The sequence below is a fragment of the Caulobacter sp. GW456-12-1-14-TSB4 genome, from assembly GCF_059424195.1.
Window position 1 is genome coordinate 1 of sequence record NZ_JBWKZF010000021.1, and the last position, 55,523, is coordinate 55,523.

The 55,523-nt window shown below is 68.4% G+C and carries 53 protein-coding genes and 2 pseudogenes (1 of these 55 running past the window's edge); 34 read left to right on the top strand and 21 right to left on the bottom strand.

The features are described from left to right. Window positions 1–114 precede the first annotated feature (114 nt). Window positions 115–1,011, bottom strand: a complete 897-nt coding sequence (gene rpoH, locus AC07YH_RS18280; RefSeq protein ID WP_494748464.1) for an RNA polymerase sigma factor RpoH — start codon at window positions 1,009–1,011, stop codon at window positions 115–117. Window positions 1,012–1,218: 207 nt separating this feature from the next. Here rpoH and AC07YH_RS18285 point away from each other — a divergent pair, with 207 nt between their 5' ends. The 5 genes from AC07YH_RS18285 (at window position 1,219) to AC07YH_RS18305 (ending at window position 5,848) form a co-directional block, all read left to right on the top strand. Continuing rightward, window positions 1,219–1,683: a nuclear transport factor 2 family protein gene (locus tag AC07YH_RS18285; RefSeq protein ID WP_494748382.1), complete on the top strand. Its 465-nt coding sequence runs from the start codon at window positions 1,219–1,221 to the stop codon at window positions 1,681–1,683. 62 nt (window positions 1,684–1,745) lie between these two features. Further along, the gene (locus AC07YH_RS18290) at window positions 1,746–2,105 is read left to right on the top strand and encodes a phage holin family protein (protein WP_494748383.1); all 360 of its coding nucleotides are present in this window, start codon (window positions 1,746–1,748) and stop codon (window positions 2,103–2,105) included. A 224-nt stretch (window positions 2,106–2,329) separates the two neighbouring features. Then, window positions 2,330–2,854: a VOC family protein gene (locus AC07YH_RS18295; protein WP_494748384.1), complete on the top strand. Its 525-nt coding sequence runs from the start codon at window positions 2,330–2,332 to the stop codon at window positions 2,852–2,854. Further along, window positions 2,855–3,490 carry a carboxymuconolactone decarboxylase family protein gene (locus tag AC07YH_RS18300; RefSeq protein WP_494748385.1) on the top strand — a complete coding sequence of 212 codons (636 nt, stop codon included), beginning with the start codon at window positions 2,855–2,857 and terminating at the stop codon, window positions 3,488–3,490. It abuts the gene before it with no gap. Window positions 3,491–3,643: 153 nt separating this feature from the next. Next, window positions 3,644–5,848 (top strand): putative bifunctional diguanylate cyclase/phosphodiesterase, encoded by a 2,205-nt coding sequence (locus AC07YH_RS18305; protein ID WP_494748386.1) that lies wholly within the window; start codon window positions 3,644–3,646, stop codon window positions 5,846–5,848. Between the two features lie 110 nt (window positions 5,849–5,958). On the opposite strand, the gene AC07YH_RS18310 is transcribed toward AC07YH_RS18305, so the two are convergent. The 7 genes from AC07YH_RS18310 to AC07YH_RS18340 all read right to left on the bottom strand — a co-directional run bounded on the left by AC07YH_RS18310 (window position 5,959) and on the right by AC07YH_RS18340 (window position 10,893). Beyond that, window positions 5,959–6,261, bottom strand: coding sequence for a DUF2442 domain-containing protein (locus AC07YH_RS18310; protein WP_494748387.1), 303 nt, complete (start codon window positions 6,259–6,261; stop codon window positions 5,959–5,961). Then, entirely contained in the window at window positions 6,245–6,508 is a 264-nt protein-coding gene (locus AC07YH_RS18315; protein WP_494748388.1) for a DUF4160 domain-containing protein, read from the bottom strand. The genes AC07YH_RS18310 and AC07YH_RS18315 overlap by 17 nt, the downstream gene beginning before the upstream one ends. Window positions 6,509–6,604: 96 nt before the next feature. Beyond that, a complete protein-coding gene (locus AC07YH_RS18320) occupies window positions 6,605–7,627 on the bottom strand; it encodes a threonine aldolase family protein (RefSeq protein ID WP_494748389.1) in 1,023 nt (340 codons plus the stop codon). A 7-nt stretch (window positions 7,628–7,634) separates the two neighbouring features. Beyond that, the gene (locus AC07YH_RS18325; RefSeq protein ID WP_494748390.1) at window positions 7,635–8,042 is read right to left on the bottom strand and encodes a GFA family protein; all 408 of its coding nucleotides are present in this window, start codon (window positions 8,040–8,042) and stop codon (window positions 7,635–7,637) included. Between the two features lie 21 nt (window positions 8,043–8,063). Continuing rightward, window positions 8,064–9,200 carry an epoxide hydrolase family protein gene (locus AC07YH_RS18330; protein WP_494748391.1) on the bottom strand — a complete coding sequence of 379 codons (1,137 nt, stop codon included), beginning with the start codon at window positions 9,198–9,200 and terminating at the stop codon, window positions 8,064–8,066. A 90-nt stretch (window positions 9,201–9,290) separates the two neighbouring features. Then, window positions 9,291–10,187 (bottom strand): EamA family transporter, encoded by an 897-nt coding sequence (locus tag AC07YH_RS18335; protein WP_494748392.1) that lies wholly within the window; start codon window positions 10,185–10,187, stop codon window positions 9,291–9,293. 100 nt (window positions 10,188–10,287) lie between these two features. Continuing rightward, window positions 10,288–10,893, bottom strand: coding sequence for a TetR/AcrR family transcriptional regulator (locus AC07YH_RS18340; protein ID WP_494748393.1), 606 nt, complete (start codon window positions 10,891–10,893; stop codon window positions 10,288–10,290). Window positions 10,894–10,972: 79 nt separating this feature from the next. On the opposite strand from AC07YH_RS18340, the gene AC07YH_RS18345 reads away from it, so the two are divergent. Beyond that, complete coding sequence (locus tag AC07YH_RS18345) at window positions 10,973–12,358, top strand: carotenoid oxygenase family protein (RefSeq protein WP_494748394.1); 1,386 nt, start codon at window positions 10,973–10,975, stop codon at window positions 12,356–12,358. Here the strand turns inward: AC07YH_RS18345 and AC07YH_RS18350 are convergent. Then, window positions 12,355–12,469: pseudogene (locus AC07YH_RS18350) on the bottom strand (hypothetical protein); the annotation flags it as partial. The gene AC07YH_RS18345 and the pseudogene AC07YH_RS18350 overlap by 4 nt on opposite strands. A gap of 82 nt (window positions 12,470–12,551) precedes the next feature. On the opposite strand from AC07YH_RS18350, the gene AC07YH_RS18355 reads away from it, so the two are divergent. Then, window positions 12,552–13,607: a DUF2855 family protein gene (locus AC07YH_RS18355; RefSeq protein ID WP_494748395.1), complete on the top strand. Its 1,056-nt coding sequence runs from the start codon at window positions 12,552–12,554 to the stop codon at window positions 13,605–13,607. 133 nt (window positions 13,608–13,740) lie between these two features. On the opposite strand, the gene AC07YH_RS18360 is transcribed toward AC07YH_RS18355, so the two are convergent. After that, the gene (locus tag AC07YH_RS18360) at window positions 13,741–14,445 is read right to left on the bottom strand and encodes an ArsR/SmtB family transcription factor (protein ID WP_494748396.1); all 705 of its coding nucleotides are present in this window, start codon (window positions 14,443–14,445) and stop codon (window positions 13,741–13,743) included. A gap of 73 nt (window positions 14,446–14,518) precedes the next feature. Here AC07YH_RS18360 and AC07YH_RS18365 point away from each other — a divergent pair, with 73 nt between their 5' ends. Beyond that, complete coding sequence (locus AC07YH_RS18365) at window positions 14,519–15,880, top strand: MFS transporter (protein WP_494748397.1); 1,362 nt, start codon at window positions 14,519–14,521, stop codon at window positions 15,878–15,880. A gap of 158 nt (window positions 15,881–16,038) precedes the next feature. Here AC07YH_RS18365 and secA read toward each other — a convergent pair whose 3' ends face one another. Then, a complete protein-coding gene (secA, locus tag AC07YH_RS18370; protein WP_494748398.1) occupies window positions 16,039–18,807 on the bottom strand; it encodes a preprotein translocase subunit SecA in 2,769 nt (922 codons plus the stop codon). Window positions 18,808–19,106: 299 nt separating this feature from the next. On the opposite strand from secA, the gene AC07YH_RS18375 reads away from it, so the two are divergent. From AC07YH_RS18375 to AC07YH_RS18395, 5 genes are all read left to right on the top strand, one after another. Beyond that, the gene (locus tag AC07YH_RS18375) at window positions 19,107–20,072 is read left to right on the top strand and encodes a peptidylprolyl isomerase (protein WP_494748399.1); all 966 of its coding nucleotides are present in this window, start codon (window positions 19,107–19,109) and stop codon (window positions 20,070–20,072) included. A 10-nt stretch (window positions 20,073–20,082) separates the two neighbouring features. Further along, a complete protein-coding gene (gene argJ, locus AC07YH_RS18380; RefSeq protein WP_494748400.1) occupies window positions 20,083–21,564 on the top strand; it encodes a bifunctional glutamate N-acetyltransferase/amino-acid acetyltransferase ArgJ in 1,482 nt (493 codons plus the stop codon). Window positions 21,565–21,716: 152 nt separating this feature from the next. Then, window positions 21,717–23,150, top strand: coding sequence for a putative Ig domain-containing protein (locus AC07YH_RS18385; protein WP_494748401.1), 1,434 nt, complete (start codon window positions 21,717–21,719; stop codon window positions 23,148–23,150). 107 nt (window positions 23,151–23,257) lie between these two features. Further along, on the top strand, window positions 23,258–23,797 hold the full coding sequence (locus tag AC07YH_RS18390; protein WP_494748402.1) for a hypothetical protein: 540 nt from the start codon (window positions 23,258–23,260) through the stop codon (window positions 23,795–23,797). Window positions 23,798–23,880: 83 nt separating this feature from the next. Then, window positions 23,881–24,405, top strand: coding sequence for a hypothetical protein (locus AC07YH_RS18395; protein WP_494748403.1), 525 nt, complete (start codon window positions 23,881–23,883; stop codon window positions 24,403–24,405). Here AC07YH_RS18395 and AC07YH_RS18400 read toward each other — a convergent pair. Next, complete coding sequence (locus tag AC07YH_RS18400) at window positions 24,402–24,791, bottom strand: response regulator transcription factor (protein WP_494748404.1); 390 nt, start codon at window positions 24,789–24,791, stop codon at window positions 24,402–24,404. The genes AC07YH_RS18395 and AC07YH_RS18400 overlap by 4 nt on opposite strands. A gap of 101 nt (window positions 24,792–24,892) precedes the next feature. Further along, window positions 24,893–25,936: an NAD(P)-dependent alcohol dehydrogenase gene (locus AC07YH_RS18405; protein ID WP_494748405.1), complete on the bottom strand. Its 1,044-nt coding sequence runs from the start codon at window positions 25,934–25,936 to the stop codon at window positions 24,893–24,895. Window positions 25,937–26,131: 195 nt separating this feature from the next. Between AC07YH_RS18405 and AC07YH_RS18410 the strand changes: the two genes are divergently transcribed. The 4 genes from AC07YH_RS18410 (at window position 26,132) to AC07YH_RS18425 (ending at window position 31,343) form a co-directional block, all read left to right on the top strand. After that, the gene (locus tag AC07YH_RS18410) at window positions 26,132–27,040 is read left to right on the top strand and encodes an AraC family transcriptional regulator (protein WP_494748406.1); all 909 of its coding nucleotides are present in this window, start codon (window positions 26,132–26,134) and stop codon (window positions 27,038–27,040) included. Window positions 27,041–27,111: 71 nt separating this feature from the next. Then, window positions 27,112–28,989, top strand: coding sequence for a M10 family metallopeptidase C-terminal domain-containing protein (locus tag AC07YH_RS18415; RefSeq protein WP_494748407.1), 1,878 nt, complete (start codon window positions 27,112–27,114; stop codon window positions 28,987–28,989). A gap of 24 nt (window positions 28,990–29,013) precedes the next feature. Next, on the top strand, window positions 29,014–29,796 hold the full coding sequence (locus tag AC07YH_RS18420; RefSeq protein WP_494748408.1) for an ABC transporter ATP-binding protein: 783 nt from the start codon (window positions 29,014–29,016) through the stop codon (window positions 29,794–29,796). Then, window positions 29,793–31,343: a hypothetical protein gene (locus tag AC07YH_RS18425; RefSeq protein WP_494748409.1), complete on the top strand. Its 1,551-nt coding sequence runs from the start codon at window positions 29,793–29,795 to the stop codon at window positions 31,341–31,343. Before AC07YH_RS18420 ends, AC07YH_RS18425 begins: the two co-directional genes overlap by 4 nt. A 137-nt stretch (window positions 31,344–31,480) precedes the next feature. Here the strand turns inward: AC07YH_RS18425 and AC07YH_RS18430 are convergent, their stop codons facing one another. Continuing rightward, window positions 31,481–33,715, bottom strand: a complete 2,235-nt coding sequence (locus tag AC07YH_RS18430) for a PAS domain-containing protein (protein WP_494748410.1) — start codon at window positions 33,713–33,715, stop codon at window positions 31,481–31,483. A gap of 182 nt (window positions 33,716–33,897) precedes the next feature. Further along, entirely contained in the window at window positions 33,898–35,346 is a 1,449-nt protein-coding gene (locus AC07YH_RS18435; RefSeq protein WP_494748411.1) for a DEAD/DEAH box helicase, read from the bottom strand. 390 nt (window positions 35,347–35,736) lie between these two features. Between AC07YH_RS18435 and mutT the strand changes: the two genes are divergently transcribed. Both mutT and AC07YH_RS18445 read left to right on the top strand, forming a co-directional pair. Then, window positions 35,737–36,141, top strand: a complete 405-nt coding sequence (gene mutT, locus AC07YH_RS18440) for an 8-oxo-dGTP diphosphatase MutT (RefSeq protein WP_494748412.1) — start codon at window positions 35,737–35,739, stop codon at window positions 36,139–36,141. Then, the gene (locus AC07YH_RS18445) at window positions 36,057–36,293 is read left to right on the top strand and encodes a Flp family type IVb pilin (RefSeq protein WP_494748413.1); all 237 of its coding nucleotides are present in this window, start codon (window positions 36,057–36,059) and stop codon (window positions 36,291–36,293) included. The genes mutT and AC07YH_RS18445 overlap by 85 nt, the downstream gene beginning before the upstream one ends. A 6-nt stretch (window positions 36,294–36,299) precedes the next feature. Here AC07YH_RS18445 and AC07YH_RS18450 read toward each other — a convergent pair whose 3' ends face one another. Continuing rightward, the gene (locus AC07YH_RS18450) at window positions 36,300–37,214 is read right to left on the bottom strand and encodes a methyltransferase domain-containing protein (RefSeq protein WP_494748414.1); all 915 of its coding nucleotides are present in this window, start codon (window positions 37,212–37,214) and stop codon (window positions 36,300–36,302) included. Between AC07YH_RS18450 and AC07YH_RS18455 the strand changes: the two genes are divergently transcribed. From AC07YH_RS18455 to AC07YH_RS18470, 4 genes are read left to right on the top strand one after another with little or no spacing between them, the layout of a single operon-like run. Further along, the gene (locus tag AC07YH_RS18455; RefSeq protein WP_494748415.1) at window positions 37,214–37,987 is read left to right on the top strand and encodes a ComF family protein; all 774 of its coding nucleotides are present in this window, start codon (window positions 37,214–37,216) and stop codon (window positions 37,985–37,987) included. The genes AC07YH_RS18450 and AC07YH_RS18455 overlap by 1 nt on opposite strands. Before the next feature lie 27 nt (window positions 37,988–38,014). Further along, on the top strand, window positions 38,015–38,269 hold the full coding sequence (gene grxC / locus AC07YH_RS18460; RefSeq protein ID WP_494748416.1) for a glutaredoxin 3: 255 nt from the start codon (window positions 38,015–38,017) through the stop codon (window positions 38,267–38,269). Then, window positions 38,266–39,087, top strand: coding sequence for a carbon-nitrogen hydrolase family protein (locus tag AC07YH_RS18465; protein WP_494748417.1), 822 nt, complete (start codon window positions 38,266–38,268; stop codon window positions 39,085–39,087). The genes grxC and AC07YH_RS18465 overlap by 4 nt, the downstream gene beginning before the upstream one ends. A gap of 19 nt (window positions 39,088–39,106) precedes the next feature. After that, complete coding sequence (locus AC07YH_RS18470) at window positions 39,107–39,541, top strand: DUF1178 family protein (protein ID WP_494748418.1); 435 nt, start codon at window positions 39,107–39,109, stop codon at window positions 39,539–39,541. Here AC07YH_RS18470 and AC07YH_RS18475 read toward each other — a convergent pair. The 4 genes from AC07YH_RS18475 to ubiG form a co-directional block, all read right to left on the bottom strand. Continuing rightward, window positions 39,439–40,626 carry a glycosyltransferase family 87 protein gene (locus AC07YH_RS18475; protein WP_494748419.1) on the bottom strand — a complete coding sequence of 396 codons (1,188 nt, stop codon included), beginning with the start codon at window positions 40,624–40,626 and terminating at the stop codon, window positions 39,439–39,441. The two genes, AC07YH_RS18470 and AC07YH_RS18475, sit on opposite strands and share 103 nt — an antisense overlap. A 100-nt stretch (window positions 40,627–40,726) precedes the next feature. Next, a complete protein-coding gene (locus AC07YH_RS18480) occupies window positions 40,727–41,026 on the bottom strand; it encodes a YMGG-like glycine zipper-containing protein (protein WP_494748420.1) in 300 nt (99 codons plus the stop codon). Window positions 41,027–41,142: 116 nt separating this feature from the next. Beyond that, on the bottom strand, window positions 41,143–42,150 hold the full coding sequence (locus AC07YH_RS18485; RefSeq protein ID WP_494748421.1) for a YMGG-like glycine zipper-containing protein: 1,008 nt from the start codon (window positions 42,148–42,150) through the stop codon (window positions 41,143–41,145). A gap of 138 nt (window positions 42,151–42,288) precedes the next feature. Continuing rightward, window positions 42,289–43,041: a bifunctional 2-polyprenyl-6-hydroxyphenol methylase/3-demethylubiquinol 3-O-methyltransferase UbiG gene (gene ubiG, locus AC07YH_RS18490; protein ID WP_494748422.1), complete on the bottom strand. Its 753-nt coding sequence runs from the start codon at window positions 43,039–43,041 to the stop codon at window positions 42,289–42,291. Between the two features lie 286 nt (window positions 43,042–43,327). On the opposite strand from ubiG, the gene AC07YH_RS18495 reads away from it, so the two are divergent. The 8 genes and pseudogenes from AC07YH_RS18495 to AC07YH_RS18530 all read left to right on the top strand — a co-directional run bounded on the left by AC07YH_RS18495 (window position 43,328) and on the right by AC07YH_RS18530 (window position 51,323). Further along, window positions 43,328–43,837 carry an RNA polymerase sigma factor gene (locus tag AC07YH_RS18495; protein ID WP_494748423.1) on the top strand — a complete coding sequence of 170 codons (510 nt, stop codon included), beginning with the start codon at window positions 43,328–43,330 and terminating at the stop codon, window positions 43,835–43,837. After that, window positions 43,834–44,778, top strand: a complete 945-nt coding sequence (locus tag AC07YH_RS18500) for a FecR family protein (RefSeq protein ID WP_494748424.1) — start codon at window positions 43,834–43,836, stop codon at window positions 44,776–44,778. The genes AC07YH_RS18495 and AC07YH_RS18500 overlap by 4 nt, the downstream gene beginning before the upstream one ends. Before the next feature lie 111 nt (window positions 44,779–44,889). Continuing rightward, on the top strand, window positions 44,890–47,700 hold the full coding sequence (locus AC07YH_RS18505; protein WP_494748425.1) for a TonB-dependent receptor: 2,811 nt from the start codon (window positions 44,890–44,892) through the stop codon (window positions 47,698–47,700). Continuing rightward, window positions 47,697–48,536, top strand: a complete 840-nt coding sequence (locus AC07YH_RS18510; protein WP_494748426.1) for a hypothetical protein — start codon at window positions 47,697–47,699, stop codon at window positions 48,534–48,536. Before AC07YH_RS18505 ends, AC07YH_RS18510 begins: the two co-directional genes overlap by 4 nt. 116 nt (window positions 48,537–48,652) lie before the next feature. Further along, on the top strand, window positions 48,653–49,900 hold the full coding sequence (locus AC07YH_RS18515) for an aspartate kinase (RefSeq protein ID WP_494748427.1): 1,248 nt from the start codon (window positions 48,653–48,655) through the stop codon (window positions 49,898–49,900). A 212-nt stretch (window positions 49,901–50,112) separates the two neighbouring features. Beyond that, window positions 50,113–50,577: a hypothetical protein gene (locus AC07YH_RS18520; protein ID WP_494748428.1), complete on the top strand. Its 465-nt coding sequence runs from the start codon at window positions 50,113–50,115 to the stop codon at window positions 50,575–50,577. A gap of 77 nt (window positions 50,578–50,654) precedes the next feature. Further along, window positions 50,655–50,789, top strand: a pseudogene (locus AC07YH_RS18525) (cupin domain-containing protein); the annotation flags it as partial. 48 nt (window positions 50,790–50,837) lie between these two features. Next, window positions 50,838–51,323: a helix-turn-helix domain-containing protein gene (locus AC07YH_RS18530; protein WP_494748465.1), complete on the top strand. Its 486-nt coding sequence runs from the start codon at window positions 50,838–50,840 to the stop codon at window positions 51,321–51,323. 2 nt (window positions 51,324–51,325) lie between these two features. On the opposite strand, the gene AC07YH_RS18535 is transcribed toward AC07YH_RS18530, so the two are convergent. Next, on the bottom strand, window positions 51,326–51,700 hold the full coding sequence (locus tag AC07YH_RS18535; RefSeq protein ID WP_494748429.1) for a hypothetical protein: 375 nt from the start codon (window positions 51,698–51,700) through the stop codon (window positions 51,326–51,328). A 133-nt stretch (window positions 51,701–51,833) separates the two neighbouring features. Between AC07YH_RS18535 and AC07YH_RS18540 the strand changes: the two genes are divergently transcribed. The 3 genes from AC07YH_RS18540 to ptsP all read left to right on the top strand — a co-directional run. Next, window positions 51,834–52,781, top strand: coding sequence for a DMT family transporter (locus AC07YH_RS18540; protein ID WP_494748430.1), 948 nt, complete (start codon window positions 51,834–51,836; stop codon window positions 52,779–52,781). Window positions 52,782–53,076: 295 nt separating this feature from the next. Then, window positions 53,077–53,466 (top strand): hypothetical protein, encoded by a 390-nt coding sequence (locus tag AC07YH_RS18545; protein ID WP_494748431.1) that lies wholly within the window; start codon window positions 53,077–53,079, stop codon window positions 53,464–53,466. A 279-nt stretch (window positions 53,467–53,745) separates the two neighbouring features. Continuing rightward, on the top strand, window positions 53,746–55,523 hold the 5' portion of the coding sequence (ptsP, locus tag AC07YH_RS18550; protein ID WP_494748432.1) for a phosphoenolpyruvate--protein phosphotransferase. The gene runs 487 nt beyond the window's last position; only the first 1,778 of its 2,265 coding nucleotides appear in the window; its start codon is at window positions 53,746–53,748; its stop codon lies off the right edge, out of view.

The window sequence follows — 55,523 nt, forward strand, 5'->3', positions numbered from 1 at the left end:
TCCTCCCCCTCTGGGGGAGGTGGCCCGGAGGGCCGGAGGGGGCAGCGCGGCCTATGCCGAGTAGCCCCCTCAGTCGCTTCGCGACAGCTCCCCCAGAAGGGGAGCAGCGATCAGCTACGCATCGACCATGTTCTTGGCCACGGCGGCCTCGCGCATGTTCTTCTGCAGCTTCTCGAACGCCCGGACCTCGATCTGGCGCACGCGTTCGCGGCTGACGCCGTACTGGGCGGCCAGTTCTTCTAGGGTGGTCGGGTCGTCCTTCAAGCGGCGTTCCGTCAGGATGTGACGCTCGCGGTCGGTCAGTTCGACCATCGCTTCTTCCAGAAGCGACATCCGCAGCGACTTCTCCTCGTTCTCGGCGACGACGGTCTCTTGGCTGACTTGATCGTCGTCGGCCAGCCAGTCCTGCCACTCGCTCTCGCCGTCCGTGCGCAGCGGCGCGTTCAGCGAAGCGTCGGGGCCCGACAGGCGGCGGTTCATCGAGATGACCTCGCTGTCCAGCACGCCCAGCTTGGTGGCGATCTGGCTGACTTGGTCAGGGTGCAGGTCGCCTTCCTGGAAGGCGGCGATCTGGCTCTTGGCCTTGCGCAGGTTGAAGAACAGCTTCTTCTGCGCGGCGGTCGTGCCCATCTTCACCAGCGACCACGAACGCAGGATGTACTCCTGGATCGAGGCGCGGATCCACCACATGGCGTAGGTCGCCAGGCGGAAGCCCTTCTCGGGTTCGAACTTCTTGACGGCCTGCATCAGGCCGACATTGCCTTCCGAGATAACCTCGCCGATCGGCAGGCCGTAACCGCGATAGCCCATGGCGATCTTGGCCACGAGACGCAGGTGCGACGTCACCATCTTGTGGGCAGCGGCGGAGTCCTGATGCTCTTTCCAGCGTTGGGCGAGCATGAACTCCTCGTCCTTCGGAAGCATCGGGAACTTGCGGATCTCGGTGAGATAACGCGACAGGCCGCCGTCCGGCGACATCACCGATAGAGAATTCACGGCCATACTTCTTATATCCCCTTGCGTGCGGATCCGCTGCTCAAGTGCGCGCGATCATCCCTCACACGAGGAACTAGATAGTTCGCGAAGCTGCGGTTTGAAGAGCGGTAACGCATTTGTAATGTCCGAGTTGCCCGCTTGGATATTGTACGAATGCGGCGTGACTTTGATCCCGGCCGCTATTAGCGCATCTGGCGCCCCCGTTCAGCGACCGGAGATTCCATGAAGCGTTCGATCATCCTCGCAGGGCTCGTGGCCCTATGTGTCAGCAGTCGCGCGGACCTGGCCTGCGCCGCGCCCCGCGACGTGGCCCGCGAGGCGGCCAACCGCAAGCTGGTCGTCGAGTTCTACGACCGCGTCTTCAATCGGCACGAGGTGGTCGAGGGCGCCAAGGTGCTGACGGACGACTATCGCCAGCACAATCCCGAGGTCCCGGACGGCAAGGCGCCGTTCCTGGCCTATTTCGTCGAGGCGTTCAAAGCCAACCCGGCGTCTCGCGCGCGCATCGTGCGCGTGGCGGCCGACGGCGACCTGGTCTGGCTGCATGTCCACTCCACCGAAAACCCGGCCGATCGCGGGCAGAGCATCGTCGATATCTTCCGCGTCAAGAACGGACGCATCGTCGAGCACTGGGACGTCATCCAGGCCGTCCCGGCCGAGGCGGCCAACAAGAACACCATGTTCTAGGGCGATCTTGCGCGAGCGAGGGCTTGCGCCATTCTGCGATCAGCCAAGGGGAGTCGCGCCGCATGTTCCGTTTCATCTTCCGCATCCTGATCGCCGCCGCCGGCCTGTGGCTGGCCGCCCGCATCGTGCCGGGCGTCACGGCCGATGGCTGGACGACGCTGCTGATCGCCGGCTTCCTGCTGGGGATCGTCAATGCGGTGGTGCGCCCGGTGGTGACGATCCTGACCTTCCCGCTGACCCTGCTGAGCCTGGGCCTGTTCCTGCTGGTGGTGAATGCGGCGATGATCGGGCTGGTGGCCTGGTTCCTGGACGGCCTGGCGGTGCGCGGCCTGCTGGCGGGGATCGAGGCGGCGATCGTGACGGGCGTCGTCAGCTGGGTCGGGCACGTGCTGCTGGGGGACGCGAAGAAGGAGCAATCCTGATCCCGTCTCCCCGGCGAAAGCCGGGGCCCAGATGGAAGAGCGCTGGGGCGGGTTCTAAGAGCGCCGCGCTGATCCAATCATCCCCAGCACCATGAGATCTGGGCCCCGGCTTTCGCCGGGGAAACGGATTTGGGGAAGAATGGATTTTTGAGGGCAGGGTACGCAGGGGCAATCTAGCGCTCGGACCCCATCGGCGTAACCTCGGTCTCCGGGAGGAAGCCGAGATGAAGATCACCGGCGTCAATCACCTGGCCCTGGTCTGTCGCGACATGGCCGAGACGGTGAGGTTCTATTCCGAGGTGCTGCAGATGCCCCTCGTGAAGACCGTGGCCTTGCCCGATGGCGGCCAGCACTTCTTCTTCGACTGCGGCGGCGGGTCCTGCCTGGCCTTCTTCTGGTGGCCCGAGGCCCGGCCGGCCGCGCCGGGCATTGCGTCGGTCAAGAGCTTCCCAGCCGACTCCAAGACCGCCGTGGGCTCGATGAACCACGTGGCCTTTACCGTCGATGAGGCCGACCTGGAGGCCTGTCTGGAGCGCCTGCAGGCCGCCGGCGTCCCGGCCTTCCCGATGGTGGTCAATCACGACGACAGCGAGATGGGCGTGGCGCGCAAGCTCCATCCCGGCGTCTTCGTCCGCTCGGTCTATTTCACTGACCCCAACGGCATCATGATGGAGCTGGCCGCCTTCACCCGCGACTTCGGGCCGGAGGACGTCAAGCACGCGCCGGCCAAAGCGACGGTGGACGCCTAGATGCCGCGCCTGCGCGAGATCCCCCGCGCCGAAGTCACCGACGAGCGGACGCTGAAGCTCTACGACCTGTTGTTCGGCGACCGCGACCCGGTGGCCCAGCCTGGAACCGCCACGGGCACGCGCGGCGACTGGTGGACGGTCTTCGCCGGCAGCCCCGACGTGCTGCGCCACGCCGCCCAGGGCTTTGTCCTTTATCGCGATCCGACCCGCAAGCTTGATCCGGTGCTACGCGAACTGGCCCAGACCCGGGCCGGCTGGACGCGCGGCAGTCAGTTCGTGTTCTCCCAGCACTGCAAGTCGCTGCGCGGCCTCAAGGTCTCGGAAGAGAAGATCGCCGCCGTGCCGCACTGGCAGGTGTCCGAGGCCTTCGACGCCCACGAGCGCGCGGTGTTGGCCTATGCCGACGGCCTCGTCCTGGACGGCGGCCGCATCGCCGACGGGGTGTTCGCGGCGCTCAAGGCTTTCCTGACCGACGAGCAGATCCTGGAGCTGACCTACATCACCTGTCTCTACGAGATGCACGCGGTGATGAGCCGGGCCCTGCGCACCGAATTCGACGATCGCCCCGAACCTGTGGTTGAAGTCGCCGCGCCCGACAAATTCGACGGGCAAGACTTCCTGGATACCGGCAGGTAATGTTCCTGAAGGTCTGAGTAATCACGGTAAAAATCGCCGAAAACACTGTGACAACGGCATGAAGTTTTGGCGAAATGGCGGGCCCCAAGCGACGCCATTAGTACGTCGTTAGCGCAGAAATGGTCCTTCCCTCGGTTGAGTGGAGGCGTAACCATGTTCACCCTGCGGGATACCGTTTCTTCCCTGACTCCCGCGCGTCAGGACGATCTCGGCAAGGCCCTGTACGAGCGGTTCCGTGAGGAGCCCGACACCCTGATCGTCCCGGTCGTCGACGCCGACGACCGTCCGATCGGCATCGTCGAACGCAACGCCTTCTTCCTGCGCATGGCCGCCGAGTATGGCCGCGCCCTCTACGCCAACCGTCCGATCTCGACGCTGATGGACCGCGAGCCGCTGGTCGTCGACGCCGACATGGCCCTGGCCGAGTTCACCACCGACAGCCTGTCGTATCGCGCCTCCGACCTGCTGCGCGGCTTCATCGTCACCGAGGGCGGCCGCTATATCGGCGTCGGCACGGTGCTGGGCCTGCTGCAGGCCGCCAACGAGACCAATCGCCGGGGCGTGGCCGAACTGGCCAAGGCCAAGGCCGAGGTCGATCGCGCCCAGACCTTCATGACCGCCATCGTCGAGGCCATGCCCTCGATGGTGTTCGTCAAGCGCGCCGACGACCACTCCTACGTTCTGCTGAACCGCGCCGGCGAGAAGATCCTGGGCCGTCCGCGCGCCGAGGTGGTCGGCAAGACCGACGCCGACTTCCACGACGCCGAGCTGGCCGCCCTCTATGTCGAGCGCGACCGCGAGGTGCTGGACTCCGGCGAGGTCCGCGTGATCGAGGAAGACCACGTGCCGCGCAAGGACGGCGGCATGGCCATCCTGCGCACCAAGAAGATCGCCCTGCTCAACGCCGAGGGCCAGGCCGAGTACCTGCTGGGCGTCTCGGAAGACATCGCCGAGCGCAAGCGGGCCGAGGCTCAGATCGCCCGCCTGGCGCACTACGACCCGCTGACCGAGCTGCCTAACCGCGTGCTGTTCCAGAAGCACCTGTCCGAGGCCCTGGCCCGCCGCGTCCGCAAGGGCGACCGGCTGGCCGTGCACTTCATCGACCTGGACCGCTTCAAGACCGTCAACGACACCCTGGGCCACCCGCTGGGCGACGCCTTGCTGCGCGTCGCCGCCGAGCGTCTGCGGGGCTGCGTGCGCGAAGGCGACACCGTGGCCCGCCTGGGCGGCGACGAGTTCGCCGTGGTCCAGACCGGCCTCAAGGACATGACCGGCGCCACGCGCCTGGCCGCCCGTATCGTCGAGGCGATGAGCGCCCCGTTCGACCTCCAGGGCCACCATGTGGTGATCGGCGCCAGCGTCGGCGTCGCCGCCGCGCCCTCGGACGGCGAGGACGCCGACGAACTGCTGAAGAAGGCCGACATGGCCCTCTATCGCGCCAAGGCCGACGGTCGCGGCGCCTTCCACTTCTTCGAACGCGCCATGGACGAGCAGCTGCAAGCCCGTCGCGCCCTGGAGCTGGACCTGCGCCGCGCGCTGCAGGCCGGCGAGTTCGAGCTGTTCTACCAGCCGCTGTACAATCTGGGCGACGAGCGCGTCACGGGCTGCGAGGCCCTGCTGCGCTGGCGCCACCCCGACCGGGGCATGGTCTCGCCGGCCGACTTCATCCCGCTGGCCGAGGAGATCGGCCTGATCGTGCCGCTGGGCGAGTGGGTGCTGCGCACGGCCTGCGCCGAGGCCGCCAAATGGCCCGCCCACGTGCGCCTGGCCGTCAACCTGTCGCCGGCCCAGTTCCGCGACCGGGGCCTGGTGCGCACCGTCGTCTCGGCCCTGGCCGCCTCGGGCCTGCCGGCCCAGCGCCTGGAGCTGGAGATCACCGAGTCGGTGCTGCTGCAGGACAGCCAGGCCAACATGCAGATGCTGCATGACCTGAAGGCCCTGGGCGTGCGCATCTCGATGGACGACTTCGGCACGGGCTACAGCTCGCTGAGCTATCTGCGCAGCTTCCCGTTCGACAAGATCAAGATCGACCAGACCTTCGTCCGCGATATCCTGGAAGACAGCGACGCCATGGCCATCATCAAGGCCGTGCTGGACCTGGGCTCGTCCATGGGCATCGTCACCACGGCCGAGGGCGTGGAGACCCTGGAACAGCTCAACGCTCTGCGCGGCCAGGGCTGCGCCGAGATCCAAGGCTACTACATCAGCCGCCCGGCCCCCGCGGCCGAGATCGCCAAGATGCTGGGTGTGGAGCGGATGGAGTTCGCCGGCGCGTCGGTGACGGTGCTGGCGACGGAAGCGAAAGCGCCTGCCGTGCTTGAAACGCAGGACAAGCAACCGGTTCGGGCGGCCTCGTAACCCCTAGCCGGCCTTACGCGGGCGGCCTCCGAGTTTCCCGTTCTCGCGCGCCGCGGCGGACTTGCGATCGCTGCGGACGCGCCCGCCCTCTTGGCCAAGGCGTGACGCCATCAGGTCTTCGAACCGAACACGCCCTCGACCAACGCGGGGATGTAGAGGTCGGCGTCGATCGCCGGGAAGTGCAGGCCCGTACCCGCGCCGACGATCTCGACCGCCTTCAGCTGGATGGTCGTCGCGCTCTGCAGCGCCTGAGCGAGGCGCGGCGGGAAGCTGAAGAAGGCGCCATTCGTGAAGGCGATTTCAATCAGCCCACGGGCTGTATCGTAGCGCGCGGACACCGCCTGCGGATGCTGCGCGCGAGTAGCCGTGCTGCGGTCGGCGGCCGAGTCGATCTCTTCATCCGTAATCGCCATGCACACGTTTCCATTCGGCGCAGAGCAGGGCGAGATTGGCCTCGACCTGTTCGATGATCGGCCTCAGCTCCCGCGCCGCGAACCCGTGGTTTTCCCGAAGGGCCACGGGACCGTGTGGCAGCTCGTCGTTGCAGTTCAGCAGCAAAACCGCCGCCTGGTCAGTTCCAACGACGTGCACGTGGCTCGGTCGATGATCTTCCGAGTAGATGACAACGCGGATCTTGCCGTGACGCAGCAGGGTGACCATGGGGAGATTATCAAAAACCCAAGCGATTGGGAATTGTGCGATAATCTCAACCTATGAGAGTTCTTGTGATTTCCGCAAGCGTTCGGGTGGTGGGATTCAAACCACCCGCTTCAGCGCCGCGCCCAGGTCCTCGACCATTTCCGGCGTGGTCGCCCACGAGCACATGAAGCGCACCGTGCCGTCCAGGAAGCGGTAGACGAACCAGCCTTCGCCGCGCAGGCGCTCCAGCGTCGGTTCGTCCATCTCGACGAAGATGCCGTTGGCCTCGACCGGGTGCTTGATCTCGAACGGCATCAGCGCCGCCAGCTTTTGCGCCATGGCGTTGGCGTGCGCCGCGCGGGCGGCCCACGGACCGGTGGAGCCGTCCTCGCCCAGCAGGCCCAGCCACGGAGCGGCCAGGAAGCGGCCCTTGCTGACCAGCTGGCCGGCGTGTTTGAGACGCGCGTCCAGGCGACGCTTGTGGGCGGGGTTGAGGAACACCACGGCCTCGGTCGGGGTCGAGCCGGCCTTGGTGCCGCCCATGACGAGAATATCGACGCCCATCCTGGCCACGCTCTTCAGGTCGAAGCCGGCGGCCACGGCGTTGGCCAGGCGCGCGCCGTCCAGGTGGACGCCGTAGCCCTTGGCCTTCACCGGCGCGATCAGGCTGGCCAGGTGCTCCTGCGAATAGACCGTGCCGTATTCGGTGGCGGTGGTCAGCGACAGGGCGTTGGCCGGCTGGTTGTACGAGACCTCGGGGCGCTTGAGGGCGGCTTCCAGCGCCGCCAGCTCGATCTTGCCCGAGGCGCCTGGCAGGCCGATCAGGCCGCCGCCTTGGCTGAAGAAGCCGGGTGCGCCGGTCTCGTCGGTGCAGATGTGGGCGTGCTCGTGGGCCAGCACCGCCTCGTGCGGCGCGGCCAGCAGGGTCAGGGCGAAGGCGTTGGCGGCCGTGCCCGAGGCGGTGAACTTCACCTCGGCGTCGGCGTCCAGCAGCGCGCGGATGCGGTCGCCGGCGGCCTTGCTGACGTGGTCGGTGCCATAGCCGGAAGCCGTGCCGGCGTTGGCGGCGACCAGCGCCTCCATGACCTCGGGCATCGCGCCCGCCACGTTGTCGGAAGCGAAGTCGTAGCGGGCGGCCATCAAGTCCTCAGAAGGTCGGGTTCTCGGGGAAGGCCGGACGGCCAGGCTCGATGCGATGCCACGGCTGGGCCGCGCTCGTCCAGAGGTGCACGGCCGGATCGAGGAACGAAGGGTCATCCAGGCTGCCCGCCTTGACCGGCAGGAAGGGCAGGGCGCCTTCCGACCACAGCGGCGTGCCGCAGTCGCCGCAGAAGATCCGGGCCACCTCGGCGCCGCTGCCGCCCGGGCGGACATAGCGCTTGGGCTCGCCCTTGGTGATCGTGAAGCCCGTCGTCGGCGCCAGGGCGACATAGTTGGGGCCGCCGCCGGTCGAGTACTGGCAGGCGCGGCAGTGACAGACGCCCGACCCCATCAGGTCCTGGCTGATCTCATAGCGGATGGCGCCGCACTGGCAGCCGCCTTCGAGCTTGGTCATGATCTTCCTCCCTCGGCGGACCTAGTGGTCTCTGGCCCACTCGCGGACATCCTGCACGAAGAGGCCCGGCTCCTCCATCGCCGCGAAGTGGCCGCCGCGCGGCTGGTCGGTCCAGCGGGTGATGTTGTAGGCCCGGTCGGCCCACGAGCGGGGCGGGGGCTTGTAGATGCTCTCGCCCGGGAAGTTGGCGAAGGCGGTCGGGGTCTCGCAGCGCTGGCCCTCCGCCAGCACGGGGCCGCCTTCCTCCAGCAGCGCGCGGTAGTACCAGGCGCCGGTCGTGAAGCTGCCGGTCATCCCATAGAGCATGATGTTGGTCAGCAACTGGTCGCGGGTGAAGACCTGCTCGAAGGACCTCTCCGACAGGTCCGCCCAGTCGTGGAAGCGCTCCAGGATCCAGGCGGCCTGGCCGACGGGGTTGCTGGCGCCCAGCCACGCGACCGATTGCGGCTTGCTGGCCTGCAGGCGGAAATAGGCGCCCCATAGGTCCATCTGCGCCCCGAAGCCGGTGATCCAGGCGATCTCCTCCGGCGTCGTGGGCGGTCCGTGCGGGCGCAGGCCGATCATGTTGAGGTGGATGGCCTTCACTCGCGCGGCATGGTCCAGGCCCAGCCAGGAAGTGACCAGCCCGCCCCAGTCGCCGCCCTGGGCGAGGTAGGTCTCGTAGCCCAGCTGGCCCATCAGCGTGTCGAACATCCGCGCGGTGGCCCGCTGGCCCAGCGGCCGCTTGGGCTTGCCGGAGAAGCCGAAGCCCGGCAGCGACGGGATCACCAGGTCGAAGGCGTCAGCCGCATCGCCGCCATGGCGCGACGGAAAGGCCAGGGGCTCGATGGCGTCCCAGAACTCGAAGTGGCTGCCCGGCCAGCCGTGGCTGATCAGCAGCGGCCGCTTGCCGTCTGCCTCGCCGACCACGTGGACGAAGTGGATATCGAGGCCGTCGATCGTGGTCGTGAACTGCGGGAAGCGATTGAGGTTCGCCTGCGCCGCCGCGACGTCAAAGCCGTCGGTCCAGTAGCCGCAGAGAGCCTGCAGGAAGTCGGCGTCACAGCCATAGCCCCAGCCGCCGCCCTCCGGCGCGGGTGGGAATTCGTAGGCGCGGACCTGGCCGAGGAGCTTGTCGATCGCCTCGCGGCTCCACTCGACCTTGAACGGCGTCACCATGGCGGCCTCCCTGTTTTGAGGGAGCCTCCGCCGGGTTACGCGAGGGCGGTCAACACAAACTCTGCTCCCCCTCTGGGGGAGCAGAGTGGGTTAGGCGGCCGCGAACCGCATCCGCACCTTCGGCCACAGCATGTTCACCGCCAGCCCCGTCAGCACCAGCGCCGCCGCGATCAGCTTCCAGGCCGGCAGGCCCTCGCCCAGCAACAAGGCCGAGGCGCTCATGCCGAACACCGGGACCAGCAGGGCCATCGGGGTCACCGTCGCGGCCGGGTGCCTCGCCAGCAGCCAGCCCCAGGCGGCATAGCCGAACATGGTGTTGCCTACCGCCTGCCAGGCGACGGCGACCCAGGTCCAGGGACCCGCGCCGGTCACGCCCTTGACGATGGCCGGCCAGCCTTCCAGCCACAGCGACATGGCAAACAGCGGCGGGATCGAGAACAGGCTGGCCCAGACGACATAGCCCAGCATGTTCACCGGCCCGGCCTGGCGCGCGACGATGTTGCCGCCCGACCAGCTGAGCGCGGCCAGCAGGCCCAGCATCACGCCCAGCGGCGTCGCCGCCCCGCCGCCGTGGGCGGCGATGACCACGATGCCGGCCACGGCCAGCACCAGGGCGGCGATCTGGAAGCCCTGGATGCGCTCCTTGCTGATCCACATGGCCATGCCGATGGTGAAGAACACCTGGGTCTGCAGGATCAGCGAGGCCAGGCCCGGCGAGATCGAGCCCTTCATGGCCACGAACAACAGGCCAAATTGCCCCGCCCCGATCAGCAGGCCATAGGCCGCCAGGTTGCTCCACGACACGGCCGGGCGCTTGACGATGAACACCATGGGCACGAGCACCATGCAGAAGCGCAAGGTCGCGAACAGCAGCGGCGGCAGGTGGTTCAGGCCGATGCGGATGACCACGAAGTTCGTGCCCCACACCGCCACCACGGCCAGGGCCAGCAGGAAGTGGCGCAGGGGCAGGGGGGCGTGGGTCGGCATGGCGGTGGTTCCAATCGCAAGCTGGACTAGCCTGGACCTGAACCCTCGAGCCCGACGTCGCAACGGAAACATTGTCCCCGTGACAATCGGGGCGTGATGGTCAGAGCGCGGCGATGCCTAGGCCTCGGGCGATGGTCGAGAACACCAGGGCGCGCAGTTGGGCGGGGTCGATCGAGGGGGCCAGCTTGTTGGTCAGCTGCAGCATCAGCAGTCCGTGCAGCACCGACCAGAACATGTGGCCGATCAGCTCGGCGTCGCCCGCGATCAGGCCCGCCTCGATCAGGCCCTCGACATGGACGGTCATGGTCCGGCGGGCGCGGACGATGGCGGCCTGCAGCGCGGGATAGTCGCCTTCCGTCGGCTGGTTCAGATCGAACATCAGGCGATAGGCCTGAGGCTCGGCCAGGGCGAAGTCGATATAGGCCTGGCCGGCGTCGCGCGAGCGGCGCGCCGGGTCCGAGGTCGTGGCCATGGCCGCTTCCAGTCGCGCGGCGAAACGGTCGAAAGCCGCCGCGCGCACGGCCGCCAGGATCGCGTCCTTGTCCTTGAAGTAGCGGTAGGGGGTCATCGGACTGACGCCCAGCGCCTGGGCCAGCTCGCGCATGGTCACCGCCTCGATGCCGCGCTCGGCGAACAGGGTCTGGGCCGCCTCGCACAGGCGGCCGCGGAAGGCTTCGACGTCTTCGGACGACAGGACGCGGGGCAACTCAGAATCCCAATTGACTCGACCTGTCGCTTACAACATAAATTTACATCGTAAACAATAAAACTCTGGGAGACCGACCATGGACGGCGATGTGCGGATCAATCCGTTTCTCAGTGGCAATTTCGCGCCGGTGCGCAGCGAGGACGACTTCGTGCTGACGGTCGAGGGGACGCTGCCGGCGGGTCTGCGCGGCACGCTCTACCGCAACGGCCCCAACCCGCAGTTCGACCCGCGCGACGCCAACTACCACTGGTTCGTCGGCGACGGCATGTTGCACGCCTTCACGGTGGAAGACGGTCAGGTCCGCTATCGCAACCGCTGGGTCCGCACCAACAAGTGGGCGCTGGAGCACGAGGCCGGCCAGGCGCTGTGGGGCAGCTGGGGCAACCCGATGACCACCGATCCGTCGGTGCTGGGCGTAGCCTCCGAAGGGGCGATGAACACCAACATCATCCGCCACGGCGGCCACCTCTTGGCGCTGGAAGAGGCCCACGCCCCGTTCGAGATGAGCGGTCCGGACCTGGAGACGCTGGGCGCCTACGACCTGGGCGGCAAGGTCACCGCCCACCCCAAGGCCTGCCCGATCACCGGCGAGCTGGTGTTCTTCGCCTATGCCGACGACCCCACGCCGCTGTCGAACAAGGTCAGCTGGGGCGTCGCCGACAAGGACGGCAAGCTGCTCAAGCGCGAGACCTTCGAGGCCCCGTACTGCTCGATGATCCACGACTGCATCGTCACCGAGCACCACATCGTCATTCCGGTGCTGCCCCTGACCGGCAGTCTGCCGCGCGCCATGAGCGGCAAGCCGGTCTTCGCCTGGGAGCCGGAGCTGGGCGGCCATCTGGCCGTGATGCGCCGCGACCAGGGCGTGGCCAGCCTGCGCTGGATCGAGATTCCGGCGGCTTACGCCTTCCACGTCATGAACGCCTTCGAGCAGGGCCAGACGATCGTCGCCGACGTCATGCGCTACGCCACCGCGCCGCTGTTCCCCAACGCCGACGGGACCAAGGGCGAGAACGCGGCCGCCTATCTGACGCGCTGGACCATCGACCTGGACGCCGGGACGGTCAGCGAAGCCGCGCTGGACGACACCGCCGGCGAGTTCCCGCGCTTCGACGAGCGCTTCGCCGGCATGCCCTACCGCCACGGCTGGTTCGTGGGTCAGAGCCTGAAGCCCGGCGATTTCCGCTCCAACATCGTGGCCCATGTCGATCTCGTCGCCGGGACGCGGAAGACTTGGACCGTGCCGCAGGGCGACGCGATCTCGGAAGCTGTCTTCACCCATGCCGGAGAGGGCGCGGCCGAAGGCGAGGGCTGGTTGACGGCGGTGATCTATCGCCAGGCTGACGACATGTCCGAGTTCGTGGTCTTCGACGCCCAGGCGGTCGAGAACGGCCCGATCGCCAGCGCCAGGCTGCCGCGCCGGGTACCGTTCGGCTTCCACGGCCAGTGGGTAGCGGCTTAACCACCCTTGTCATCCCGGAAAGCCCGCGGGGCTTGTCCGGGACCCAGGGGCCAAGCGCAATGCGGTGGCCCCTGGGTCCCGGCTCTCCGCTTCGCTGCGGCCGGGATGACAAGTTTAGAGTGGGGCAAACGACTGTTTGACTTCGGCGTGGGCGCACGTCCTACTCCCCGCCGAACAAGCCGGAGACGCCGCCATGGCCTGGGATTTCGTCGTCGCCAAGAGCGACCTGCGCCGCAGTGAATTCCACGACGTGGCGCCGCCGCCGCTGGCCGACGGCCAGGTCCGCCTGGCCATCGAGAGCTTCGCCCTGACGGCCAACAACATCACCTACGCCGTGTTCGGCGAGATGATGAAGTACTGGGAGTTCTTCCCCGGTCCGGACGGCTTTGGCCGCGTGCCGGTCTGGGGCCACGCGCGGGTCGAGGCCTCGGCCCATCCGGACATCGCGGTCGGCCAGCGGTTCTACGGCTACTGGCCGATGTCGACCCACCTGACCGTGCAGGCCAAGCCGAGCCGCGCGGGCTTCACCGACGTCGCGCCGCACCGCCAGCCGTTGCCGCCGGTCTACAACCAGTACCTGGCGGTCGGCGCGGAAGAGGCGCTGGAGGCGCACCGGGCGCTGCTGCAGCCGCTGTTCATCACCGCCTTCCTGATCGACGACCAGTTCGACGAGCACGCCTTCTACGGCGCGACAAGCGTGATCCTGTCCAGCGCCTCGTCCAAGACGGCGATCGGCCTGGCGGCGTTGCTGAAGAAGCGCGGCGGCGTGAACGTCGTGGGCCTGACCTCGCCGCGCAACAAGGCGTTCGTCGAGGGGCTGGGGTTCTACGACCAGGTGGTCCTGTACGACGACGAGGCCAGCGCGCCGATCGAAGGGCCGGCGGCGTTCGTCGATTTCGCGGGCGACGCGGCAGTGCTGGCGAGCGTGCACAACCGGTTCGCCGATGAACTGAAGGCCTCGATCCTGGTCGGCGGCACGCACTGGGAGGCGCCGCGTGGCGGCGGAGCTCTGCCGGGTCCGACGCCGGCCTTCTTCTTCGCCCCGGACCGCGTGGCCAAGCGCCAGAAGGACTGGGCGCCGGGCGAGTTCGAGCAGCGCCACGGCGCGGCGTGGACGGGTTTCGTGGCCGATGCCCCGCGGTGGCTGAAGGTGGAGACCGGGCAGGGCCGCGAGGCCATGCAGGCGGCCTACCTGGCGCAGGTGGACGGCGGGACGGCGGCGGATGTGGGCGTGGTGCTGCGGCCCTAAGCGCCCCCACCGTCTCGCTGCGTATCCGCAGCGATCCACCTCCCCCGTTTCACGGGGGAGGAGAAACACTCCCTCCTGCCCCGCTTGCGGGGGAGGTGGCGCGGCGCCGATAGGCGACGTGACGGAGGGGGCGCTAGGCGGCGACCCGGCCTTCATCTTCCAGGCTCACGCCCAACCGCTCACGTAGAGCCTGCGCGCCGGTTGGGGTCACCCTCACCGCGCGCCCCTTCTCCTCCAGCGCCAGCCATCCGCGTGCCGTCATCGCCTCCAGCAGCTTGACCCCCAGCGGCCCTGCCAGGTGATGCCGCCGTTCGGTCCAGTCCAGGCACTGTCGCGCCACGCCTCGCGGTGAGCGCAGGGCGTCCACCGCGACGCCCAGGTCCTCGAACCAGACCCGTCCCGCATCCGTCACCGCGAACAGTTTGTCGTCCGCCGGCCGGAGCAATTCCCGCTCGACCAAAGCCTCGCAGACCCTCACGCCCAGCCGCCCCGCCAGGTGCCCGTAGCAGCACCGCGCATCCCGCAACGCCCGGGCCTTGGGCGACCTCGGGACCTCCAGCGACCGCACCGGCGCCGCCAGCATCGACAGCGCCTCGATCGCGTGCGCCACCTCGGCCGAGGCCAGGCGGTAGTAGCGGTGGCGGCCCTCCCGCTCGACCGCCAGCAGGCCGCCATCGACCAGCTTAGCGAGGTGGTTGGAGGCCGCCTGGGCGGTGACGCCGGCGGCCCAGGCCAGGGCGCTGGCGGGCTGGGCGCGGCCGTCCTGAAGCGCCTGCAGCATGGCCGCGCGGGTCGGGTCGCCGATCAGGGCGGCGGGGGAGGCGATATTGGCGTCCATGGCGGCCACCTTAGACCCTTCGCCGACGGAATGGTTCATCGGCGCATGTAGCAATCGGTCGCCGGATCGGGGCATGACGAAGCCCATGAACAAGCCGCGCCTCGTCTGGATCACCGCCGCCGCCAGTTTCGGCTTCCTGGTCACCCAGCTGGACGTGACCATCGTCAATGTCGCGCTGGACGCCATCGGCAAGGCGTTCGACGCCCCGACCGCGCAGCTGCAATGGGTGGTCGACGCCTATGTGCTGGCCCTGGCGGCGATGCTGCTGTCGGCCGGCGCGATCGGCGACCGGGTGGGACCCAAGCGGGCGTTCATGGCGGGCCTCCTGCTGTTCGGCGTCGCCTCGGCCGCCTGCGGCTTCGCGGGAAGCCCCTTGGCCCTGATCCTGGCGCGCGTGGCCCAGGGCGCGGCCGGGGCGCTGCTGATCCCGCCGTCGCTCGCTTTGATCGCCCACGCCGCTCACGGGGACGACAAGGCGCGGGCGGCCGCCGTCGGCTGGTGGACCGCCGCCGGCGGGGTGTCGATCGCCGCCGGCCCGGTGCTGGGCGGCCTGCTGGTCGAGGCGGTCGGCTGGCGCTGGGTGTTCTTCGTCAACCTGCCGCTCTGCGCGATCGGGGCCGTGCTGACCCAGTGGATCGCCGCCGAGACGCCGCCCAAGCCGAAGGTCCCGTTCGACATTCCCGGCCAGGCCCTGGCGGTCTCGGCCGTCACCCTGCTGGTCGGCGGGCTGATCGAGGGCGGGCATCGGGGCTGGAGCGGCGCGCCGCTGGCCGCCCTGGTCGCCGGCCTGCTGCTGGCGGTGGCCTTCGTGCAGGTCGAGCGCCGCGCCGCTCATCCGGCCATGCCGCTGGCCGCGTTCCGCAAGCGTCCGGCCTGGACGGCGGTGGTGGTCGGCTCGGCGCTGAACTTCACCTATTACGGCCTGATCTTCGTGCTGGGGCTCTACATGCTGCGGGCCCTGCACTGGGCGCCGGGCAAGGCCGGGATCGCCTTCCTGCCGCTGACCGCCACCTTCGTGCTGTCGAACCTCGTCAGCGGCGGCCTGGTGGCCCGTCTGGGCGCGAAGACCGTGACGGCTGGCGGCGTGCTGATCGCCGCCTGCGGCTACGCCCTGACCGCGCGGCTGGGCGTGGGGAGCGGGATGCTGGAGATGCTGCCCGGTTTCGCCCTGATCCCCGGCGGCATGGGCTTGGCCATCCCGGCCCTGACCAGCGGCCTGCTGGCCAGCGTCGACCGCCACGACGCCGGCGCGGCCTCGGGGACCTTGAACGCCTGCCGCCAGGTCGGCGGCGCGGCGGGGGTGGCGATCTTCGGGGCGCTGGCGGGGACGAATGTGGTGGCGGGCTTGCGGTTGTCGGGGATCAGCGCGGCGGTGATTTTGGCGGGAGCGGCGGTGGTGATCCTGCTGCCCCGACGCCTGTCATCCCGACCGTAGCGAAGCGGAGAGCCGGGACCCAGGGGCAACCGCAATGCCATTGGCCCCTGGGTCCCGGACAGCCTCTGCGAGGCTTCCGGGATGACAAGAATTTAGCAAAGAAAACGCCCGCCCCGGTTTCCCAGGGCGGGCGCTCAAACTCAAAACTCAGCTCAGACTCACACCAGCGAGCCGTGGCACTGCTTGAACTTCTTGCCCGAGCCACAGGGGCAGGGGGCGTTGCGGTTGGTGCGCTCCCATTCTTCCGGCAGGGACGAGATCGGCAGGGCCTGGCGTTGTTGCGGCGACAGGCCGTCGGGGATCGCGCCGGCGACGGCGGCGTTTTCGCCGGTCAGCGGGTCGAGGTGGACCTCGACCAGGTTCTCCAGCGACGAATGCGGCGTCTCCGGTTCGGCATAGGCGATCTCGACCGTCATCAGCCAGCGGGTGGTGTTGGTGCGAAGATCTCCCAGCAGCTTCTCGAACAGCGAGAAGGCCTCGGTCTTGTACTCGTTCAGCGGATCACGCTGGCCGTAGCCGCGCAGGCCGATGACGTTGCGCAGGTGGTCCAGGTGCATCAGGTGTTCGCGCCACTGCAGATCGATCATCTGCAGCAGGAAGTTCTTCTCGACCGAACGCATCTGGTCGGGCGTGATGATCGTCTCGCGCTCGGCGGCGTAGGCGTCGGCGGCCTTCTGGATGCGATCCTTGATCTCTTCGTCGGCGATGCCTTCCTCGGCGGCCCACGTCTCGATCGGCAGGTCCAGGCCCAGGATCGACTGGACGCGTTCCTTCAGGCCCTCGACGTCCCACTGCTCGGCATAGGCCTTGGGCGGCAGGTGACGGGCGATCAGGTCGTCGATCGTGTCCTGACGCATCTCATGGATGATGTCCGAGAGGTCGGTCGACTCCATGAACTCCTGGCGCTGCTCGAACACGGCCTTGCGCTGGTCGTTGACGACGTCGTCGTACTTCAGGAGGTTCTTGCGGATCTCGTAGTTGCGCTGTTCGACGCGCTTCTGGGCCGTGGCGATGGCGTTGTTCAGCCACTTGTGGGTGATCGCCTCGCCTTCCTGGACGCCGAAGGTGCGCATGATCGCGTCCAGGCGCTCGCCGGCGAAGATGCGGAGGAGATCGTCCTCGCACGACAGGAAGAACTTCGAACGACCCGGGTCGCCCTGACGGCCGGTGCGGCCGCGCAGCTGGTTGTCGATGCGGCGGCTTTCGTGGCGCTCGGTGCCCAGCACGAACAGGCCGCCGGCGGCCAGGGCCTTTTCCTTGGACTCGGAGATGTCGGCCTCGACGCGGGCGCGCTCGATGGCCTCGTCCTCATGGCTGATCGCCAGGCCCATGCCCTTCTGCTGCTGGCGCCAAGTGGCCATGCGCATGTCGAGATTGCCGCCCAGCTGGATGTCGGTGCCGCGGCCGGCCATGTTGGTGGCGATGGTCACCGCGCCCGGGAAACCGGCGTCGGCGACGATGCCGGCTTCCTGTTCGTGGAAGCGGGCGTTCAGCACCTGGTGCGGGATGCCCTTCTGCTTCTTGCCGTCGTTCTCGAAGCTGAAGGTGGCCAGCAGCTTGGACAGCTCTTCCGACTTCTCGATCGACACGGTGCCGACCAGGATCGGCTGGCCGCGCACGTGGCAGTCGGCGATCTGCTTGAGGATGGCCTCGTTCTTCTCGCGCTCGGTGCGATAGACCTCGTCATCGTCGTCGATGCGCTTGATGACGCGGTTGGTCGGGATTTCCGAGACGCTCATCTTGTAGATGTCGTCGAATTCCTGAGCCTCGGTCGACGCCGTGCCGGTCATGCCCGACAGCTTGGTGTAGAGGCGGAAGTAGTTCTGGATGGTCACCGAGGCCAGGGTCTGGTTCTCGGGCTGGATGTCGGCGCCTTCCTTGGCCTCGATGGCCTGGTGCAGGCCTTCCGACAGGCGGCGGCCGGTCATCATGCGGCCGGTGAACTCGTCGATCAGGACCACTTCGCCGCCCTTGACGATGTAGTCCTTGTCGCGCGTGTACAGCACGTTGGCGCGCAGGGCCTGGTTGACGTGGTGCACCACCGAGACGTTGGCCGCGTCATAGAGACCCGCCGAGTCCTCGGCCAGGTGGCCGCCCGACATCAGGATCTCTTCGATCTTCTCCTGGCCGTCTTCCGTCAGGATGACCTGCTTCTGCTTCTCGTCGTGGTCGTACGTGCCCTTGTCGAGGATCAGCTGCTTCACCAGCACGTCGATCGTCTTGTAGAACTCGCTGCGATCCTCGGTCGGGCCCGAGATGATCAGCGGCGTGCGGGCTTCGTCGATCAGGATCGAGTCCACTTCGTCGACGATGACGAAGTTGTGGCCGCGCTGGACCATTTCCTCGACGCTGTAGACGAGGTTGTCGCGCAGGTAGTCGAAGCCGAATTCGTTGTTGGTGCCGTAGGTGATGTCGCTGCGATAGGCGCGCTGACGCTCACCCTGGCTGAGGCCGTTGACGATGACGCCATACGACAGGCCCAGGAAGTTGTAGATCTGGCCCATCCAGTCGGCGTCGCGGCTGGCCAGGTAGTCGTTGACGGTGATGACGTGGACGCCCTTGCCTTCCAGGGCGTTCAGATAGGTGGGCAGGGTGGCGACCAGGGTCTTGCCTTCACCCGTGCGCATTTCCGAGATGCCCGAGAAGTGCAGCACCATGCCGCCGACCATCTGGACGTCGAAGTGGCGCATGCCCAGCACGCGCTTGGAGGCCTCGCGCACCACGGCGAAGGCTTCGTTCAGGATGTCGTCCAGCGTCTGGCCCTTGGCCAGGCGGTCCTTGAACTCGGCGGTCTTGGCCGTCAGGGCCTCGTCCGACAGGGCCGCGTATTCGGCCTCCAGCGCATTGATCTTGACGACCCGCGCTTGGAAGGTCTTGACCTTGCGTTCGTTGGAAGAGCCGAAGAGCTTTTTGGCGAGACCAAGCATGCAGGGGGAATCCGGTGGCACGGTTTTGACGAGGAGGCCGGCGCTAAGGCTGTGCGGCCTCGACTACGGTAGATGAAGTCACGCCGGATCAACGGATAAATCCGTTCTTCCCGCGCGGCCGGAGACTTAAGCACCGGCCTTCTTGGTGTCAACGCGAAGACCCTGGCGCAACTAAGGCTTTCGGGCCGCTTAGTGGCCGTCCTGCCTCAGTTTTCGCAAGGCCGAACGCTTTCGATGGCGAAGCCGTTTCCACTCCGCGAAAAAGCACGCTAGAGCCGTCTGCAACAAAGCCGGAGATCTTGGCCTTGAAGACCACTTTCCGCCTCGCAACTTTGATCACCGCCGTGACCTGCGCCCTGCTGGTGGCGGCGTGCGGCCAGAACAAGGTCGCCGACAAGCCGCCGGAGCCGGGCGACACCGCCGTGGCGCGCGTCAACGGCCAGGTGATCTGGGCGTCAGACGTCAAGCGCGAGGCCGTGGCGCAAGGGTTGATCAGCGAGGGCGAGCCGTTGGATATCTCCAGCGAGGTCTTCCGTCAGCGCCTCGACGAGGTCATCGACCAGAAGCTGTTGGCCGCGGAAGCCGTCAAGCGCAAGCTGGACAAGGACGCCATCGTCCAGCGCCGCCTGGCCGCCCAGCGCGAGCGGGTGCTGGGCGACCGCCTGGTCGAGGGCGTGGTCGAGAAGGCCGTCACCGAGGACGCCATCCGCAAGCTCTATGCCGAGCAGCAGAAGCTTTCGAAGCGCTCGGAAGAGATCCGCGCCCGGCAGATCATCGTCGGCACCCAGGCCGAGGCCGACAGCATCAAGAAGCTGCTCGGCACCGGCGCCTCGTTCGACGCCCTGGCCATGGAGCGCTCGACCGACCAGGCCACCCGCTTCAACGGCGGCGATCTCGGCTACTTCACCCTGGACGTGATGCCCGAACCCTATGGCGTGGCCCTGAAGGACGCCGCCAAGGGCGCGCTGGTCGGTCCGTTCGCGGCCGAGGGCGGCTGGGTCATCGTCAAGGTCGAGGACAAGCGCACCGAGGAGCCGATCACGCTGGAGGCCGCTCGGCCGCAGATCGTGCGCTTCCTGACCTATGACCAGGTGCGCGACATCCTCGAGAAGCTGCGCGGCTCGGCCAAGGTCGAGATGCTGATCGGCAAGCCCCAGGACGTTTCCGGCGCCGCTGGCGCCCAGGAGCCGGCCTCGGCCCCGCCCGAACCGCCGGCCGGCGCGCCGGCTTCGGCTCCGCCCCCTGCCCAACCCGCTAAGAAGTAAGAGCGGCCCCATGACCAAAACTCCAAAGACTTCGGGCAAGACCACGGCCGCGAAGGCTCCTGAAGCCGCGCCCACGTCCACGTCCAATCCGGTGGCCGCCGCCGGCGCCGCGATCGAGCGCGCCCTGGTCGATCCGTTGACCTCGGCCCTGAAGCGCGCCGGCCTGCGTCGCGCCCAGAAGTCGGCCGGCGAAGTCGCGCCGGCGCCGGCCGCCCCAACGCCCTCCAAGCCGACCTCGACCGGCGCGGGCAAGCCCGGCTTGGCCGTCTCGCCCCTGGCCGTGCCGTTCCCGGTCATCCCGCCGATCGCTGGCGTCGAGATCGCCACCGGCCGCGCGGGCTTCTACAAGCACGAGCGCGAAGATCTGCTGCTGATGAGCTTCGCCGAGGGGACCTCGGCGGCCGGCGTCTTCACCCGTCACGGCGTCGGCTCGGCGCCCGTCGACTGGTGCAAGCGCCAGCTGGCCGCCACGGGCGGGGCGGACGTCCGCGCCCTGGTGGTCAACGCCGGCTGCGCCAACAGCTTCACCGGCCGCCCCGGCGCCGACGCCGTGCGCCGCGTGGCCACGGCCGTGGGCAAGCGCCTGGACTGCCGCCAGCGCGACGTGATGATGGCCTCGACCGGCGTCATCGGCGTCATCCTGGACGACGCCAAGATCACCGCCCGCCTGCCGGAAGTCGAAGCCCGCCTGAAGGCCGACGCCTGGGCCGAGGCCGGCCGGGCGATCATGACCACCGACACCTTCCCCAAGGGCGCGTTCGCCACCGCCCTGATCGACGGCGTGGAAGTGAAGATCGCCGGCATCGCCAAGGGCTCGGGCATGATCGCGCCCGACATGGCCACCATGCTGGCCTTCGTGGCCACCGACGCGGCGATCGCGCCTGCCGCGCTGCAGACCCTGGTCAGCCTCTACACCCGCACGACCTTCAACTGCGTGACGGTGGACGGCGACCGCTCGACCAACGACACCCTGCTGCTGTTCGCCACCGGCCAGTCGGGCGCGCCCAAGATCCACCGCGCCGGCGACAAGCGCCTGGCCGACTTCCGCGACAAGCTGGAAGCCGTGCTGCTGGACCTGGCCCTGCAACTGGTCAAGGACGGCGAGGGCGCCACCAAGTTCGTCAAGATCACCGTCAACGGCGCCGAAAGCCACGCCTCGGCCCGCAAGATCGCCCGCACCATCGCCGAGAGCCCGCTGGTCAAGACCGCCTTCGCCGGCGAGGACGCCAACTGGGGCCGCATCGTCATGGCCGTGGGCCGCGCCGACGAGCCGGTCGCCCGCGAGAAGATCAGCGTCAAGTTCGGCGACTTCTACGCCGCCCGCGACGGCCTGATCTCGGCCGAATACGACGAGGCCAAGATGAGCGCCTACGTCAAGAACCAGGAGTTCGAGGTCAGCGTCGACGTCGGCGTCGGCAAGGGCTCGGCCACGGTCTGGACCTGCGACCTGACCAAACAATACGTGGCCATCAACGGCGACTACCGCAGCTAGGACAAGGTCGCGCCGCCGCTCCCCGGGACTGAGCGGCGCGAACCCGAAGAGCCTGCCAAACCGTCTTGCCGGCCTTGGCTCCCATGTGGTTGTGTCCCCTCCATATTCGCACGCTCAGGTGTCTCGAGCGAGCTTGAAGGGGGGAATACCAAGTGCTGCCTTATACGACCGTTACGACGGCGCCCAAGCTGACCGCCGCCGCGATGGCTGCCGCGAAAGAACTCAAGTTCAATCCCTACTACTCGCAGCCTGGCGTCGACGCTCTGGCGGAGGTGTTCGGCTACCAGGCGCCGACGGGGACGCTGTTCAAGGTCAACCTGATCGCGGGCGGCCTGTACGATATCCTGTCGCTGTCGACCCTCGATCCGAAGGAGATGACCTTCTACGATCAGTTCGGCAACGTCCTGGGCGTGAATGACGAAGCCAACGATCCGAACACGCTCGTCATCCAGGGCACGAGCTACGAGGAGGACGCGGCCTTCGGCATCCCGGCTCCTTATACCGGCGTCTACTATATCGAGGCCGGCTGGCGGCAAGCGACGCCGAATTCGTCGTACCTGCTGGACGTCGTCGCCCGGCTGAGCGGGACGCTGACGATGAATGCGCCGCAAGCCAAGGCCGTGCCGACCTCGATCCTGTGGACCGAGGGAGCGCCGTTCACCTACACCCTGCCGGCCGGCGCCTTCACCGACGCCGATGCGAACGCCAAGCTGTCCTATTTCGCGGTCACAAAGACCGGGGATGAACTGCCGTCCTGGCTGAAGCTGGACAGCGTCACGGGCGCCTTCTCGGGCGTCGCGCCGGGCGGTACGCCGGACATCGAAATCGTGCTGTTCGCCCGGGACGAGACGGGGCTGGCTTCCTCGGGCTCGCCCATCCGGCTCGCGACGCCGAGCGCGCCGATCGACGCGCTGTCGGTCCTGACGGCCGCCTATACGAACATCCTGCGCACCGCGCCGAGCGCCGACAACACGGCCTTCAAGCAACTGGTCGCCGATGTCACCAGCGGCAAGGCCACGATGAACGCCGGCGTCAGCGCCATCCTCTACGCCGCCGACTACAGCACCAGCGTGGCGACGCTGAGCTATCAATTCTTCACCGGAAAGATTCCTGGCCAGTCGGGCATGGACTATCTGGTGTCGCCGACCGGGCCTAACACCAACAACCTCAACAGCGCCTACTACCAGAACTTCAATCTGGAAAACCGCTACATCAACTTCGCGACCAACCTGGGCAAGTACGGTGAGGGCAAGGACGCGTTCGCCGCGACCTACGGCTCGCTCTCGCTGTTCGACGCGACCCGCGAGGCCTACAAGACGATCTTCGGGCGCGCGCCGAGCGACGAGAAGATCCACACCCTGATCGACACGCGCGTCGACTATTTCGCCAGCTATGGCGGCGACGGCCCGAACGGCATCGGCACCAAGGCGGCGATGGCCGGCTGGCTGCTGGCCGAGGCGGTCAAGGCCGACGTCGGCATGTACGCCCGCTCGAACGACGCCTTCCTGTTCGATCTGGCGGACGGCGCCAACTTCGCCGTCAGCCTGGTCGGCGTCTACGGCAAGGAGCAGTACGTCTACGGCTGATGCCAGGACGCGTGAGGCCAGAACGCGTGAGGCCAGAACGCGTGAGGCCAGAACGCGTAAGGTTAGGGGCGGACGGCTCGGCCTGACGCGCTATATACGCAGTCGCCATGTCTGGTTCGGGCGAGTCCCGGGCCGGGCATGGCGATTTCAAGCGCGGAGCCTCTCCCATGACCGACCTCACCCCCGACCAGGAAGCCGCCCTGCTGGCCGACCTGACCAAGGCCTGCCGCGACGCCGGCTATGTGGTCGAGGCGATCGATCGCGGCCTGGAGGTGTCCGGCGGCGAGGAGGAGGGCGCGTTCTACCTGCTGCCCGACCACGGCTGGCTGCAGGTGCGCTGCTTGGTGCTGGCCCCCGAGGACCTGGACGAGGCCCGCGACCTGACGGCCCTGTTCGAGACGGTGGCCAAGGCCCAGTTCCGCATGATCGGCTGCCGCTTCGGCTACGACATCGAGACCGGCCTGTGGCTGGTCGAGGACCTCTATCCGGGCTTCGATCCCGCCAAGGTCCCGGCCGTGCTGGAACAGCAGACCTTCATCTGGGACGCCCTGGAAGAGTTGTTCGAGGCTGCCCTGGGCGGCGTGGTGCCCAATGAGGACGCGTTCGACGCGGCCTTTGACCTGGAAGCGGCCACCCCGCCGAACTAGGCTGAGCGCTCCTGCGGTCCCAGGGAACCGGCGGTCACGCTTGTCGTTCCTGATCGGTGTTTACTCGCGTGGAGGGCGTTGCGATGTCTCGGAAGCTGTTTGTCATGATCGGAGCGGTGGTCGCCCTGGCGATCGCGCCCGCCGCCCATGCCCAGCTCAAGCCGCCCGTGAAGCCCGACGAGCCGGGCGGCCGCTGGGGCGAGGCCAAGAAGAAGGCCGTCGATATCGGCAGCCAGCCGGCCCGCGACATCGGTGCGTCCAAGCGCGAAATCCCGCCGATCCTGGAGAAGGCCTTCGCCGACCCCTACAGCATCAAGGGCCTGAAGACCTGCGTGGCGCTGGCCAATGAGGTCAAGGCGCTGAACGCGGTGCTGGGCGCCGACTACGTGGTCGGCAACGAATACACCGAGAACCGCAAGGGCAAGCTGGCCGAGGCCGGCGGCAAGACCATCATCAACAGCATCATCCCGTTCCGAGGCCTGGTCCGCGAAGTGACCGGCGCGGCTCCGGCCGACCGTCACATGAACGCGGTGGTCGATGCGGGTCTCGCACGGCGCGGCTTCCTGCGCGGCGTGCACCTGAAGCAGGGCTGCAAGACGCGGTTCTAAGCCGCCGGCTTCAGCCAGGCGTGGGCCTTCTCCAGCAATTCCTGCGGCGAGAACGGCTTGGCCATGTAGTCATTGGCTCCTGCGGCCATGGCCTCCAGCACCCGATCCAGGCGTCCGCTGCCGGTCAGCATGATCACCGGCGCGTCGCGATGGTCGGGCGAGGCGCGCAGCTGCTTGAGCAGGGCCACGCCATCGACGCCGGGCATGCGGACATCCACCATCCACAGCGCCGGGGCGTGATCGCTCGCGCGGACCAGGGCCGCGGGCGCATCGGGAAAGCTCTCGACCACATAGCCGCTGCGGGCCAGGGCGGCTTCCAGGAAGGCCAGCAGCACCGGGTCGTCGTCGACGACGAACACGTGGGGCTGCGGCTTGGCTTCAGGCATGACGACGACTCCGAATCGACCCGACGGTCGGATGCGGAGTCGCCGCTGTCAAAGCGCTTCGCCCCAGGCTGGCGCCCGGGGCGGGCTTCGCGTCAAGCTCGCTAGAGCGTGCTCATATCGACCACGAACCGATACCGCACGTCGCTCTTGGCCATGCGCTTGTAGGCGTCGTTGATCTGGTCGATCGAGATGACCTCGATGTCGGCGACGATGTTGTGCTCGCCGCAGAAGTCCAGCATCTCCTGGGTCTCCTTGATCGAGCCGATCATCGAGCCGGCCAGGGTGCGGCGACCGGGGATCAGGGCGAAGGCGTTCAGCGGCACGGGCTCTTCCGGCGCGCCGACCAGGACCATGGTCCCGTCGACCTTCAAGAGGTTCAGGTACGACCCCCAGTCGATGCCGGCCGAGACGGTGCAGATCAGCAGATCGAATTCACCGGCCAGGGTCTCGAAGGTCTTCGCGTCGCTGGTGGCGTAGTAGTGATCCGCGCCCATCGCCAGGCCGTCGGCCTGCTTGGACAGGGTCTGGCTCAGCACGGTGACTTCCGCGCCCATGGCGTGGGCCAGCTTGACGCCCATGTGGCCCAGACCACCCATGCCCAGGATCGCGACCTTCTTGCCGGGTCCGGCGTTCCAGTGGCGCAGCGGCGAGTACAGCGTGATGCCGGCGCACAGCAGCGGGGCGGCGGCGTCCAGGGCCAGGTTGCCGGGGATCAACAGGACGTAGTCTTCCTTGACCACCATGTGGTCGGAATAGCCGCCATAGGTCGGGGTGTCCGAACCCGGCTCGAAGCCGCTGTAGGTCAGGACGAGACCCGGCTGGTACTGCTCGCGATCCAGGTCGCGGGCTTCCTTGCAGGTGACGCAGCTGTCGACGAAACAGCCGACGCCGACAGGGTCGCCTTCCTTGAACTTCGTGACGTTGGCGCCGACGGCGGTGACCACGCCGGCGACTTCGTGACCGGGGACGATCGGGTAGACGCTCTGGCCCCAGCCGTTGTCGACCATGTGGATGTCGGAGTGGCAGACGCCGCAGTACTTGATCGCGATGACGACGTCGTCGGCGTTGGGCTCGCGGCGTTCGAAGCTGAACGGAGCCAGGGGCGCGCCAGCGGCGGGCGCCGCATAACCTTTAGCGGTGGCCATTCGGATGTGTCCTTGAATGTGGGGGACGATCGGGGAGGATCGAACGGCCGGAGATTTGCCACGCCGAGACGGAGCGGCGTTATGCCGATCCTGCAAAGCTCATGCACGATCCTGCAAAAGGCCGTGAGAACGGTTTGCGCCTCGCGCGCGGAGGCGTAGAGGTCTGGTGGTCTGAAAGCCTTGGAAACCAAGCCCTTGAGCGACTCTGCCTCCGCTGACGTCTATGCCGAGATCGCCGGGATCGTCGCCCGTTACGCCACGGAGGACGCGATCGAGTCTTCGATCGAGGGCCTGTTCATCATCAAGCGCACCTCGCCCACCCAGCCGCTGCACGCCCACCAGAAGCCGTCGTTCTGGCTGGTGGCCCAAGGCCGCAAGTGCGTGAAGCTGGGCGAGGAGGAGCTGCACTACGGCGTCGGCGACTGCCTGCTGGTGGCGCTGGACATGCCGATGACCTCGCGCATCACCCATGCCTCGGAGGCCGAGCCTCACTTCTGCGTCGGGGTCGAGATCAATCCGGCCCGGCTGGCCGAGCTGATGGGCCGGCTGCCGCCCGAGACCGCCGCCCCGAGCGACGGGGTGCGCGGCGTCGCGGTCACCAAGGCCGCGCCCGCGCTGTTGGACGCCACGCTGCGCTTGCTGCGCCTGCTGGATCGTCCGCGCGACGTGGCGGCCCTGGCCCCGCTGATCGAGCAGGAGATCCTCTATCACCTGCTGAGCGGGCCGTGCGGCGCGCGCCTGCTGCACATCGCCATGGCCGAGGGGCAGGGCCACCGCGTCACCCGCGCCGTCGCCTGGCTGCGCGAGCACTTCGCCGCCACCTTGCGCATCGAGGTCCTGGCCGACCACGTGGGCATGAGCGAGAGCTCGCTGCACCATCACTTCAAGGCCGTCACCAGCATGACGCCGATGCAGTACCAGAAGCAGCTGCGGCTGTATGAGGCCCGCCGTCTGATGCTGGTCGATGGCCTGGACGTCGGCGCGGCCGGCTTCGCCGTCGGCTACCAGAGCCCCTCGCAGTTCAGCCGCGAATACCGTCGGCTGTACGGCCTGCCCCCGGCGCGGGACCTGGAAGCGCTCAGGGCGCCGATCGCGGCGGAGTAGAACCCATCCGCTATTGAAGGTTGTCGCAGGGCTCATCTAAGGTTGATTCCAAGTACAGCGTAGGGGCGGGCATGGCGACACCGACGAAACAGGACATCTTGACCGCGATGACCGCCTATTGGGGTGGTTGGAAACAATCGGTCGTCACCTACGGCTTCCCGACGTCCGCGAGCGACTGGACGGGCTATTCTCCGGGGTCTGAACCCTTTCGGCCGGAGTTCAAGGCCTTCTCCGCCGCCGAAGCCGACATGTTCCGCGCGGCGCTGGCCGCCTACGACAAGTTCATCGCGCTGAGTTTCAAGGAGGTCCAGGACCCTGGCGCGATCGCGGATATCCGCGCAGCGGTGACGAGCAGCGCCGGCTCGGGCGCGGCGGGATGGGCCTATTATCCGGGAACGGGCGCCGTGGATGGCGACCTCTGGATCGATACGCGCAACGGCGTGAACTACGAGCTGGTGCTCCACGAGCTGGGACATGCCCTGGGCATCGTGCATCCCTACGACACAACCATCCTGCCGAAGGAATTCCGGTCGTGGCCCTACTCCCTCATGGGCAATTCCATCGTGCGCTACGTCCTGACGGTCTCGGCTCAGGGGCAGCCGTCGCTCGAGTACATCAAGGCCGGCGAGCCGATGCTGTACGACGTCCTCGTCCTGCAGACGCTGTACGGGGGCGATCCGGAAACCGGCAAGGGTGACACGGTCTATGCGCTGAACGCGCCGACCACGCTCGGCAAGGTGATCTACGATGCGTCCGGTACGGACACGATCGACGCGTCCGCTAACACGCGGCCATCGACGATCGATCTGGAGCCGGGCTCGTTCTCGAGCATCGGGCAGTACTCAGCCGAGGACCAGACCAGCTACTACAAAGCCCTGTATCCGCTGGTCGACTGGAACGTGTGGCTGGGGGGCGGCAACGCCAACACCCTCTTCACCTGGACCAACAACGTCTCGATCGCCTTCGGGACGATCATCGAGAACGCGATCGGCGGGGCCGCCAACGACGTCATCTCGGGCAACAGCGTCGCCAATGAGCTGACGGGCATGGGCGGCGACGACGTCCTGGATGGCCGCGACGGGGTCGATACGGCGATCTTCAGGGGCGTCTCCAGCGACTACACCTGGCAGAAGGGCGCGGACGGCAAGTGGATCGTCCGGGACACGCGCGCCGGCCGTGATGGCGTCGACACGCTTCAGAACATCGAGATCCTGCGCTTCGCCGACAAGAGCGTGGCGCTGTCCGTCAGCCTGTCCCAGAAGCTGGAGACGGCCTTCTCCTCGATCCTGCGGGCGGGCAGCGCCGCCGGCGTCCATGCGGGCTTTGCCTCCGATCTGCAGCTGAAGGTCTATGCCGGCGCGTCCGACGCCGCGGCCGTCTCCGCCATCGTCGCGGCCGCCGCCGCCACGACCTCGGTGGCGTCGATGAACTACCAGTTCTTCACGGGCAAGGTTCCCAGCCAGGGCGGGATCGACTTCCTGGTCTCGCCGACGGGCCCGAACGCGACGAACCTCAACAGCGCCTACTACGCCAAGTTCGACACCGTGAACCGCTACATCAACTTCGCCGTCAATCTGGGCAAGAACGGCGAGGCCAAAGACAGCTTCGCGGCCAAGTATGGATCGCTCAGCCTGATCGACGCGACCAAGGAAGCCTACAAGGCGATCTTCGGCGCGACGCCCAGCGACGCCAAGGCCCATGCCATAATCGACACCCGGGTCGACTACCTCGCCTACTATGGCGGGGACGGCCCCGGGGGCATCGGGACCAAGGCGGCGATGGTCGGGTTCCTGCTGGCGGCCGCCGCGACCGAGGACGTCGGCGTGCTGGCCAAGTCCAACGACGCCTGGCTGACCGACCTCTCCGACGGTTCGGCCCCGTTCGCGGTCAACATCCTCGATCCGGCGAACGGCTACTACAAGACCGACTTCGTCTTCGGCGGCGCTTAAGCCAGGCTTGTCTCCGCCCGGACGATGACGTCACATGTCCTCGCGTTGCGTGTTTGGGGGCGGGTTTTGACGGAAGCCTTGATCGTTCGCGGCTTGAACAAGACGTTCGCCAAGCCCGCGGTGTCCGACCTCGACCTGACGGTCCATGCGGGCGAACTCTATGCGCTGCTGGGGCCGAACGGAGCGGGCAAGACCACCACCTTGCGGATGGTCGCGGGCCTCACCCAGCCCGACAGCGGCGAGGTGGCGATCTTCGGCGTCGATGCGCGCAAGGACCCGGCGGGCGCCAAGGCCCTGCTGGCCTGGGCGCCGGACGAGGCGATGATCTACGACAAGCTCAGCCCGCTTGAATATCTGGAGTTCGTCGCCGGCCTCTGGAACATCGAACCGCGCGCGGCCAAGGCGAAGGCCGAGGAACTGCTGGCGACCCTGGGCCTGGCCGATGAGGCGCGCCGCCGGTGCGAGGGCTTCTCGCGCGGCATGAAGCAGAAGGTCGCCCTGGCCGGGGCGCTGATCCACGATCCCAAGCTGCTGATCCTGGACGAGCCGCTGACCGGCCTGGACGCCGCCGCCGCGCGCCTGGTCAAGGACATGCTGCAGGCCCGCGTCGACGCCGGCGGCACGGTGATCCTGACCACCCACATCCTGGAGGTCGCCGAGCGCATGGCCGACCGCATCGGCATCATCGCCGGCGGCCGCCTGCTGGCCGAGGGCACGCTGGACGAGCTGCGCGGCAAGGCCGGCGAAGCCAGCGGCCGGACGCTGGAGGACGTGTTCCTGCAGCTGACCTCAGAGGCTGTTGCGTGAGCCTGCCTTTCAAGCCCGCCAGCACGCCCTGGTTGCTGGCCCACGAGCTGCGCCTGGCCTGGCGGGGCTTTCTCGCAGGCCGCAAGGGCAGGGGACCGGGCGCGCTGATCGCCTTCGTGATCCTGGGCGGGCTGCTGGTGGCCGGCGGCGTGGCCATGGGGCTGGCCTTGCGCGGCCAGGAGGTTCCGATCGTCCCGTTGGCGGTGGTCCTCGTCGATCTGGCGCTGGCGGTGATCCTGACCCTGATGCTGTCGGGCACGCTGGCCGGCGCGGCCGACGCCCTCTACGAGCGCGGCGATCTGGACCTGCTGTTCTCCTCGCCGCTGTCGCCGCGCCGGGTGCTGTTCGTCCGGGCGCTGGGCTTGGCGGTCAATGCCGGGCTATGGTTCATGATCCCGGCCGTGCTTTTGCTGACGCCGTCGATCGTGCTGGGCCACTCGGCCTGGCTGGGCGTGTTCGTGGTGATCGCGGCGGCGGCTTTGGGCGCGTCCGGCGTTGGCCTGCTGCTGGCCATGGCGCTGTTTGCCTTGATCGGTCCGCGCCGCACGCGCACCGTGGCCCAGGTGATGGCGGCCCTGATCGGGGCCGCGTTCTTCCTCGCGTCGCAGTATCGCAACCTGATGGGCGAGAAGGCTTCGCAGAGCCTGTTCGCCCGCATCGCCATGGACGCCAAGGCCGGCCGCATCCAGCCGCCGCCCTTCGCCGACCTGCCGCTGCGCGCGGCGCTGGGCGAGCCGCTTCCGCTGCTGATCCTGGTCGCGGTCGGCGCGGGGCTCTTCCTGTTCGCCGCCCTGGTGCTGGGCCGCCGCTTCGCCGACGCGGCCGCCGCCACGCAGGGAGCCGAGACCCGCAAGGGCGCGCGAGGGCCAACCCGAGCCTTCGCCGCCGGGCCGTTCCAGGCCACGTTGCGCAAGGAGCTGCGCCTGATCAGCCGCGACGCGGCGCTGCTGTCGCAGGTGCTGCTGCGGGTGCTGTACATGCTGCCCCTGGCCCTGGTGCTGGCCCGCAGCGCCACGCACATGCCGGTCTGGGCCCTGGCGGGGCCGGCCGCCGCCGTGACCTTCCTGGCCGGGCAGGTGACCGGAAGCCTGGTCTGGATCACGGTCTCTGCCGAGGACACGCCCGACCTGCTGGCCATCGCCCCCGCGCCCGTGTCGGTGCTGCGGCAGGCCAAGCTGGCGGCCGCCTTGCTGCCGGTGGCCGTGCTGCTGGCGATCCCGATCGGGGTGCTGGCCTGGTACGCGCCCTTGGCCGGCCTGTGGACAGCGATCGGCGCGGGGCTGACGGCCTGGAGCGCCGGCCTGATCGGCGTCTGGCGTCAGAAGCCCGGCAAGCGCGCCGACTTCCGCCGCCGACGCGGGGGCTCCCTGCTGACGACCCTGGCCGAGCTGGTCGTCTCCGCCCTGATCGGCGCGGCGACGGCCCTGGCGGTGGCGGGATGGCTGGTCTGGGCCGTGCTGCCGCTGGTCGTGGCGGGGGCGCTGATGATGGCGCTGCGGCGGACGGATGAGCAGATCGCGGCGGCGTTGCGGGCGGCCTCCACCTAATCCCGTTTCCCCGGCGAAAGCCGGGGCCCAGATGGAAGAGCGCTGGGGCGAGTTCTAGGAACTCAGAGCGTTTCCAATCATCCCCAGCACTTCGAGATCTGGGTCCCGGCTTTCGCCGGGAAGAACGGAGAGGGGAGTTACGCCTCCAGCAACGCCCGGATCCGGCACACCACCCCGTCCGGGTGGAAGTCGATCGCCGCCGAGCCGGACAGCTCCGCCGCCAGGCCCCGCTCGATCAGGCGCGAGCCGAACCCCCGGTCCGTGGGCGGAACGACCACCGGGCCGCCGGTCTCGGTCCAGGTCAAATCCAGCCGCGCCGCGCCCGGCACAGGCGCCAGGTCCCACGCCACCCGGATGCGGCCGTCGGGCGTGGAGAGCGCCCCGTACTTCATGGCGTTGGTGGCCAGCTCGTGCAGGGCCATCGACAGCGAAAGCGCCGTCTTGGGCGACAGGCGGATCGACGGGCCGCTGAGCTCGAACCGGCCGGCCCCGCCGTGCAAAGCCGCCAGGCGCGTGGTGACGTCGTGCAGCTCGGCGCCTTCCCAGTTCTCGCGGGTCAGCAGGTCGTGGGCCTCGGCCAGGGCGACGATGCGGCTGGAGAAGGCCTCCTGCGCCTGGTGCAGGGCGCGTTCGCCGGTGAAGCTCTGGGCGGCGATGGCCTGGATGGTGGCCAGGCTGTTCTTCACCCGGTGGTTCAGCTCGTTGACCAGCAGCCGAAGGTGCAGCTCGGCGCGCTTGCGATCGGTGACATTGACCACGGCCCCGACGAAGCGATGGGCCTGGCCGTCGTCGCCGAAGAACACCTTGCCCTTCACGCCCAGCCAGCGCTCGACATGGTCGTCGCGGCCGATGGCGCGGTATTCGACGGCGTAGTCGGCGCGGATCGCCGGATTCAGGGCCCGCTGGGTGGCGTCGCGCACGCGGGCCACGTCGGCGGGATGGATCAGGCCGTAGGCGGTCTCGGTGTCGACCGGCTCGCCCGGCGTCAGGCCGAACATCTGGTAGCAGCGGTCCGACCAGGTCAGCGCCCCGCTGTCGAGGTCGTAGTCCCAGGTGCCGACGTCGGCGGCGTCGACGGCCTGGCGCAGGGTCTCTTCCTGGCGCAGCTGGAACTTGACCGCCTCGCGCCGTTCGGTGACGTCGGAGACCACGCCGACGAAGCGCACGCACCGGGCGTCCTCGAAGAACGCCTGGCCGAAGGTCTCGACCCAGCGCAGCGCGCCGTCGTTGTCCCGGTGGATGCGATAGTCCAGATTGATCGTGCCCGGCCCGGTCGGATCGGTGGCCGCCTTCACGGCCGCCATGACCGTTGGCAGATCATCGGGATGGATCAGTCGCTCGAAGGTCGCCTGATCCGGACCGACGCCCGGCCCCAGGCCGAAGATGGCGCGGGCGCGCTCGTCCCAGAAGCGCTGCCCCAGGTCCGGCTTGTGGTCCCAGCGACCCATGCCGGCGGCCTGGGCGGCGAGGTCGAGGTCCAGGCGGGCGGCGGCCAGTTCGGCCTCGACCTGCTTGCGCTCGGTGATGTCGACGACCACGCCGGTGTTGCGGGCCGGCTTGCCGTCCTCGCCCAGATAGGCCCGGCCGCGCGTATAGACCCAGCGGACCGAGCCGTCGGCCTGCACCAGCCGGTATTCGCCCGAGAAGTCGCCGCCGGTCGCCGCCACCGACAGGGCGATGTCCTGGACCCGCTTACGGTCCTCGGGATGGACGGCGGGGGTGTAGCTCTGCACCGGCAGGCCGGCCTCGGCATAGTCGGGCGAGACGTTGTGCATCTCGGCGTAGCGGGCGTCGGCATAGACCTTGTTGGCGTGGATGTCCCACTCCCAGGCCCCGACCACCCCGGCCACCTCGCGCGCCATCTCGTAGCGCTCCTGGGTGGTCTTCAGCGTCTTGCGGTCGGCCACCGACTCCGAGACCTCGACCGCCGTGACCAATACCCCGCCGACGCCGTTGGGCGCGGTCGTGTCGGGCACGGGGCTGTAGCTGATGGTGAAGTAGCCGATCTCCTGGGTCCCGCCGCGGGTGACCTTCAGGGGCAGCTTCTCGAAGGCGATGCCGCCGCTGGTCCCGGCCAGGATGTCCTCGTGGAAGGCGCGGATCGAGGCCTGGAAGTCCGGCGAGGTCTGATCCAGCCGCGCGCCCAGCGCCGTCGGATGCAGCGCGTGCAGGGCGGGGGCATAGGCGTCGTTATAGATCAGGACGAGGTCGGGACCCCAGCGCAGGGCCATGGGGAAATTGGTCGCCAGGATCATGTCCGCGACCAGGCGCAGGCTGGGTGACCAGGTATCGAGCGGGCCGACGGAGGTCTGGGACCAGTCGAACGCACGCACGCGTTCGGCCATCTCGCCACCGGCGAGTCTCGTCAGCACAGGCGCGGCGCGAGCATTGCCTTCGCCCATTCGTGGTCCCCCATCCGGTCAGCCGACCGGCCCAGAACAAGGTGAACCCATCGCCCCTATGGATTCAAGCGTCGCTTTCGTAAACGCACGCACAGAAACGCCCGGAGAACGCGAAAGGTTCTCCGGGCGCAACTGATTGTTAGAGCTGGGATTTAGTCGATCGGCGACCAGGATTTGGCCGCCGGAGCGGCGTCACGCTTGGGTCCGCGGAACTCGTTCTGGGGACCACCGGGCTTGCGACCCTGGCCCTGACCGGGGCCACGGCCGGCGTTTCCGCCGCGACCCTGGGCCTTCTGGCCCTCGGAACGACCGCCGCCGCCGTTGCCGCCGCCACCATTGCGATTGCCGTTACGGTTGCGCTTGCGGCGCAGCTCCGACGGGACGTCATTGCGCGGATCGGCCTTGCGGGGATCGACGTACTTCTCGGCCGGCGCCAGCTTGTCGGCGACGGCCGCGGCGGCCGCCAGCTGCTTGTCGTTGCGGCGGTCGAAGGACGGGATCGTCTGGCGGGTGGCCTTCTGGATGTCCTTCAGCAGGTTACGCTCGTCATCGGCGCAGAAGCTGATGGCGATGCCGTCCTTGCCCTTGCGGGCGGTGCGGCCGATCCGGTGGACATAGGCCTCCGGCACGTTGGGCAGCTCGTAGTTGATGACGTGGCTGACGTCGTTGACGTCGATGCCGCGCGCGGCGATGTCGGTCGCCACCAGGGCCCGCATCTCGCCGGCCTTGAAGGCGGCCAGAGCGCGCTCGCGCTGGCCTTGGGTCTTGTCGCCGTGGATCGAGGCGGCCTCGATGCCGGCGGCGTTCAGGTACTTGGCCACCCGGTCGGCGCCGCGCTTGGTGCGCGTGAAGACGATGGTGCGCTCGACGCCCGGTGCGGACAGGACCTCGGCCAGCAGCGGACGCTTGCGTTGGGCCTCGATGAACAGCACGCGCTGGTCGATGCGCTCGACGGTGGTGGCTTGCGGCGCCACCGAGACCTGCACCGGGTCGTTCAGCAGCTCACCGGCCAGCTTGCCGATCTCGCTGGGCATGGTGGCCGAGAAGAACAGGTTCTGGCGGTTCTTGGTCAGCTGGCTGGCGATCTTGCGGATCGGCACCACGAAGCCCAGGTCCAGCATCTGGTCGGCTTCGTCGAGCACGAAGATCTCGGTGCCCGAGACGATGGCCGACTTCTCGGCCATGTGGTCCATCAGGCGGCCGGGGGTGGCCACCAGCACGTCGATGCCGCCGGCCAGGGCCTTCATCTGCGGGCCGTACTTCACGCCGCCATAGATGGTGTGGACCGACAGGCCCATGTGGACGGCGTAGGCCTTGAAGTTCTCGGCGATCTGGGTGGCCAGTTCGCGGGTCGGCGACAGGACCAGGCAGCGGAAGCCGCGGCGCGGAGCGGGTTTGCGGTCCTCGGCCAGGCGCTGCAGGATCGGCAGGGCGAAGGCGGCGGTCTTGCCGGTGCCCGTCTGGGCGATGCCCAGCAGGTCCTTGCCTTGCAGCACCACCGGGATGGCCTGGGCCTGGATCGGGGTCGGCTCCTTGTAGCCCTTCTCGGCAAGGGCCTTCAGCAGCGGCTTGGCCAGGCCAAGGTCAGCGAATTGAGTCAATGGAATCAGTCTTTCATGCGCCGATAGCAGCCCATGCGCTCTCGCACGGCTGGCCCCTCGGCTGGTCGTCGGGGGAGCGCCCCGCGTGCACGGGCGATCTGATGAGAAAACTCTCAAGGCGCTCGACAGGCTGGTCCGAAAACGGACCCTCACGCGGCTGGAGCGCCAATAGCGTCGAAGAGGACGCGAGGCTCATATCTAATGTTGCGGTGCAAAAGTCAAGGAAGAGGCGGGCCTTGATAGATCCTCCCCTTCTGGGGGAGGTGGCCCAGAGGGCCGGAGGAGGCAGCGCGGCATAGGCCGAGCTAGCCCCCTCAGTCGCTTCGCGACAGCTCCCCCCAGCGGGGGAGCATCTAGACAGGGCCGCGTCATCACGCCACACCCAGCCTCATGACCAAGCCGATCGTCCTTGTCGCCGCCGCCGCCCTGATCGATGTCGACGGGCGGGTGCTGATCTGCCAGCGGCCGCAGGGCAAGCAATTGGCCGGTCTGTGGGAGTTTCCGGGCGGCAAGGTCGAGCCGGGCGAGACGCCCGAAGCGTGCCTGATCCGCGAGCTGGACGAGGAACTGGGCATCAAGGTCGCCCAAGCCTGCCTCGCGCCGTTCGTTTTCGCGTCCCACTCTTACGAGTCTTTTCACCTCATGATGCCACTCTACCTGCTGCGTCGATGGGAAGGCCAAGTGACGCGCAAGGAGCATGAGGGGCTGGCATGGGTGAAACCCGACAAGCTATCGGACTATCCGATGCCGCCGGCGGACGAGCCTCTGGTGGCCTGGCTGCGCGATCTGCTCTGAAGCGGTTCTGGGCCGACGAGTCCGGCGCGACCGCGATCGAGTACGGCCTCATCGCCGGACTGATCGCCCTGATCATCATCGGCGGCATGACCGCGTTCAGCACCGCCACGAACAAGGCGCTGGGCAAGGCCGCGACGGCCATCGGCACCTGATCTCGCCTAAGGCGTAGGCTTCTCGCCCGCCGGCTGCTCCTGAGTCCCCAGCGCATCGGCCAGGCGCATCTTGGCCGAGCCCGGCCGCAGCGGCTTCTGCTGGCTGTCGTGCGGGGCCCAGCCCGTCACCGAGACGATCTCGAACGTCGCCGGCACCCGGCCATCGGCCTCGGCGAAACGTTCGACATAGAGCTCCATCGCCCGGAACAGCACCTTGCGGCCCAGCGGCTTGCGCGAGCGGTCCAGCAGCACGCTGGTCTCGCCCATGGCCCGCAGGTCCTGCAGCAGCTTGATCGGGTGGCTGTAGCGCACCTTCACGCGATCGACGTCCGCGACCGGCAGGGCGAAGCCCGCCCGTTGCAGCAGGCCCGCCGCATCGATGGCGTCGGCGAACGGCGAGACCCGCATCGACGCGCCGTCCGACAGCTCGGCCTCGGCGGCCAGCAGGCACTGGCGCAGCTCGGTCAGGGTGGCCCCGCCGAAGATCGCGCCCAGGAACAGGCCGTCGGGCCGCAGCGCGCGGCGGATCTGGATCAGCGCCCCGACCAGGTCATTGGTCCAGTGCAGCGACAGGGTCGAGACCACGAGGTCGAGCGTGGCGTCGCCGAACGGCAGGCGCTCCTCGTCGGCGGCGACGCGCAGGGTCGTGCGATCGGCCAGCATCCGCGCCGAGAGGTCGGTCTCGATCAGGGTGTCGATGTTCTGGCGGGCGTCGCTGTCCTCCAAGGCCTTGAAAAAATGGCCGTTTCTCGCGCCGAGGTCGACGGCGACCGGAAAGCGTCGCAGGATCGTCTCCAGCCGCATGACCACGTCCTGGACCACGCGGGCCTTCAGGAAGTCGGCGGCGGCGTAGCCCGGCGAGGCGCGGTCGAGGCGGGCGCGATGCAGGGCGCGGTCGAAGAGCAGGGGAGAGGCGGTCATTGCGCGCGGAACATGGCGATTCCGGACCGTTCTGGAAAGGCTCCCTTCTCAAGGGTTGGGGAAGAAGCGCGCTCGACCTCCTGCTGCCGCCGTCCAGTCTGGACGGCGAGGCGGCGCTGAGCGGCGGGCTGTCGGCCAGCGCCTTTTCCAAGGTCACCTTCCTGGACGATCCGGTCTGTGACGGCTGCGGGCTGGCCATGGCCTACGAGCAGGCGGAGCGCTGCCCGGCCTGCCAGGCCAAACCCAAGGCGTTCCAGCGCTGCCGCGCGGCCTGCGTCTATGACGAGCACTCGCGCGAACTGATCCTGAAGCTGAAGCACGCCGATCGCACCGACCTGGCGGGGCTCTTCGCCCGCTGGCTGTCGCGGGCCGCGACCGACCTGCTGGACGAGGCTGACGCCGTGGTCCCTGTGCCTGTCCACCGCAGCCGGATGCTGACCCGCCGCTACAACCAGGCCGCCGAGATCGCCCGGCCGCTGGCCCGGATGGCGGCGCTGGCCTACCTGCCCGACGCCTTGATCCGCAAGCGCGACACCGACAGCCAGGGCGGCAAGTCGGCCACGGGCCGGCGGCGCAACGTGGCCGCCGCCTTCGCCGTCCCGGAGGCCCGACGCCATCGGATCGTCGGCCGGCGGATCGTCCTGATTGATGACGTGTTGACCACCGGAGCCACGGCCGAGGGCTGCGCGCGAGCGCTTCTGGCGGCGGGGGCGGCGTCGGTGACGTTATCTGTCGTCGCCCGCGTTACAGAAATGCAGGCGCGTCCTATATAAGGACGCACGAGGTTTTCGAGTCAGAGCATGGCCAAAGTCACCATCTACACCCGTCCGTTCTGCGGCTACTGCGCCCGCGCCATCGCCCTGCTGGGTGAAAAGGGCGCCGACTTCACCGAGATCGAGGCCGGCATGGACCCCGCGCTGCGCCAGGAGATGATGCAGCGCTCGGGCCGCACCACCTTCCCGCAGATCTTCGTGGGCGAGCAGCACATCGGCGGCTGCGACGACATGATGGCCCTCGAGCGCGAGGGCAAGCTGGATCAGATGCTCGCCGCATGATCCTCAAGGTCGGTTTGATCCAGACGCGCACGCCCGCGACCCACGCGGCGGCGCTGGCCCATGTCGCGCCGCTGGTCCGCGAGGCCATCGCGGGCGGCGCCCAGTTCGTGCTGACGCCCGAATGCACCAACGTCCTGCAGAAGGACCGCGGCAAGCTGCTGCCGACCCTGACGGCGCTGGAAGACGATCCGGTCGTCAACGGCCTGCGCGCCATCGCGGCCGAGACCGGGACCTGGATCGACATCGGCTCGGCCCTGGTGCTGCGCGAGGACGGCAAGGCCGCCAACCGTCAGGTCGTCATCGACCCGACGGGCGCGATCGTCGCCACCTACGACAAGCTGCACATGTTCGACGTCGACCTGCCCACCGGTGAGACGGCGCGGGAGTCGGCGACCTATACGCCGGGCGAGACGGCGGTGGTGGTCGACACGCCGATCGGCAAGTTCGGCCTGACCATCTGCTACGACATGCGCTTCCCGGCCCTGCACCGCGCCTTGGCCCTGGCCGGCGCGACGGTGATCACAGCTCCGGCCGCCTTCACCCGTCCGACGGGCGAGGCGCACTGGGACGTGCTGTTGCGGGCCCGCGCCATCGAGACCGGCTCGTTCGTGATCGCGGCGGCGCAAGGCGGCTTCCACGAGGATGGTCGCGGCACCTGGGGCCGCTCGATCGTGGTCGGGCCGTGGGGCGAGATCATCGGCAAGCTGGACCATGACGAGCCCGGCGTGCTGCTGGCCGAGCTCGACCTGCCCGCTGCTTTGTCAGCGCGGGCGGCGATCCCGGTCCTGCAGAACGCCCGGCCTTTCGTCGGTCCGTGAAAGCGCGCACCCTAGTTCCATGATCAAGTACGCGCTCCAGTGCGACGCGGCCCACGAGTTCGAGGGCTGGTTCGGCTCGTCGGCGGACTATGACGACCAGGCCGCGCGCGGGCTGGTCGAGTGTCCGCTGTGCGGCTCGAACGGCGTCTCCAAGCAGATCATGGCCCCGGCCGTGGCGGGCACGAAGGCCCAGCGCTCGGCCCCTGAGGTCGATCCGAAGATGCGCGAGATGATGATGACGGCCATGGGCGAGGTCCGTCGGCACGTCGAGGACAATTTCGACTACGTCGGCGACGCCTTCGCCAAGGAGGCCCGCGACATCCACGAGGGCAAGTCCGAGGAACGCGGCATCTACGGCGAGGCCTCGCCCTCCGAGGTCAAGGCGCTGGTCGAGGACGGCGTGCGGGTCGCGCCCTTGCCGCCGGCCGCGCCGAAGAAGACCGACGTCAACTGAAGGTCGCTTAGCCCAAGGTCTTTGGCCAGAAACGGCAGGACGAGGGCCGCGATCAGCGACAGGCAGCCCGCCGAGATGTTCAGCGCGTAGAGCGCGGCGGCGACCGCGTAGATGATCCACCGCTTGTCTTCGGTCCGGGCGACATAGGCCGCCACCGCCGGGGCCAGCAGGGCCAACTCGTAGTTCATGGCGTAGGGCGAGATCAGCAGCGCGCCGCCCAGCAGGGCGATCAGCTGCGCGGGCCAGGTCGCCTCGCGTCGGAAGGCGATCCAGACGGCCCAGGCCACGAGCGGCGCCAGCAGGAAGGCCCAGGCGCCGTTGACGCCCAGAGCGGCCAGCTTGGCGTAGAGCGTGATGGCGGTGTCCAGCAGGCCTTGCTGGGCGATGACGGCGTTGAAGCGGGGCAGGGCGGCCAGCCAGTCCAGCCAAGTCTGGAGGCCGAACAGGCCGGCCGAGAGCGCGGCGATCAACACGCCGCCGACGCCCGTAAACAGGATCGTCCGCCACTGGCCCTGGGCCGCCAGGGCGATGGGGAGCAGTACCAGCAGCTGCGGCTTTATCGCGGCGGCGATGGCGAACATCAGGCCCGCGAGCGCCGGCCGGGCGCGGAACGACAGGCCCAGCACGACGAGGCCGACGATCAGCAGGCTCAACTGGCCGCAGAAGACCGTGAACGCCACGGTGGGCAACAGCACCTGCCACCACGGCGCGCGGATTCTTGCTCCGGCCGTCGCCAGCACCGCCAGGCTCAGCGCCATCAGAACGAGGTAGGCCAGCTTGAACGGCAGCAGGCCCAAGGGCGCGAACAGCAGCAGGGCCGAGGGCGGGTTGATGTAGGGGCGCAGGACATCGTCGGACGCGTCGATGCCTTGCAGCGTGCTCAGATACTGGAAGTCGTAGAGCCGCGCGGGTTGGCTGATCGCCACGCGGCCGCCGTTCCAGATGGCCAGGAGATCCACGCCCGCCGGCTGGAGCGTCAGGTTGCGCGCGACCAGCAGGCTCAGCAGGGCGAACATCGCCAGCAGCGCCAGCAGGAGCAGGCGGCGATCGGCCCCGGGGGTGGGAGAGATTTCGGACTGCGCCATCGCCCCTAAAGGTCGCGGGCAAGTCTCAAGGTCGTCTTAAAACACGAAGGGCGCCGGACCGAAGTCCGACGCCCTTTTGTCTATCCGTACCGGCTAGCGGTTAGCGATAGCGGTACTCGTAGTGGCACTTCTTCTTGTTCTTGCCGATCTCGTGACCGGCAAGGCCGCCGACGCCGGCGCCCAGCAGGGCGCCTTCGGTCTTGTTGCCGTGGCCGGCGACGGTGTTGCCCAGCAGGGCGCCGCCGAGCGCGCCGATGACGGCGCCGTTCTTGGCCTTGGACTTGTTGCAGACCAGGACGCGCTCACGGCGGTTCTGGGCTTCGGCGGCGGTGATGGCGACCGAGCTGACGGTGAAACCGACGACGGTGGCCAGGACGATGGTCTTCAGGCGGGCGCGCATGGCGAGCTCTCCAATAATTGTTTTTCTAGATCCCTCGGTGACGTAACGCCCAAGCTGACGGCCGGTTTCCAGAAAGTCGGGCATCCGACCGTCAAGCCTGGGTCTTACGTTCGGGATCAGCCCTCGACGCGATAGCGGCCGTCGGCGTCGGGGCAGACGCGCACATAGCGCTGCTCGACGCGACCGTTGTACTCGGTCGGGGCGGGAGCCAGGCGGCAGCGTTCGCTGGCGGTGGCGTAGCGGCCGTCGCTGTAGCGATAGGGCTGGGTCTGCTCATAGCTGTAGTAGTTGCCGCGCGTGTCGCACTTGGCCGAGGCGTTGCCCACGGCCGCGCCGACGCCGGCCCCGACCAGGGCGCCGAGGACGGTGCCCTCGGGGCGCGCGTTGCGGGCGGCGACGTTCGAGCCCAGGGCCGCGCCGGCCAGGGCGCCGATCACGCCGCCGACGGTGGCGTTCTTCTTGGCGTCCTGACGGCAGTCGCTCGGGTAGTTGACGTTGGCGCTGGTGTCGATGCTGTAGGCCCCGGCATAGGGCGCGGCGTAGCGCGCGCCTTCGCCCGGGTTGCGGCGGTCATAGGCGCCATTGCCGTAGCGACGGTCGTAGTCGTCGCGAGCCGAATAGTAGCGGTCGCGATCGCGCTCCCACTGCTCGCGGCCCACATCATAGCCCGACGCCTGGCTCACGCCGCTGGTGCGGAAGCGGTCGGCCTCGGCGCGGTGGCGGCGGTCATAGGACCCATCACCATTGCGGCGGTCGTAGTCGTAGCGGGCGCGCTCGTAGTTGGCGCGGGCCCGCTCGAACTCGGCCTGTTCGGAATAGTAGGCGGCGCTGTCGCGGTACTGGGCGACGCGATAGCGCTCGGCATAGCTGGGGTTGCGGCGGTCATAGGCGCCGCGGCCGTAGCGACGGTCATAGTCGTCGCGATTCTGGATGTAGTTGGCGCGGTCGCGCTCGTAGGCTTCCTGGCGGTCCTGATACTCGGCCACCTTGTCGTAGTAGTTTGACCGCTGGGCGTCGTAGTTCTGCAGGCTGCGCTGATACGCGGAATCTTGAGCAAAGGCCGGGGCGATCGCGCCGCAGGCCACGGTGGCGGCCAGCACGGCGGCCATGGTCTTGGAAGTCATTTCGAGTCTCCGTTCCCACACGAACGGATCGACGGCCGACCCCCGACAGTTGGGTCGCCAATCCGGGTTTCTGTCCCTGGCGGAGAAAAGCCCCGCCAGAGGCCGAAGTTCCCGGATCTACGCAGTTTCAACCCTTGGTCAGTCCCTGGTGACGGTCATCATGTAGTTGATGTCGACATCGGCCGAGCGGCTCCAGCGGCCGGTCAGCGGATTGTAGGCCACGCCGAACGGGCCGTGCATCTGGACGGGCTCGCTGGCCAGGAAGGCGCGCAGCTCCTCGGGCTTGAGGAACTGCTTCCACTCGTGGGTGCCGGGCGGCACCCAGCGCAGCACGTATTCGGCGCCGATCTTGGCCAGCGCCAGGGCCTTCAGCGTGCGGTTCAGGGTGGCGACGATCATCAGGCCGCCGGGCTTGAGCAGCCGCGAGCAGGTGCGCAGGAACTCGCCCGGATCGGCGACGTGCTCGATGACCTCCATGGTCAGCACCACGTCGAACGGCCCCGCGCTCTCGGCCAGCAGCTGCTCGGCGGTGGCGGGGCGGTAGCCGATCTCCAGCCCCTGTTCGGCCGCGTGGGCAGCGGCGGTCTTGATGTTCTTCTCCGAGGCGTCGACGGCGGTGACGGCGAAGCCCAGCCGCGCCATCGGCTCGGACAGCAGCCCGCCGCCGCAGCCGATATCGAGCAAGGTGAGCCCCTCGAACGGCTGGCGCAGATTGCCGTCGCGCTCGAAGCGGGCCAGGGCCTCCTCGCGGATGAAGGCCAGACGGCAGGGGTTGAACACGTGCAGCGGCGCGAACTTGCCCTTGGGGTCCCACCACTCGGCGGCGATCGCCGAAAAGCGCGCCACGTCGGCGGGGTCGATGCTCCAGGAGGGGGCGGCTGCTTGCGTCATGGGCGGTGTTCTAGAGCAGCGAAGTCCCAAACTAAACCTCCCCTCTCTCCGTCTCCCCGGCGAAAGCCGGAGCCCAGATTCATCCGGAGAGTCTGGGGATGATCCGAGATACGGCGGCGCCAAGACTTCGTCCGCCCAAGGTTCGATCTGGGCCCCGGCTTTCGCCGGGGAAACGGGGGAGGCGTGCACGAACCGTCACAAACCGCCGCTAAGGGCGACGCTTCGCAGAAACGGGGGTTTCGCCATCTCCGCGCCACCGCCCAACCTGGCCTGGATCGCCGCCGAGGTGCTGCCGCACGAGCCGGACGTCCGCGCCTGGCTGCGCCGCCGCTTCCCGGACGTCGAGGTCGATGACGTGATCCAGGAGGCCTACAGCCGGATCGCGGGCGCGCGGACCGGCGGGGTCAGCTCGGGGCGGGCCTATTTCATCGCCACGGCCCGCAACATCGTCATCGAGCAGATCCGCCGCAAGCGCGTGGTCCGCTTCCAGGCCCTGTCGGTGTTCGACGCCGAGAGCCTGATCGACGAGACCCCGTCGCCCGAACAGATCACCGCCCACCGCCGTCGGCTGGAGGCCGTGCGCGAGGTGGTGCAGGTGATGCCGGCCCTGTGCCGCGAGATCTTCACCCTGCGCAAGTTCTACGGCTATTCGCAGCGCGAGATCGCCGGCCGCCTGGGCGTCTCCGAGAACACCGTCGAAAAGGAGGTCGCGCGCGGCGTACGGCTGGTGTTGGAGACCGTTTCCGGCGATGCAGACCAGCCCTACGCCACGACCAGCCGACGTTCGACCTCATGAGCCCTCCCGCCAACGATTCCGACACCATCGACGGCCTGGCCGCCGACTGGGTGGCGCGCGTGGACGCGGGAGCCCTGTCGCGCGACGACGCCCAGGCGCTGGACGCCTGGCTGGCGCAGGACCGTCGCCATCACGGGGCCTATGTCCGCGCCCAGGCCGCCTGGGCCCTGGCCGAGGCTCGCACCGAGCCGGCCGCGCCGCCGGTGCGCAAGCCCACCTCGCGCCGGGCGGCGATCGCGGCTGGCCTGGTCACTGGCGGGGCAGGGCTGGCCGGCCTGTGGAGCTGGCGGATGTCCGAGCGGGTGGTCACCGCCCGGGGCGAGGTGCTGCGCGCGCCGCTGTCGGACGGCAGCCTGGCGGTGGTCAACACCGACTCGCGCCTGGACCTGGCCATCGGCCGCAAGCGGCGCGGCGTGCGCCTGGCGCGCGGCGAGGCCTGGTTCGAGGTCGCCAAGGACCCGTCGCGGCCCTTCACCGTGGCCCTGGGCGACCTGCGGGTGCAGGCCGTGGGTACGGCCTTCTCGGTGCGCCAGCGCGAGGGCGGGGCCGAGGTGGTGGTGACCGAGGGCGTGGTCGCCGCCTGGAACGTCCACGCCGAGCGAGCGGTGCTGCGGCTGAACGCCGGCGACAAGGCCTTCCTCTCCTCCGAGCCGCTGCGCGCGCCTGCCATCGACCGCATCGGCGAGGTCCGGGCCCAGCGCCTGCTGGCCTGGAAGGACGGGCTGATTATGCTAGAGGACCGCACGCTGGAAGAGGCGGTGGCCGAGTTCAACCGCTACAACGACGTCAAGCTGGTGGTCGAGGACGAGGCCCTGGGCCGGCGGCGGCTGGTCGGCGCGTTCCAGGCCAACGATCCCGAAGGTTTCGTTCGTGCCCTGACGAAAATAACCGACGCCCGCGCCGAGGCGCGCAAAGGCGAGATCGTGCTCCGCGCCGACTAGCGGAATCATCCACAGGCCTTGTCGCAAAAGCTTGTCGAAAAAGCCGCGCGGAGAATTTTCGCCGGCTCGTCTCTAGCGGTGAAGAACACTTCATCGCGAGGGGCGACACCGATGCACTATTCTCGATTTGCCTTGGCTCTTCTGGCCAGCAGCGCCGTCGTGGCCGTCGCCGCGCCGGCCTATGCCCAGGTGCGCAGCTTCAACGTCGCGGCCCAGCCGGCCGCCACCGGCGTGCCGGACTTCGCCCGCCAGGCCGGCGTCCAGGTGCTGGTGGCCGGCGAGGCCGTCGCCGGTCAGCGCGTGGCGGCCGTCAAGGGCGACATCGAGGTCCGCGAGGCCCTCCGCCGTCTGCTGGCCGGGACCGACCTGACCATCGCCTCGGACGATGGGCGGACCATCACCCTGGTGTCTCGGCAGGTTGCGGGCGCGGACCACGCGGTCGATCAGGTCCTGGTGATCGGCCAGCGCCTGTCCGAGCAGCGCTCGATCGACCACAAGCACGACGCCGACGGCGTCACCGACGCCATCTCGGCCGACGAGATGGGCCAGATGCCCGACAAGAACGCGGCCGAGAGCGTCGAGCGCCTGCCGGGCGTGGGCCTGAAGTACGACCAGGGCGAGGGCCGCTACGTCTCGATCCGCGGCGTCGACGGGGCGCTGAACAACGTCACCCTGAACGGCGTCGAGCTGGGCTCGCCCGACAGCAACAGCCGCGCCATCCCGCTGGACGTGGTCAGCGGCCAGCTGACGTCGCGCATCGAGGTGATCAAGGCCGTCACCGCCAACATGGACGCCCAGGCCGTGGGCGGCACCATCAACCTGGTCACCCAGAGCCCGTTCGACGTGAAGGGCGGCCAGATGCTGCGCGCCTCCAGCCAGGTCGGCTGGCAGGAGCTGAACCACAAGACCCCGTTCGCCGGCGAGTTCAATGTCGGCAAGGTGTTCGGCGACAAGTGGGGCGTGCTGGTCGGGATCAACTATTCGGACCGCGACTATCGTACCTACGGCCTCTATCCGGACGACTGGCGCGAGGTGCCCGGCGCCACGCGCGGCATGCCGACCAACATCAAATACACGACCTACGACTTGGATCGTAAGCGCCTGGGCGTGAACGGCTCGATCGAATACCGCCCCAGCGAGCAGGACCGCGTCTACCTGCGGGCCCTCTACAGCTCGTTCAAGGAGAACGAGTACCGCCAGCGCTATCGCCTGGACTTCGCCACCGCCGCCCAGGTCACCGGCAATCTGATCAAGTTCACCGGCGACGGCGTCGGGACGTCGACCGGCGGCGAGCGCCGTCAGGACCTGCGCCTGGACCACAAGGACAAGTCGGTGCTGTCGACCTCGGTCGGCGGCCAGCACGATCGCGGCGCGTGGGACATCGACTGGGACGTCGCCTACGGCCGCAACGAGCTGCGCAATCCCAACGGCGTGTGGCAGTTCCGGGGCTCGCCGGTCACGACGAACTTCGACATGTCCGACCTGCTGTACACGGCGGTTCCGCAGGTCGAGCTGCCCGCCTCGGCCATGGGCTTTCGCCAGTACACCTACCAGAACAGCACCGGCGACGAGACCATCTGGGCCGGCAAGCTGAACCTGAAGCGCGAGCTCTCCATCGGCGAGGGCAGCTATGTGCAGTTCGGCCTGAAGTACCGCTCCAGCGAGAAGGTCCAGGACGTCAACATCACCCAGTACGCCCGCGCCTCGGCGGCGGCCAACCGCTTCACCCTGGCCGACTTCGGCCTGCAGGGCGCGCCGACCCGCAGCTTCATCGGCAACCGCGTCTACGAGAACCCGGTGACGATCAGCGCCTCGATCGAGGCCTGGACCGCGCAGAACCTGAACACCGCCAAGTTCCTGATCGACCCCATCACCACGCTGTCGAACAACACGCTCAGCGACTACGACGTCCAGGAAGAGGTCGCGGCCGGCTACGCCATGGCCAAGCTGGGCTTTGGCAAGTGGTCGGTGCTGGGCGGGGTCCGCGTCGAGCGCACGGCCACCGACGCCGAGGGCTATCGCCTGATGAACGGCAACACGGTCCAGAAGCAGCGCACCAAGAGCGACTATGTCGACGTGCTGCCCAACCTGCACGTCCGCTTCGACCCCAGCCGCGAAGTCGTGGTGCGCTTCTCGGCCACCCAGACCATCGGCCGGCCGCAATATCCGCAGCTGTCGCCGGGCGGCAGCTTCGACGTCGTCGAGAGCCCGATCGTGCCGGGCACGTTCTCGGCCGGGCTGTCGGAGGGCAATGTGAACCTCAAGCCGTACAAGTCGACCAATCTCGACTTCTCGGCCGAATGGTACTTCGCGCGCGGCGGCCAGCTGTCGCTGGGGGCGTTCAACAAGGAGATCAAGAACCCGATCTTCAACTTCAGTGAGAGCTTCCTGGACTACCGCTACGGCGACCGGACCTACACCACGTTCGGCTACAGCCAGCCGCGCAACGCCGACAAGGGCTCGATCCACGGCGTCGAACTGGCCTGGCGCCAGCAGTTCAACAGGCTGCCGGGCGCGCTGGGCGGCCTGGGGATCGGGGCCAACGCCACCTTCACCGGCTCGGACCTGAAGGTCCCCGACCGCACCGACAAGCTGCCGTTCCCCAAGCAGTCGAACACCATCTATGGCGGCCAGCTCTTCTATCAGAAGTACGGGGTCCAGGCGGTGCTGGGCATCCACCGCACCGGCGCCTATCTCGACACCATCGGCGAGGACCGGGTCGGCGACACCTATTTCAACACGTACACACGCGTGGACCTGAAGGCGTCGTACAAGATCAACCGTCACATCTCCGTCTTCGTCGAGGGGCAGAACCTCAACGACGAAGTCCTGTGGGAATATCAAGGGAAGCGACCGGATTGGATCATCGGCTACGAGCGCTACGGCGCGACCTGGTACGCAGGCCTGTCGGCGAAATGGTGAGCCTGAAGGCCGCCACTCTCCTCGGCCTGGCCGTCCTGTCCCTCGCGGGCGGGCCGGTCATGGCCCAGGAGCCCGCTCTGAAGACGGTGGAGACCCGCCGTCTCGACGCCCCCGAGGCCAACCAGGGCGTGGCGGCGGACAAGACGCACCTCTACGCCATCGATAACGGGACCATCGCCCGCTACGACAAGGCCAGCGCCGTCAAGCAGGCCGAGTGGAAGGGCGATCCCGTCCGCTTCAAGCACCTGAACGCCTGCCTGATCGTCGGCAAGGAGTTGGTCTGCGCGGGCTCGAACTATCCCAGCGTGCCGCAGAACAGCGCGGTCGAGGTGTTCGATCCCGTCAAGATGACCCACACCCGGACCATCCCGATCGGGCCGGGCATCGGCTCGCTGACCTGGATCGACCGCCACGACGGCTTCTGGTGGGCGATGTTCGCCAACTACGACGCCAAGGGCGGCGAGCCGAACCGCGACCATCGCTGGACCACGCTGGTCAAATATGACGACCAGTGGCGGCGCGTCGGGGCCTATGCCCTGCCGGCGGCGGTGCTGGAGCGGATGGCCCCCTACAGCTGCTCGGGCGGCGGGTTCGGCGACGACGGCCTGCTCTACATCACCGGCCACGACCGGCCCGAGATGTACGCCCTGGCCATCCCGACCGAGGGCGGAGCGACCCTGGACCTGAAGGCGACCTTCTCGATTCCGGTCGAGGGGCAGGCCATCGCCTGGGATCCTTTCCAGAAGCGCACGCTGTGGGGCGTCAACCGCGCCACGCGCCAGGTGGTGGCCTTCACGGTTCCGCCGGTCCCGGACGTTTCGGCGTCACGAAAATAACGCTCGGGAGCATTGCGGCGCCGCATCAACGCCGCTAGAAGGCGGCGGCTTGCGCGGGCGGGGGCGATGCACCGGCTTCCGCGCAAGAATTGACCGGTTTTCGAGGTGACAGGCACGTGTCTCGCTTGGTGATGAAGTTCGGCGGCACCTCCGTCGCCGACCTGGAGCGCATTCGCCGGGTGGCGCGCCTGGTCGCCGCCGAGGTCGCGACGGGCAAACAGGTGGCGGTGGTCGTCTCGGCCATGTCGGGCAAGACCAACGAGCTGGTCGCCTGGACCGACGGCGCGGGCCGCGCGGCGGCGGGCCTTCCGGAATCCGACGACGAATACGACGCCATCGTCGCCTCGGGCGAGCAGGTAACCGCCGGCCTGCTGGCCATGACCCTGCGCAACATGGGCCACAAGGCTCGCTCGTTCCTGGGCTGGCAGGTGCCGATCATCACGGACGAGGCCCACGGCCGCGCCCGCATCGAGGACATCCCGCCGGCCAATCTGGAAGCCTGTTTCGAGGCCGGCGAGATCGCCGTCATCGCCGGCTTCCAGGGCGTGACCACGGGCCAGCGCATCACCACCCTGGGCCGGGGCGGCTCGGACACCTCCGCCGTGGCCATCGCCGCGGCCGTGAAGGGCGCTTGCGACATCTATACGGACGTGGACGGCGTCTACACGACCGACCCGCGGATCGAGAGCAAGGCCAAGCGCCTGGCCAAGATCAGCTACGAAGAGATGCTTGAAATGGCCTCGCTGGGGGCCAAGGTGCTGCAGACCCGCTCGGTCGAGATGGCCATGGCCCATCGCGTCCCGGTGCGGGTGCTGTCGAGTTTCGTCGAACCGGGCGAAGCCCCGGGCCAAGGTACGATCGTCTGCGACGAGGAAGAAATCATGGAAAAGCGCATCGTCTCGGGCGTCGCCTACAGCCGCGACGAAGCCAAGATCACCCTGCTGGGCCTGCCCGACCATCCGGGCGTGTCCTCGCAGATCTTCGGCCGCCTCGCCGACGCCAATGTGAACGTCGACATGATCGTGCAGTCGCGCGCCCGCAGCGCCGACACCGCCAACATGGAGTTCACGGTCGGCAAGCGTGACGCCGCCCGCGCCGTCGAGATCGTCCGCGCCGCCCAGAAGGAAATCGGCTTCGAGGACGTCGCCGTCGACGAGGACGTCTCGAAGGTGTCGGTGATCGGCGTCGGCATGCGCTCGCACGCGGGCGTCGCCCAATCGATGTTCCAGGCCCTGGCCGAGAAGAACATCAACATCCAGGTCATCTCGACCTCGGAGATCAAGATTTCGGTCCTGATCGACGCGGCCTATACCGAACTGGCCGTGCGGGCGCTGCACGCGGTGTACGGGCTGGATCAGCTGTAAGCTGCTCCCCCCTCTGGGGGAGCTGTCGCGGAGCGACTGAGGGGGCCTGCTCGGCCTATGCCGCGCTGCCCCCTCCGGCCCTCCGGGCCACCTCCCCCAAGAGGGGAGGATCTTGAGCATCTACAAAACGTCGCGTTCGGACGTTATGAGGGGCTCCGAGCCCCCGAGAGCACGCCAGGGGCGTGCTCTCAACCTATAGAGAATGGCGCCCCATGCCTGACGTCTTCAAGTTCGATCCCGACGCCAAGACCGTCACCTTCCACGGCGACGCCGGGCTGGACCTGCTCTACGACCTGCTGCTGCGCGCCAAGTTCGGTGACGGCTACGAGAAGCCGCTGCTGATCAGCCCGTGGCTGGCGGCGCTGCTGAACCAGCTGGACCAGGCCCTGCCGGACGACGGCCAGTGGTTCCCGGAAAAGCCCGGCCAGCCGATCTTCGACACCGACGACCTGCTGGCCATGGGCGACGCGGTCATCGAGGAAGGCCACACCGTCGGCTGGTGGACCATGACCGCGACGGAGAAGCGCGCCTATCTCCGCAATGTCGTCGCCGCCCCGCACCCGCTGACCGACCTCGAGGTCGAGTTCATCGAGACCGACATCGACGCCGCCCTCGAGCAGGCCCGCAAGCTGGTGGCGGATGCCGATGAGCCGCTGGCCTTGCCGGGGCACGGGTAGCTCCACTCGATCCCCGTCTCTCCCACCTCCGTCTCCCCGCCGAACTCTCGTTCCGCCGTTATGGCGAGGACGCGCCGCCGCACGCGCATGGCTTCGACCAGATCGTGCTGCCGCGCCGGGGCGTGCTGGAGATGGAGATCGACGGCAAGGGCGGCCGGGTCGATCCGGGCCGGGCGGCGGTCGTGCCGCCCGGCGTCAGCCACACCTTCGCGGCTCAAGGCGAGAACCTGTTCGTGGTCGCCGACATCGGCGGCGCGCTGATGGCGCCGTTCGAGCGCCTGCGGGAGCGGCCGTTCGCCCCGGTCACCGGCGCCGTGCGCGGCCTTCTGGAATACCTGGCCGGCGAGGCGCCCGGCGCCATCGAGACCGGCGTCGCCAGCCTCTGGACGCCCCTGCTGCTGCGCGGCCTGTCCGCCGCGCCGATCAGCGTCGATCCGCGCCTGGCCCGGGCCGCGGCGATGATCGAGGCCCGCTACGACCAGCCGCTGACCGTCCGCGACCTCGCCGCCGAGGCCGGCATGAGCCAGAGCCGGTTCTTCGCCCGCTTCGCCGACGCCTATGGAACCACGCCGCACGGGGCCCTCTCCGACACCCGTCTGCGAGCGGCCCAGCGCCTGCTGTCCGACACGTCCCTGTCGATCGCCGAGATCGCCGTGCGCACGGGGCACGGCGATCAGAGCGGTCTCACCAAGCGCATGAGGGCGAGCCTGGGCGTCACCCCCGGCGCCTGGCGAAAGCGGCGCTAGCCCTAGATCGTCGGGTCGAAGGTGACCGTGACGGTGTTGGTGGTCGCCGTCTGGCTGGCGGCGTCGGTCACCACGCAGACCCAGCGCGAGTCCTTCGGCGGGCCGCCCCATGGGCCGTTCCAATAGAAGGTTGTGGAATCACCGGCCGGGTCATTGGCGTAGACATAGCCGGTGCCGCCGGTGTGCACCCACGCGTAGCTGTAGGGCGGCGTGCCGCCGCTGACGGTGACGTAGGTGGGATCGGTCGGCGGCCAGCCGGCGCCAGTGAGCGTGCTGGGCGAGGCGCTGGCGGTCAGGGTCCGGGCCTGGGCGGACGTGGCTGCGAGCAGCGCGCCGAGACCAGCGGCGCCGAACATCAATTCGCGACGAGACTTCATTCAACCCTCCTGATTTTACCTAAGGTTGGATTGCGCCATCACTCTACCTGAGAGTCAACCTCCAAGAGAGTTCGCCAAAGCTGCGGGAGCTTTCGCCAAGCCAGGCCGCGTCGCGCCTGCTAACTCGGGGCCCATGAGCTCCTCCCGTAACCTCCTTCTGGGCCTGCTGTTCGGCCTGATCGCCGGCGCATTCTGGGGCGGGGTGTTCCTGGCGCCGAAGCTACTGGCCGCCTTCACGCCGCTGCAGATGACGGCCGGCCGCTACATCGCCTACGGCCTGGCGTCGGCGGTGCTGCTGGCGCCGTCGTGGAAGGCGGTGATGGGCAAGATGACGGCCAAGGACTGGCGCGATCTGGCCGCGCTCAGCCTGCTGGGCAACCTGATCTACTATGTCGGCCTGTCGGTCTCGGTGCAGAGTTCGGGCGTAGCGCTGGCGTCGCTGATCATCGGCCTGTTGCCGGTGACCGTGACCCTGGCGGGCGCCAAGCCGGGGGAGGGCGTTCCGCTGCGCCAGCTGGCCCTGCCGCTGGCGCTGGTGGTCGCCGGCGGGGTCTGCATCAACGTCTCGGTGTTCACGCAGAGCCAGGGCGTCGGCATCGGCCGGCAGGTGGTCGGCGTGCTGGGCGCGACCCTGGCGCTCGCCATGTGGACCGCCTATGCCGTCTGGAACGCCCGCCGCCTGGCCGCGACGCCGAAGTTCAGCAGCCACGAGTGGTCGCTGCTGTCGGGCCTCGTGACGGGGCTGTTGTCGCTGGCGCTGGTGGTCCCGGCGTTCGCGCTGGGCGGCAAGGTCCATGCGCCGGCGGCCTGGGGCTGGTTCTGGCTGGTCAGTTTCGCGGTGGCGATCGGCGCCTCGGTGATCGGCAATGGCCTGTGGAACGCGGCCAGCCGTCTGCTGCCGCTCAGCCTGTCGGGCCAGCTGATCGTGTTCGAGACCCTGTTCGCGCTGCTCTACGGCTTCCTGCACGAGGGCCGCTGGCCGAAGGGGCTGGAGACGGCGGCGATCGTGCTGATGCTGGCCGGGGTGCTGTGGTCTGTGCGGCTGCATCGGCCGGCTAAGGACGTGTTGGCGGCGGGCTAACCTTCATTCGCCTCTCTTCCCCGTCTCCCCGGCGAAAGCCGGGGCCCAGATCTCATGGCGCTGGGGATGATTGGAAGAACGCAGCGCTCATAGAACCCACCCCAGCGCTCCTCCATCTGGGCCCCGGCTTTCGCCGGGGAGACGGGAGAATGGTAGCAGCGGAGAGCTCCCAAACTTTTTTCGTACATAAACCGAACCTGAACAGCGCGGTTCAAATCAGGTTCAGGCAGGCCCCTCTACAAAGGACATCAACAGCGCCGCACAGGGCGACGCTTCGAAAGTTAGGAGCCCTGCCATGAAGACCATCGGCAAGTTCACCAAGACCATCGTCGCTGTCGCCATCACCGGCGCGCTGGTCGCCCCCGCCTCGGCCGCCTTCGCCGGCGAGAAGACCAACCGCGCCGTCATCGGCGCCGTGATCGGTGGTCTGGCCGGCGCCGCGATCGGCGACGGCAAGACCGACGCGGTCGCCATCGGCGCCGTCGCCGGCGCGGCCCTGGGCGCGACGACCGCCAAGAGCAAGTACGACCGTCGCTACAGCCAGTCGTACCGCAGCGCTCCGCGTTACGGCTACGACAACCGCTACAACGACAACCGCTACAGCAACAGCCGCTACGGTTACGACAACCGCTACGACCGCGGCGGCTACCGGAACGACCACTACGCCTACGGCTATCGCCGCTAGGTCCCGTCTATAGCCGCTCGAGTTCCGATCCCTCCCCGAGCGTGCAACTGCGCCGCCCCCACCCGGGGCGGCGCTTTTTCGCGTCGCCTCGGGATAAACGCAAAAAGGCGGGCGGCGCTTTTTCGTGCCCTCACACCTAATCGACGTTCGGTTGATCCGAGCCGCTGGCCCCGATGCCAAATCTGCTGTAGCCCCATCCTGAGAAGAGACCGGTCTTAACCCCTGGCGTTCGAAGCTGGGCTAGACCGTGATCCGCACTAGGGAGCGCGCGCAGACGAGATGGCGGCATCCGGCATGGCCGTTCGAGGACCCCGCAGCCTGCTTCGGCAGATTCGCGAGGCCATGGCCGGCGGTGGTCCCGCCCAGGCCAAGCTCGACATGGTGGTGCGCACCATCGCCATCTCGATGGTGGCGGAAGTCTGCTCGATCTATCTGCGCCGCGCTTCGAACGATCTCGAACTGTTCGCCACCGAAGGTCTGGCCCGGGAGGCCGTCCACGTCACGCGGCTCAAGCCGGGCGAGGGCCTGGTCGGCGAGACCATGCGCCTGGGCCGGCCACTGAACCTGTCCGACGCCGCCAGCCATCCGCAGTTCTCGTACCGCCCGGAAACCGGCGAAGACCCCTACCACGCCTTCCTGGCCGTGCCGCTGCTGCGCGGCGGCCGCTCGATCGGCGTGCTGGTCGTCCAGAACCGCACCGAGCGCACCTATGACGAGGAGGAGGTCGAGGATCTCCAGATCATCGCCATGGTGCTGGCCGAGATGGTCAGCTCCAGCGAACTGCTGGGCGCCGACGAGCTGAAGGACGTCGAGCTGGCGCCCCATAAGCCCGAGCGGCTGAAGGGTTCGCGGTTCGCGGAAGGCCTCGCGTATGGCGTCGCCGTGCTGCACGAGCAGCCGGTCGCGCCCGAGACCCTGCTGTCCGACGACGCCCTGGCCGAGGAGGCCCGGCTCTCTTACGCCATCGAGGCGCTGCAGACCCAGATCGACCAGATGCTGGAGGGCCAGCACGGTCTGGTCGGCGCCTCGTACGAGGTGCTGGAGACCTACCGCCTGTTCGCCCACGATCGCGGCTGGAACCGGTCGTTGAACGAGGCCGTGCGCTCGGGCCTGACCGCCGAGGCCGCCGTCGAGCGCGTCCGCTCCGAGCACCGCGCGCGCCTGGGCCAGGCCCGCGACCCCTATCTGCGCGAGCGGCTGCACGACCTAGAAGACCTCAACGACCGCCTGCTGCGCCACCTGTCGGGCGACGTCCATGCGGTGCGGGTGCTGCCCGACGACGCGATCCTGATCGCCCGGAACCTTGGGCCCGCCGACCTGCTGGAATACGACCGCACCAAGCTGAAAGGCATCCTGCTCGAAGAGGGCAGCGCCGCCAGCCACGCCGGCATCGTGGCCCGGGCGCTGGACATCCCCTGCGTCGGCCGCCTGGCCGGCCTGCGCGACCGCGTCAGCGAGGGCGATCCCGTGGTGGTCGACGCCGAGACGGCCGAGGCCTGGTTGCGGCCGCGACCGGACGTCATCAAGGCCTTGAAGGCTCGGATGGAGGTCCGCGCCCAGCGCAAGGCCGAGTTCGCCCGCCTGCGCGACACCCCGCCGATCACCAAGGACGGGGCCAAGATCAGCCTGCTGATGAACGCGGGCCTCGCCGTCGACCTCGACATCCTGGCCGAGACGGGCGCGGAGGGCATCGGCCTGTTCCGCACCGAGTTCCAGTTCATGGTCGCCGAGGAGCTGCCGCGCCTGGAGGCCCAGACGGCGCTCTACGAGAAGGTGCTGGAGGCCGCCAACGGCATGCCGGTGACCTTCCGCACGCTCGACCTCGGCGGCGACAAGCTGCTGCCGTACATGGAGCTGGAGCGCGAGGACAATCCGGCCCTGGGCTGGCGCGCCGTGCGCATGGGCCTGGACCGTCCGGCCCTGCTGCGCATGCAGATCCGCGCCCTGATCAAGGCCGCCGCCGGTCGCCCCTTGAAGGTGATGTTCCCGCTGGTGGCCAATGTCGACGAGTTCCGCGCCGCGCGCTCGTTCGTCGATCAGGAAGTCGCCTGGGCCCT

What these genes read in the sequence shown, in the direction of transcription:
- AC07YH_RS18360 (WP_494748396.1), bottom strand. Translation starts at nt 14,445, where the DNA reads ATGGACGCCAATATCGCCTCCCCCGCCGCCCTGATCGGCGACCCGACC.
- AC07YH_RS18400 (WP_494748404.1), bottom strand. Translation starts at nt 24,791, where the DNA reads ATGCCTGAAGCCAAGCCGCAGCCCCACGTGTTCGTCGTCGACGACGAC.
- AC07YH_RS18480 (WP_494748420.1), bottom strand. Translation starts at nt 41,026, where the DNA reads ATGCGCGCCCGCCTGAAGACCATCGTCCTGGCCACCGTCGTCGGTTTC.
- AC07YH_RS18365 (WP_494748397.1), top strand. Translation starts at nt 14,519, where the DNA reads ATGACGAAGCCCATGAACAAGCCGCGCCTCGTCTGGATCACCGCCGCC.
- AC07YH_RS18290 (WP_494748383.1), top strand. Translation starts at nt 1,746, where the DNA reads ATGTTCCGTTTCATCTTCCGCATCCTGATCGCCGCCGCCGGCCTGTGG.
- AC07YH_RS18300 (WP_494748385.1), top strand. Translation starts at nt 2,855, where the DNA reads ATGCCGCGCCTGCGCGAGATCCCCCGCGCCGAAGTCACCGACGAGCGG.
- AC07YH_RS18445 (WP_494748413.1), top strand. Translation starts at nt 36,057, where the DNA reads ATGGGTGAAACCCGACAAGCTATCGGACTATCCGATGCCGCCGGCGGA.
- AC07YH_RS18335 (WP_494748392.1), bottom strand. Translation starts at nt 10,187, where the DNA reads ATGCCGACCCACGCCCCCCTGCCCCTGCGCCACTTCCTGCTGGCCCTG.
- AC07YH_RS18450 (WP_494748414.1), bottom strand. Translation starts at nt 37,214, where the DNA reads ATGACCGCCTCTCCCCTGCTCTTCGACCGCGCCCTGCATCGCGCCCGC.
- AC07YH_RS18470 (WP_494748418.1), top strand. Translation starts at nt 39,107, where the DNA reads ATGATCAAGTACGCGCTCCAGTGCGACGCGGCCCACGAGTTCGAGGGC.
- AC07YH_RS18465 (WP_494748417.1), top strand. Translation starts at nt 38,266, where the DNA reads ATGATCCTCAAGGTCGGTTTGATCCAGACGCGCACGCCCGCGACCCAC.
- AC07YH_RS18310 (WP_494748387.1), bottom strand. Translation starts at nt 6,261, where the DNA reads ATGGCGATTACGGATGAAGAGATCGACTCGGCCGCCGACCGCAGCACG.
- AC07YH_RS18415 (WP_494748407.1), top strand. Translation starts at nt 27,112, where the DNA reads ATGGCGACACCGACGAAACAGGACATCTTGACCGCGATGACCGCCTAT.
- AC07YH_RS18355 (WP_494748395.1), top strand. Translation starts at nt 12,552, where the DNA reads ATGGCCTGGGATTTCGTCGTCGCCAAGAGCGACCTGCGCCGCAGTGAA.
- AC07YH_RS18500 (WP_494748424.1), top strand. Translation starts at nt 43,834, where the DNA reads ATGAGCCCTCCCGCCAACGATTCCGACACCATCGACGGCCTGGCCGCC.
- AC07YH_RS18530 (WP_494748465.1), top strand. Translation starts at nt 50,838, where the DNA reads ATGGCGCCGTTCGAGCGCCTGCGGGAGCGGCCGTTCGCCCCGGTCACC.
- AC07YH_RS18420 (WP_494748408.1), top strand. Translation starts at nt 29,014, where the DNA reads ATGACGTCACATGTCCTCGCGTTGCGTGTTTGGGGGCGGGTTTTGACG.
- AC07YH_RS18545 (WP_494748431.1), top strand. Translation starts at nt 53,077, where the DNA reads ATGAAGACCATCGGCAAGTTCACCAAGACCATCGTCGCTGTCGCCATC.
- argJ (WP_494748400.1), top strand. Translation starts at nt 20,083, where the DNA reads ATGACCAAAACTCCAAAGACTTCGGGCAAGACCACGGCCGCGAAGGCT.
- AC07YH_RS18475 (WP_494748419.1), bottom strand. Translation starts at nt 40,626, where the DNA reads ATGGCGCAGTCCGAAATCTCTCCCACCCCCGGGGCCGATCGCCGCCTG.
- secA (WP_494748398.1), bottom strand. Translation starts at nt 18,807, where the DNA reads ATGCTTGGTCTCGCCAAAAAGCTCTTCGGCTCTTCCAACGAACGCAAG.
- AC07YH_RS18520 (WP_494748428.1), top strand. Translation starts at nt 50,113, where the DNA reads ATGCCTGACGTCTTCAAGTTCGATCCCGACGCCAAGACCGTCACCTTC.
- AC07YH_RS18325 (WP_494748390.1), bottom strand. Translation starts at nt 8,042, where the DNA reads ATGACCAAGCTCGAAGGCGGCTGCCAGTGCGGCGCCATCCGCTATGAG.
- grxC (WP_494748416.1), top strand. Translation starts at nt 38,015, where the DNA reads ATGGCCAAAGTCACCATCTACACCCGTCCGTTCTGCGGCTACTGCGCC.
- AC07YH_RS18405 (WP_494748405.1), bottom strand. Translation starts at nt 25,936, where the DNA reads ATGGCCACCGCTAAAGGTTATGCGGCGCCCGCCGCTGGCGCGCCCCTG.
- AC07YH_RS18535 (WP_494748429.1), bottom strand. Translation starts at nt 51,700, where the DNA reads ATGAAGTCTCGTCGCGAATTGATGTTCGGCGCCGCTGGTCTCGGCGCG.
- AC07YH_RS18305 (WP_494748386.1), top strand. Translation starts at nt 3,644, where the DNA reads ATGTTCACCCTGCGGGATACCGTTTCTTCCCTGACTCCCGCGCGTCAG.
- AC07YH_RS18390 (WP_494748402.1), top strand. Translation starts at nt 23,258, where the DNA reads ATGTCTGGTTCGGGCGAGTCCCGGGCCGGGCATGGCGATTTCAAGCGC.
- AC07YH_RS18505 (WP_494748425.1), top strand. Translation starts at nt 44,890, where the DNA reads ATGCACTATTCTCGATTTGCCTTGGCTCTTCTGGCCAGCAGCGCCGTC.
- AC07YH_RS18315 (WP_494748388.1), bottom strand. Translation starts at nt 6,508, where the DNA reads ATGGTCACCCTGCTGCGTCACGGCAAGATCCGCGTTGTCATCTACTCG.
- AC07YH_RS18295 (WP_494748384.1), top strand. Translation starts at nt 2,330, where the DNA reads ATGAAGATCACCGGCGTCAATCACCTGGCCCTGGTCTGTCGCGACATG.
- AC07YH_RS18320 (WP_494748389.1), bottom strand. Translation starts at nt 7,627, where the DNA reads ATGGCCGCCCGCTACGACTTCGCTTCCGACAACGTGGCGGGCGCGATG.
- mutT (WP_494748412.1), top strand. Translation starts at nt 35,737, where the DNA reads ATGACCAAGCCGATCGTCCTTGTCGCCGCCGCCGCCCTGATCGATGTC.
- ubiG (WP_494748422.1), bottom strand. Translation starts at nt 43,041, where the DNA reads ATGACGCAAGCAGCCGCCCCCTCCTGGAGCATCGACCCCGCCGACGTG.
- AC07YH_RS18345 (WP_494748394.1), top strand. Translation starts at nt 10,973, where the DNA reads ATGGACGGCGATGTGCGGATCAATCCGTTTCTCAGTGGCAATTTCGCG.
- AC07YH_RS18485 (WP_494748421.1), bottom strand. Translation starts at nt 42,150, where the DNA reads ATGACTTCCAAGACCATGGCCGCCGTGCTGGCCGCCACCGTGGCCTGC.
- AC07YH_RS18330 (WP_494748391.1), bottom strand. Translation starts at nt 9,200, where the DNA reads ATGGTGACGCCGTTCAAGGTCGAGTGGAGCCGCGAGGCGATCGACAAG.
- AC07YH_RS18540 (WP_494748430.1), top strand. Translation starts at nt 51,834, where the DNA reads ATGAGCTCCTCCCGTAACCTCCTTCTGGGCCTGCTGTTCGGCCTGATC.
- AC07YH_RS18285 (WP_494748382.1), top strand. Translation starts at nt 1,219, where the DNA reads ATGAAGCGTTCGATCATCCTCGCAGGGCTCGTGGCCCTATGTGTCAGC.
- AC07YH_RS18395 (WP_494748403.1), top strand. Translation starts at nt 23,881, where the DNA reads ATGTCTCGGAAGCTGTTTGTCATGATCGGAGCGGTGGTCGCCCTGGCG.